The 55616-nt window shown below is 65.7% G+C and carries 55 protein-coding genes and 3 tRNA genes; 21 read left to right on the forward strand and 37 right to left on the reverse strand.

Going from position 1 to position 55616, the window contains the following annotated elements:
* Window positions 1–815, reverse strand: an 815-nt coding sequence (locus SD72_RS16970; RefSeq protein ID WP_157000532.1) for a toll/interleukin-1 receptor domain-containing protein, incomplete at its 3' end; no start/stop codon positions are given.
* 613 nt (window positions 816–1428) lie between these two features.
* On the opposite strand from SD72_RS16970, the gene SD72_RS09605 reads away from it, so the two are divergent.
* A protein-coding gene (locus tag SD72_RS09605; protein WP_157000533.1) for an IS3 family transposase occupies window positions 1429–2597 on the forward strand; the annotation gives its coding sequence in 2 pieces (ribosomal slippage) (window positions 1429–1713 and window positions 1716–2597; 1167 coding nt in all).
* Window positions 2598–2964: 367 nt separating this feature from the next.
* Window positions 2965–3540, forward strand: coding sequence for a tyrosine-type recombinase/integrase (locus SD72_RS09610; RefSeq protein ID WP_157000534.1), 576 nt, complete (start codon window positions 2965–2967; stop codon window positions 3538–3540).
* 132 nt (window positions 3541–3672) lie between these two features.
* On the opposite strand, the gene SD72_RS09615 is transcribed toward SD72_RS09610, so the two are convergent.
* The 5 genes from SD72_RS09615 to serS all read right to left on the reverse strand — a co-directional run bounded on the left by SD72_RS09615 (window position 3673) and on the right by serS (window position 7453).
* A tRNA-Ser gene (locus SD72_RS09615) sits at window positions 3673–3764 on the reverse strand.
* 58 nt (window positions 3765–3822) lie between these two features.
* Window positions 3823–5046 carry an LCP family protein gene (locus tag SD72_RS09620; protein ID WP_042544247.1) on the reverse strand — a complete coding sequence of 408 codons (1224 nt, stop codon included), beginning with the start codon at window positions 5044–5046 and terminating at the stop codon, window positions 3823–3825.
* A 146-nt stretch (window positions 5047–5192) separates the two neighbouring features.
* Window positions 5193–5283, reverse strand: a tRNA-Ser gene (locus SD72_RS09625).
* A 42-nt stretch (window positions 5284–5325) separates the two neighbouring features.
* Window positions 5326–6177: an HAD family hydrolase gene (locus SD72_RS09630; protein ID WP_042544248.1), complete on the reverse strand. Its 852-nt coding sequence runs from the start codon at window positions 6175–6177 to the stop codon at window positions 5326–5328.
* A 4-nt stretch (window positions 6178–6181) separates the two neighbouring features.
* The gene (serS, locus tag SD72_RS09635; RefSeq protein WP_042544249.1) at window positions 6182–7453 is read right to left on the reverse strand and encodes a serine--tRNA ligase; all 1272 of its coding nucleotides are present in this window, start codon (window positions 7451–7453) and stop codon (window positions 6182–6184) included.
* A gap of 43 nt (window positions 7454–7496) precedes the next feature.
* On the opposite strand from serS, the gene SD72_RS09640 reads away from it, so the two are divergent.
* Window positions 7497–8510, forward strand: a complete 1014-nt coding sequence (locus tag SD72_RS09640; RefSeq protein ID WP_042544250.1) for a diacylglycerol/lipid kinase family protein — start codon at window positions 7497–7499, stop codon at window positions 8508–8510.
* Window positions 8511–8512: 2 nt separating this feature from the next.
* Here SD72_RS09640 and SD72_RS09645 read toward each other — a convergent pair whose 3' ends face one another.
* The 4 genes from SD72_RS09645 to SD72_RS09660 form a co-directional block, all read right to left on the reverse strand.
* Window positions 8513–9613, reverse strand: a complete 1101-nt coding sequence (locus SD72_RS09645; RefSeq protein ID WP_052492589.1) for a DUF4118 domain-containing protein — start codon at window positions 9611–9613, stop codon at window positions 8513–8515.
* Complete coding sequence (locus tag SD72_RS09650; protein WP_042544251.1) at window positions 9610–9969, reverse strand: PadR family transcriptional regulator; 360 nt, start codon at window positions 9967–9969, stop codon at window positions 9610–9612. The genes SD72_RS09645 and SD72_RS09650 overlap by 4 nt, the downstream gene beginning before the upstream one ends.
* 191 nt (window positions 9970–10160) lie before the next feature.
* Entirely contained in the window at window positions 10161–11117 is a 957-nt protein-coding gene (gene pheA, locus SD72_RS09655) for a prephenate dehydratase (protein WP_042544252.1), read from the reverse strand.
* Window positions 11118–11162: 45 nt separating this feature from the next.
* Window positions 11163–12806 carry an alpha-D-glucose phosphate-specific phosphoglucomutase gene (locus SD72_RS09660; protein WP_042544253.1) on the reverse strand — a complete coding sequence of 548 codons (1644 nt, stop codon included), beginning with the start codon at window positions 12804–12806 and terminating at the stop codon, window positions 11163–11165.
* A 64-nt stretch (window positions 12807–12870) separates the two neighbouring features.
* Here SD72_RS09660 and SD72_RS09665 point away from each other — a divergent pair, with 64 nt between their 5' ends.
* On the forward strand, window positions 12871–13656 hold the full coding sequence (locus SD72_RS09665) for an HAD-IIA family hydrolase (RefSeq protein WP_042544254.1): 786 nt from the start codon (window positions 12871–12873) through the stop codon (window positions 13654–13656).
* A 23-nt stretch (window positions 13657–13679) separates the two neighbouring features.
* On the opposite strand, the gene SD72_RS09670 is transcribed toward SD72_RS09665, so the two are convergent.
* The 5 genes from SD72_RS09670 to SD72_RS09690 are packed head-to-tail and all read right to left on the reverse strand — an operon-like array spanning window position 13680 to window position 19153.
* Window positions 13680–15191, reverse strand: coding sequence for a carboxyl transferase domain-containing protein (locus SD72_RS09670; protein WP_042544255.1), 1512 nt, complete (start codon window positions 15189–15191; stop codon window positions 13680–13682).
* Window positions 15188–16411, reverse strand: a complete 1224-nt coding sequence (locus SD72_RS09675) for a CaiB/BaiF CoA transferase family protein (RefSeq protein WP_232299715.1) — start codon at window positions 16409–16411, stop codon at window positions 15188–15190. The genes SD72_RS09670 and SD72_RS09675 overlap by 4 nt, the downstream gene beginning before the upstream one ends.
* Window positions 16408–17634: an amidohydrolase gene (locus SD72_RS09680; protein ID WP_042544256.1), complete on the reverse strand. Its 1227-nt coding sequence runs from the start codon at window positions 17632–17634 to the stop codon at window positions 16408–16410. The genes SD72_RS09675 and SD72_RS09680 overlap by 4 nt, the downstream gene beginning before the upstream one ends.
* A gap of 21 nt (window positions 17635–17655) precedes the next feature.
* Window positions 17656–18387: a hypothetical protein gene (locus tag SD72_RS09685; RefSeq protein ID WP_042544257.1), complete on the reverse strand. Its 732-nt coding sequence runs from the start codon at window positions 18385–18387 to the stop codon at window positions 17656–17658.
* Between the two features lie 16 nt (window positions 18388–18403).
* Window positions 18404–19153 carry a DUF5058 family protein gene (locus tag SD72_RS09690; RefSeq protein WP_042544258.1) on the reverse strand — a complete coding sequence of 250 codons (750 nt, stop codon included), beginning with the start codon at window positions 19151–19153 and terminating at the stop codon, window positions 18404–18406.
* 208 nt (window positions 19154–19361) lie between these two features.
* On the opposite strand from SD72_RS09690, the gene SD72_RS09695 reads away from it, so the two are divergent.
* Window positions 19362–20780: an amidase gene (locus SD72_RS09695; RefSeq protein WP_042544259.1), complete on the forward strand. Its 1419-nt coding sequence runs from the start codon at window positions 19362–19364 to the stop codon at window positions 20778–20780.
* 48 nt (window positions 20781–20828) lie between these two features.
* Entirely contained in the window at window positions 20829–21776 is a 948-nt protein-coding gene (locus SD72_RS09700) for an Lrp/AsnC family transcriptional regulator (protein WP_042544260.1), read from the forward strand.
* A gap of 25 nt (window positions 21777–21801) precedes the next feature.
* On the opposite strand, the gene pyrE is transcribed toward SD72_RS09700, so the two are convergent.
* The 5 genes from pyrE to lysA all read right to left on the reverse strand — a co-directional run bounded on the left by pyrE (window position 21802) and on the right by lysA (window position 26504).
* The gene (gene pyrE, locus SD72_RS09705) at window positions 21802–22356 is read right to left on the reverse strand and encodes an orotate phosphoribosyltransferase (RefSeq protein WP_042544261.1); all 555 of its coding nucleotides are present in this window, start codon (window positions 22354–22356) and stop codon (window positions 21802–21804) included.
* A 65-nt stretch (window positions 22357–22421) separates the two neighbouring features.
* The gene (locus SD72_RS09710) at window positions 22422–23228 is read right to left on the reverse strand and encodes an amino acid ABC transporter ATP-binding protein (protein WP_042544262.1); all 807 of its coding nucleotides are present in this window, start codon (window positions 23226–23228) and stop codon (window positions 22422–22424) included.
* On the reverse strand, window positions 23225–24211 hold the full coding sequence (locus SD72_RS09715; RefSeq protein ID WP_042544263.1) for an amino acid ABC transporter permease: 987 nt from the start codon (window positions 24209–24211) through the stop codon (window positions 23225–23227). Before SD72_RS09715 ends, SD72_RS09710 begins: the two co-directional genes overlap by 4 nt.
* Window positions 24211–25125 (reverse strand): ABC transporter substrate-binding protein, encoded by a 915-nt coding sequence (locus SD72_RS09720; RefSeq protein ID WP_042544264.1) that lies wholly within the window; start codon window positions 25123–25125, stop codon window positions 24211–24213. The genes SD72_RS09715 and SD72_RS09720 overlap by 1 nt, the downstream gene beginning before the upstream one ends.
* Before the next feature lie 56 nt (window positions 25126–25181).
* A complete protein-coding gene (gene lysA / locus SD72_RS09725; protein WP_052492590.1) occupies window positions 25182–26504 on the reverse strand; it encodes a diaminopimelate decarboxylase in 1323 nt (440 codons plus the stop codon).
* Between the two features lie 85 nt (window positions 26505–26589).
* Here lysA and SD72_RS09730 point away from each other — a divergent pair, with 85 nt between their 5' ends.
* Both SD72_RS09730 and SD72_RS09735 read left to right on the forward strand, forming a co-directional pair.
* Complete coding sequence (locus SD72_RS09730; RefSeq protein ID WP_042544265.1) at window positions 26590–28200, forward strand: PucR family transcriptional regulator; 1611 nt, start codon at window positions 26590–26592, stop codon at window positions 28198–28200.
* A 10-nt stretch (window positions 28201–28210) separates the two neighbouring features.
* Window positions 28211–29050 carry a Sir2 family NAD-dependent protein deacetylase gene (locus tag SD72_RS09735; RefSeq protein WP_232299716.1) on the forward strand — a complete coding sequence of 280 codons (840 nt, stop codon included), beginning with the start codon at window positions 28211–28213 and terminating at the stop codon, window positions 29048–29050.
* 66 nt (window positions 29051–29116) lie between these two features.
* On the opposite strand, the gene SD72_RS09740 is transcribed toward SD72_RS09735, so the two are convergent.
* The 4 genes from SD72_RS09740 to SD72_RS09755 form a co-directional block, all read right to left on the reverse strand.
* A complete protein-coding gene (locus SD72_RS09740; RefSeq protein WP_042544267.1) occupies window positions 29117–32515 on the reverse strand; it encodes a pyruvate carboxylase in 3399 nt (1132 codons plus the stop codon).
* 94 nt (window positions 32516–32609) lie between these two features.
* The gene (locus SD72_RS09745) at window positions 32610–33986 is read right to left on the reverse strand and encodes an FAD-dependent oxidoreductase (RefSeq protein WP_042544268.1); all 1377 of its coding nucleotides are present in this window, start codon (window positions 33984–33986) and stop codon (window positions 32610–32612) included.
* 9 nt (window positions 33987–33995) lie between these two features.
* Entirely contained in the window at window positions 33996–35009 is a 1014-nt protein-coding gene (locus SD72_RS09750; protein WP_042544328.1) for a polyprenyl synthetase family protein, read from the reverse strand.
* A 41-nt stretch (window positions 35010–35050) separates the two neighbouring features.
* A complete protein-coding gene (locus SD72_RS09755; protein ID WP_052492591.1) occupies window positions 35051–36301 on the reverse strand; it encodes a class I SAM-dependent methyltransferase in 1251 nt (416 codons plus the stop codon).
* Between the two features lie 67 nt (window positions 36302–36368).
* Here SD72_RS09755 and SD72_RS09760 point away from each other — a divergent pair, with 67 nt between their 5' ends.
* On the forward strand, window positions 36369–37745 hold the full coding sequence (locus SD72_RS09760; protein WP_042544329.1) for an isochorismate synthase: 1377 nt from the start codon (window positions 36369–36371) through the stop codon (window positions 37743–37745).
* 86 nt (window positions 37746–37831) lie between these two features.
* On the opposite strand, the gene SD72_RS09765 is transcribed toward SD72_RS09760, so the two are convergent.
* From SD72_RS09765 to SD72_RS09775, 3 genes are all read right to left on the reverse strand, one after another.
* Window positions 37832–38701, reverse strand: coding sequence for a PPK2 family polyphosphate kinase (locus SD72_RS09765; protein ID WP_042544270.1), 870 nt, complete (start codon window positions 38699–38701; stop codon window positions 37832–37834).
* A gap of 155 nt (window positions 38702–38856) precedes the next feature.
* On the reverse strand, window positions 38857–40686 hold the full coding sequence (gene menD / locus SD72_RS09770; protein WP_042544271.1) for a 2-succinyl-5-enolpyruvyl-6-hydroxy-3-cyclohexene-1-carboxylic-acid synthase: 1830 nt from the start codon (window positions 40684–40686) through the stop codon (window positions 38857–38859).
* Window positions 40683–41081: a PLD nuclease N-terminal domain-containing protein gene (locus SD72_RS09775; RefSeq protein WP_042544272.1), complete on the reverse strand. Its 399-nt coding sequence runs from the start codon at window positions 41079–41081 to the stop codon at window positions 40683–40685. Before SD72_RS09775 ends, menD begins: the two co-directional genes overlap by 4 nt.
* Before the next feature lie 72 nt (window positions 41082–41153).
* On the opposite strand from SD72_RS09775, the gene SD72_RS09780 reads away from it, so the two are divergent.
* Window positions 41154–41447: a DUF4229 domain-containing protein gene (locus tag SD72_RS09780; RefSeq protein WP_042544273.1), complete on the forward strand. Its 294-nt coding sequence runs from the start codon at window positions 41154–41156 to the stop codon at window positions 41445–41447.
* A gap of 48 nt (window positions 41448–41495) precedes the next feature.
* Here the strand turns inward: SD72_RS09780 and SD72_RS09785 are convergent, their stop codons facing one another.
* Window positions 41496–41867, reverse strand: coding sequence for a helix-turn-helix domain-containing protein (locus SD72_RS09785; RefSeq protein ID WP_042544274.1), 372 nt, complete (start codon window positions 41865–41867; stop codon window positions 41496–41498).
* Between the two features lie 203 nt (window positions 41868–42070).
* On the opposite strand from SD72_RS09785, the gene SD72_RS09790 reads away from it, so the two are divergent.
* Both SD72_RS09790 and SD72_RS09795 read left to right on the forward strand, forming a co-directional pair.
* Window positions 42071–43255 carry a glycosyltransferase gene (locus SD72_RS09790; RefSeq protein WP_052492592.1) on the forward strand — a complete coding sequence of 395 codons (1185 nt, stop codon included), beginning with the start codon at window positions 42071–42073 and terminating at the stop codon, window positions 43253–43255.
* A 5-nt stretch (window positions 43256–43260) separates the two neighbouring features.
* On the forward strand, window positions 43261–44496 hold the full coding sequence (locus SD72_RS09795; RefSeq protein WP_042544276.1) for a glycosyltransferase: 1236 nt from the start codon (window positions 43261–43263) through the stop codon (window positions 44494–44496).
* Here SD72_RS09795 and SD72_RS09800 read toward each other — a convergent pair.
* Window positions 44493–45131 (reverse strand): lipase, encoded by a 639-nt coding sequence (locus tag SD72_RS09800; protein ID WP_157000535.1) that lies wholly within the window; start codon window positions 45129–45131, stop codon window positions 44493–44495. The genes SD72_RS09795 and SD72_RS09800 overlap by 4 nt on opposite strands.
* Before the next feature lie 291 nt (window positions 45132–45422).
* Between SD72_RS09800 and SD72_RS09805 the strand changes: the two genes are divergently transcribed.
* From SD72_RS09805 to SD72_RS09820, 4 genes are all read left to right on the forward strand, one after another.
* Window positions 45423–45507, forward strand: a tRNA-Ser gene (locus tag SD72_RS09805).
* 259 nt (window positions 45508–45766) lie between these two features.
* Window positions 45767–46663 (forward strand): ABC transporter substrate-binding protein, encoded by an 897-nt coding sequence (locus tag SD72_RS09810; RefSeq protein WP_042544278.1) that lies wholly within the window; start codon window positions 45767–45769, stop codon window positions 46661–46663.
* 82 nt (window positions 46664–46745) lie between these two features.
* The gene (locus tag SD72_RS09815; protein WP_042544279.1) at window positions 46746–47726 is read left to right on the forward strand and encodes an amino acid ABC transporter permease; all 981 of its coding nucleotides are present in this window, start codon (window positions 46746–46748) and stop codon (window positions 47724–47726) included.
* Window positions 47723–48514: an amino acid ABC transporter ATP-binding protein gene (locus SD72_RS09820; protein WP_042544280.1), complete on the forward strand. Its 792-nt coding sequence runs from the start codon at window positions 47723–47725 to the stop codon at window positions 48512–48514. The genes SD72_RS09815 and SD72_RS09820 overlap by 4 nt, the downstream gene beginning before the upstream one ends.
* A 76-nt stretch (window positions 48515–48590) precedes the next feature.
* Here the strand turns inward: SD72_RS09820 and tagD are convergent, their stop codons facing one another.
* Window positions 48591–48989 (reverse strand): glycerol-3-phosphate cytidylyltransferase, encoded by a 399-nt coding sequence (gene tagD / locus SD72_RS09825; RefSeq protein ID WP_042544281.1) that lies wholly within the window; start codon window positions 48987–48989, stop codon window positions 48591–48593.
* 119 nt (window positions 48990–49108) lie between these two features.
* Between tagD and SD72_RS09830 the strand changes: the two genes are divergently transcribed.
* Complete coding sequence (locus SD72_RS09830; protein ID WP_042544282.1) at window positions 49109–49327, forward strand: hypothetical protein; 219 nt, start codon at window positions 49109–49111, stop codon at window positions 49325–49327.
* A 147-nt stretch (window positions 49328–49474) separates the two neighbouring features.
* On the opposite strand, the gene SD72_RS09835 is transcribed toward SD72_RS09830, so the two are convergent.
* Entirely contained in the window at window positions 49475–49693 is a 219-nt protein-coding gene (locus SD72_RS09835; RefSeq protein ID WP_042544283.1) for an SCO4848 family membrane protein, read from the reverse strand.
* Between the two features lie 51 nt (window positions 49694–49744).
* On the opposite strand from SD72_RS09835, the gene SD72_RS09840 reads away from it, so the two are divergent.
* The gene (locus SD72_RS09840) at window positions 49745–50161 is read left to right on the forward strand and encodes an acyl-CoA thioesterase (RefSeq protein WP_042544284.1); all 417 of its coding nucleotides are present in this window, start codon (window positions 49745–49747) and stop codon (window positions 50159–50161) included.
* On the opposite strand, the gene SD72_RS09845 is transcribed toward SD72_RS09840, so the two are convergent.
* Window positions 50158–50610, reverse strand: a complete 453-nt coding sequence (locus SD72_RS09845; protein ID WP_042544285.1) for a GNAT family N-acetyltransferase — start codon at window positions 50608–50610, stop codon at window positions 50158–50160. The genes SD72_RS09840 and SD72_RS09845 overlap by 4 nt on opposite strands.
* Before the next feature lie 322 nt (window positions 50611–50932).
* On the opposite strand from SD72_RS09845, the gene SD72_RS09850 reads away from it, so the two are divergent.
* The gene (locus tag SD72_RS09850; protein ID WP_042544286.1) at window positions 50933–51508 is read left to right on the forward strand and encodes an HdeD family acid-resistance protein; all 576 of its coding nucleotides are present in this window, start codon (window positions 50933–50935) and stop codon (window positions 51506–51508) included.
* 110 nt (window positions 51509–51618) lie between these two features.
* Here the strand turns inward: SD72_RS09850 and SD72_RS09855 are convergent, their stop codons facing one another.
* Genes SD72_RS09855 through SD72_RS09870 form a run of 4 tightly spaced genes read right to left on the reverse strand, consistent with a single transcriptional unit; the run spans window position 51619 to window position 54137 of the window.
* Entirely contained in the window at window positions 51619–52074 is a 456-nt protein-coding gene (locus SD72_RS09855; protein WP_042544287.1) for an SseB family protein, read from the reverse strand.
* Window positions 52075–52083: 9 nt separating this feature from the next.
* Entirely contained in the window at window positions 52084–52716 is a 633-nt protein-coding gene (locus SD72_RS09860) for an energy-coupling factor transporter transmembrane component T family protein (RefSeq protein WP_042544288.1), read from the reverse strand.
* Window positions 52713–53489, reverse strand: coding sequence for an energy-coupling factor ABC transporter ATP-binding protein (locus SD72_RS09865; protein ID WP_042544330.1), 777 nt, complete (start codon window positions 53487–53489; stop codon window positions 52713–52715). The genes SD72_RS09860 and SD72_RS09865 overlap by 4 nt, the downstream gene beginning before the upstream one ends.
* A 9-nt stretch (window positions 53490–53498) precedes the next feature.
* Complete coding sequence (locus SD72_RS09870) at window positions 53499–54137, reverse strand: biotin transporter BioY (protein ID WP_042544289.1); 639 nt, start codon at window positions 54135–54137, stop codon at window positions 53499–53501.
* Between the two features lie 70 nt (window positions 54138–54207).
* Here SD72_RS09870 and SD72_RS09875 point away from each other — a divergent pair, with 70 nt between their 5' ends.
* A complete protein-coding gene (locus tag SD72_RS09875; protein ID WP_042544290.1) occupies window positions 54208–54780 on the forward strand; it encodes a TetR family transcriptional regulator in 573 nt (190 codons plus the stop codon).
* A gap of 154 nt (window positions 54781–54934) precedes the next feature.
* Entirely contained in the window at window positions 54935–55132 is a 198-nt protein-coding gene (locus SD72_RS09880) for a hypothetical protein (RefSeq protein ID WP_042544291.1), read from the forward strand.
* Window positions 55133–55279: 147 nt separating this feature from the next.
* Here SD72_RS09880 and SD72_RS09885 read toward each other — a convergent pair whose 3' ends face one another.
* Window positions 55280–55609, reverse strand: coding sequence for a hypothetical protein (locus SD72_RS09885; RefSeq protein WP_157000536.1), 330 nt, complete (start codon window positions 55607–55609; stop codon window positions 55280–55282).
* Window positions 55610–55616: the final 7 nt, after the last annotated feature.

Genomic DNA, 55616 nt, shown 5'->3' on the forward strand with positions numbered 1-55616 from the left:
ACTGCGGCGGTTTGCGCGGCGGTCAAATCTCTGCGGTGCTCGATGAAACCAAAGCGCTTGTTCGCCGCGTCGAAACTAGTTGCGCTCTGAAGCGAGAGGGCAAGAGACGTCGCGAAGCTTTCAGCAATTTCACTTTGGAGCGAAAGCCAGGTGACGAGGTTAGTTGCGACGTCGCTTGCCTTCCACTCGTCCGGAACATGCTGCGCTTGTCGTCTGCCGAAGAATCCATACGGTGATGCCGTCTGATACTTGAGAGTGTGTAAGGGGATGCTCCTGCCGCGCATCCAGCCTACTTCTTGATCGCAGAAGGTGCTGCTTTCAAACCCGGGCACCAAAAATATGACACCCGCATGGGTCGTTCGAAGTTCCTTTTCGATCCTGTCGACCCATTCCTCCCCAGGGTTGATATCATCGTGGGCGACGAAAAGCGTGATGTGTAGAAGGCGAAGGAACTCTGCGATCTCGTGGACATGCGCCTTCTGTCCGTCTCTGTGTGAAGCAAATACCCGCAGTGGTTCGGCTGGTGCCTCTGACGGGTCCAAGTCCATCGCGATGCTAAGGACGCTCCCAGTAACCTCAGCAAACTGTGACAGCTCTGCCACACTGAGGCTCCGCAAACGTTGGATGAGTATCTCTCGCCTGTCGGCGTCGGTTACTTCGTGGTGATTCCATTCATCGCTCGTCCATTGTTCTTCCCGGAGAGTTGTTAATCCCGCCTCTGCCAGAAACATATTTACGTCTGGAAGGGATGCGTCTGCGAGGTTGGTGGAAAGAGTCTTGAGCAGAAGGATTCTTTCGCGGTCGAGCAAAGCCATGAGGTCTCTTTCTGCAGATTTATGTCGTCTAGATCAACATATAGCAGTCAGGTGCATGTCTAGCCAGCGGGTTCCGCAGATCACTGAAAGCGCGGGGTGTGGCTCGAATGGGCCGTGGAACACGAGGTCGTGCTGGATAGTGTCGACCGTTGGAACGCTCGCGTGCCCAAGCCACTGGCTGACCATGTATGTCAGCTTTTCCTCTTATAAGAGACTTCCCGGACATGCGCCGCGGCCTTCAACTTCGCCAACTGTGTTGTTGAGATTTAGCCGCGGCGCACCTTTAATTCTTGTCACGCGTCGAGGGCTGCCGGTGGGAGAGTGCGCTCGTCTCTGAACTGGAGTGCGATCCGTGAATGCGCTCTGCTCGCCTCGCAATAAACGACGATGCGGCGAGTTAAGGGTGCTTTGAGCCCCGCCCGCGCTGCGTCTATTCGCCGCCGCCCTAGCATCGTTCGATGCTAGGGGTTAGTGGGGATGATTTGCCGTCCTTTGCGGATGGGTTGGCCCGCACCCCGGCGCTACCGAGGCCGGATGCCGAGGATAGGGGTCTGATGCACGTTTAGGTGACATTCAACATGGCTAGTTTCGGCTGGCCTGGAAGGATGAACCTATGCCTCCTCGTTATCCCAAAGAGTTCCGTGACGACGTCGTGAGGATCGCGTTGGATCGTGGTCCGGAGGTCACACTGGCGCAGATCGCGAAAGACTTCGGAATCCACGTCGGCACGCTCGACAAATGGCTCCGAGAAGAACGCGTCGAACAGGGCCAGAAACCCGGCGTCACGCGCTCCGAGAATGCGGAACTTCGTGAGCTTCGCAAACGCAACAAGCTCCTCGAACAAGAAGTGGAAGTACTCCGACGCGCGGCCGCGTATCTCTCGCAGGCGCACCTGCCGGGAAAAGGCTCTACCCGCTCGTGAAAGAGCTCGCCGGCGACGGGATCCTCGTCCAGGTGTCGTGCCGGGTATTGAAGCTCTCACGCCAGCCTTACTATCGGTGGCTGCGTAGTCCAGTCACCGGGCGAGAGCTTATGCAGGCGTATCGCGCGAACGCGCTCTATGACGCTCATATCGAGGACCCGGAGTTTGGATACCGGTTCCTCGCCGACGAGGCGAAGAGCTTCGGGGAACCGATGTGTGACCGGACTGCGTGGCGGCTCTGCCGCGATCAGCAGTGGTGGTCAGCATTCGGGAAGAAGAAAGCCCGCGGGAAAGGGAGGAAGCCTGGCCCGCCTGTTCATGACGATCTAGTGCAGCGCGAGTTTGTAGCCGCTGCTCCGAACGAGTTATGGCTTTCGGACATCACCGAGCATTGGACTGGTGAAGGCAAGCTCTACCTGTGTGCAGTGAAAGACGTGTGGTCAAACCGGATTGTCGGCTACTCCATCGACGCGCAAATGACCTCAGCGCTTGCGGTGACCGCGTTGAACAACGCCGTGCTTCGTCGCGGTGACGTCGCACGGTGCGTGCTGCACACGGATCGTGGATCTCAGTTCCGAAGCCGGAAACTGCAGCGTGCTCTCACCGGTCACAGGATGGCCGGATCGATGGGGCGAGTGGGTGCTGCGGGCGACAACGCAGCGATGGAGTCGTTCTTTAGTCTGCTCCAGAAGAACGTTCTGAACCGCAAGACCTGGGCGACTCGTGACGAGCTCCGGTCAGCGATCGTGACCTGGATCGAGCGCACTTACCATCGACGTCGCAGACAGGCCCGGTTAGGGCGTTTGACGCCGCTCGAATACGAGACCATCATGAACAAACAGGTCGCACTCGCTGCCTGACCAAACTGTCACCTAAACGTGCATCAGACCCACTCGCCCTCCTAGCTGGGGGAGTTGACTTTGAATCCGCAAAACTCTCCGTGCAGCACTGGGCAGCTGAGTACTTGGCTGCAAGGTTCGAGGCCGTGGCCGAATCAACCGCCACCGCGGATAGGCATATGCTCGCCATGCTGCCCAAACGCATCCACGCCATGCCAATTGGCGCCGTCACCCACCAGATGCTCCAACAGCTATTCAACGACCTTGGCGAAAAAGGCGAAGACTTCGCTCACAAGGTTTCGTGCGACACTCACCGGGTTCTTCAAATGGTTGAAGAAGAACAGCGTTGTGTCTGTGAGCCCTGCCGACGGGCTGGAAATCCCACGCAGTGCCCGCCCCCCCACGGGAGATGTGCCCATTCACCGAACTGGAGCTTGCGCAGGCCTGTGAAGCTTGGGTATCGCTCGACGTGGAAATGGCAGGAGTCGCACTCTTTCTGGCCCGGACCGGCCTCAGATGGAGTGAAGCAGTGGAGCTGCGTGTGAAAGACTTCGCAGAAACGCCCGATCCGGTGATAACAGTCTCACGGGCAAAGTCGAAGTGTTTCAAGGTAAAGCCACCAAAGCATGGCCGCATCCGCAGGGTATGGCTTGAGGACCGCGTAGCGGAATACCTCAAGCGGCACGCAGAAGGTAAGGGGCCCGAAGATCTCATCCTGCCGAAACTGCGCAGAGACAACTTCGTCAGACGCCTGAACTATAAGGAAACCAGCGGCGGGCGTACAATCCACGAACTCCGCCACACCTACGCGACAATCCTCATTACACGAGGCGTAAAAGTCGAAACGCTCTCAGAGTGGATGGGGCATAAGAGTACCGTCACGACTTCGAAGATCTACGTACACTCTCTGGGGGCAGAGGAGAACCGCAGAGTCATAGCAAAACTCAACGAACAACGACGGTAACACGCTGTGGGCACCCCATGGGCACCTGCGTCGCCCTACACAAGGGCCCAATCGCCCCTCCGCCTGGTGCTTGAAGCAAAACAAAACCCCCGATGAAACTAGGTCTCATCGGGGGTTTTCGTTGCTTGCATATGGCGGAGACGGGGGGATTTGAACCCCCGGTTCCCTTTAACAAGAACCCTTCATTAGCAGTGAAGTCCGTTCGGCCGCTCCGGCACGTCTCCATGAGCAGGCAACGCCATTCAGTCTAACGGGAAAATCCCGCCTCAGGAAATCCCGGAGCTAGTAAGTCGTATTCCCGACCGAGCAGCTTTCGACATCGGGCTTCAGCCCGGTGATCTCCGGCGGAAGCTTGATGCGCCCGCCGTCATCTGCTGCGGGGGCATCCGAGGCGGGTGGGGCGCCGTCAGCTGGCGCCTCCGGTGTCGCTACCGCCCCGCCCGCACCGGTGACGTCAAATGCCTCACCGCTCTGCAGTGTCTCGATGAGCTGTGCAGCCAACTCGAGGTTTGGTCGCAGTCGGCCAGCCTCGTAGGGGTGGTCGACCGACGGATACTGCACGAAGTTGATGTTTTCGAGGTCGATGTCTTTCACGGTGCCAGCAGCAGCCTGCATGAACTGCATGCTCTTCATGCTCTCGGAAAGGAGCATGTTGTCCACGGCTGCCTTCGCGAGGTTCCAGACCTTAAACGGGTCAGTGAGCGTGTCGGCGCTCTTCAGCTTCCGCATCAACGACGACATGAAGACCTGCTGGTTGTTGATGCGCGAAATGTCGCTTCCGTCACCGACGCCGTAGCGGGTGCGGAGGAACTGCAGGGCGTCCCAGCCCTCAAGGGTGTTCATGCCTGCCGGAAGGTCAAGGTTTGTCTTTGGGTCAACGAGCGGCTCGGTGAGGCACACATCGACTCCGCCGACTGCCTCTGAGATACCGACGACGCCATCGAACGTGATGACGGCGGCGTAAGGAATCTCCATGCCGGTCAACTCGGAGATGGTGCGTGCGACGCAGGGAAGGCCGCCGTACCCAATGGCGGTGTTGAGCTGTTGCTCGCTCATCGCCGGGTAGAAGTCTTCCTCGCCGTCCTCGCTTGGGCAGCTGGGGATCGGGACCATCAGGTCGCGGGGAAAGCTGATGACGGTTGCGTTCTTGTGGTCAGCTGAGACGTGGAGCAGCAGATTGACGTCGTTGAGCTCGCCTTCCTCGCCGTCGTCGTAGCCCTGGCCGAGCCTGGTGTCTGAACCGGCGAGCAGGATGTTCAGCTCGCCGTCGATTGCCTGGGTGCCAGCGCCGAGGGCCGCGTGCGCCGGGACGCCGAGGTCCACGGTCTTAGCGCTGTTCAAGAACCCCCACACGGCATAGCCAGCCGTCGCAACTCCGGAAAAAGCGATCACGAGGATCGTTGTGAGCACGAAACGGCTCGCGTTCTTCACAGACGATGACCTGGGGAGCTTCCCGTGGCGTACGACCGATCGGCGCGGCTGTTCAGCCTGCGTCCTTCTCGCCATTCGGTAACCCCTGTTCGTCGGAGCGGCTGAGGAATCATGCCGCGCGATCTCCCCAATTTACAGGACTGTCCTGGAGGGAGCCTGGAGTGTCCGGGGAATATCCTGAGCATTGAAGATGCCCCGAGCGATTCGCTCGGGGCATCTTGTGGCGGAGGGTAGGAGATTTGAACTCCTGAGACGGGGTTACCGCCTGCTTGTTTTCAAGACAAGTTCCTTCGGCCGCTCGGACAACCCTCCGGGGAAAAGCCTAGCAAACGTTCTGGGAGATTCTGTCCAAAACTACGCGCCGAGAAGAACTGGGAAGCGCTCGCGGAGTGAACGCAGTAGCCCGCCATCCTCTGCGGTGGCCGTTACGTGAGTCGCGGCGGCCTTCACCTCGTCCACGGCCTGACCCATCGCGACCGACACGCCAACGCGCCCAGCCCACTCAAGCATCTCGATGTCGTTGCGGCCATCGCCGGCCGCAAAGACGTGCGCGGGATTGATGTCGAGCCGTGAGCGGAGCACCTCGAGGGCGCTCGCCTTAGTGACCCCGTCCGGTGCAATATCGAGCCACGAGCTTGTGCCGACGGCGTACGACACGTGCGTCAGCCCCAACGATTCAATCGCGGTGAGGAACTCTTCGACGCGGTAGTCGGGGGAGAACACGATGACTCTGGCCGCCTGCACCCCGAGCAAGTCTTCGAACTCAACCTGGCGCTGGTTCGCGGGGAGTGTGCCGGCTGGGATCGCCTTCGTGTACAGGAAGCTGCCATCAGCGAGCTCCACCGAGAAGTGCGCCGTTGCAAGCTGCGGGCGGATCTTCAAGAGCGCGTCAGCGGGGTTGAACGCCTCGACGTACTCGCGCCGGTAGCCCCGCGTGCCGAGCGGGTCCCGCTTCAGCGTCACCGCGCCGTTTGCGGTCACGACCCATTCTGGCCGGATCCCCAGCCGTTCCACGATGGGAAGCGTCGCGTCTACTGAGCGCCCCGTGGAGACGATGACCTCGTGGCCGGACTCGTGAAGGGTGCGGATCGCCGCTGCGAGCTCGGGATCAATGATCCCTCCTGCGGCATGGTCACCCGCGCCTTCAAATCCGTGACGGAGCACAGTTCCGTCGAGATCGAGGGCGATGATGTGGCGATCCTGCATATGGTTACGTTCCTTCTACCGGGCTGAGTACTTCAAGTCCTCCGAGGTATGGCCGAAGCGCCTCGGGTACGGTGACACTGCCGTCTGCGTTCTGATGGGTTTCGAGAATGGCGACGATCCACCTCGTGGTCGCGAGAGTTCCGTTGAGCGTCGCCACGGGGGCGGTCTTGCCGGTCTCGGTGCGGAAGCGGGTCTGGAGCCTGCGCGACTGGAAGGTCGTGCAGTTAGAAGTCGAGGTGAGCTCGCGGTACGTGCCCTGCGTCGGCACCCACGCTTCGATATCGAACTTGCGTGCAGCGCTTGAACCCAGATCGCCAGCTGCAACGTCGATGACGCGGTAGCTCAGGCCAAGGGCCTGCAGCATCTCTTCCTGCCAGGAAACGAGGCGATCGTGCTCCGCCTCGGCGTTTGCCGGGTCCGTGTAGACGAACATCTCGAGCTTGTTGAACTGGTGCACGCGGAGGATCCCGCGCGTATCCTTGCCGTGCGATCCCGCCTCGCTTCGGTAGCAGGTCGACCAGCCCGCGTAGCGAACCGGGCCCCGCTCAAGGTTGAGGATCTCGTCCGAGTGGTAGCCGGCGAGTGCGACCTCGCTCGTGCCGGTGAGGTACAGATCCTGATCCTTCAGGTGGTAGACCTCGTCGGCGTGCTCGCCGAGGAACCCGGTGCCGCCCATAATCTCGGGCTTCACGAGCGTCGGCGTGATGAGTGGGGTGAAGTCATTGCGCATCGCGAGGTCGAGCGCCATGTTCATGAGCGCGATCTCGAGTCTGGCGCCGACGCCGCGGAGGAAGTAGAACCGTGCGCCTGACACCTTCGCGCCGCGCTCCATGTCGATCGCACCGAGCAGCTCGCCGAGTTCGAGGTGATCGCGGGGCTCGAAGTCGAACTCTGGGACTTCACCGACCGTGCGGAGCGTGACAAAGTTGTCCTCGCCGCCGGCTGGCACACCTTCGATGACGATGTTCTCGATGCGGGATGCGATCCGGTCGAACTCGGCTTCCGCCTCCTTCGCGCGAGCATCGGCAGCCTTGACAGCTGCAGCGAATTCCTGCGCCTCAGCGATGAGTGCTGGCTTCTCCTCCTTTGAGGCTGCCTTTACGCGCTCGCCCATGACCTTCTGCGAGGCACGCAGCTGTTCGAACTCACCGAGGGCCGAACGGCGGGCGGACTCTGCGGCAAGCGCCTCGTCCACCACCGACTCATCGTTCCCTCGGGCGCGCTGCGAGCGCTTGACGACATCAGGATCGTTGCGGAGGAGTACTGGATCGATCACAGTGCTAAGCCTATCGCGGGAAGCTCGCGACTACGATTGACCCATGACTATGGTTCCTCCTCGCGCGCAACCCCATGCCGCGGTCGTGTACCACCCGCTGAAGACTGACCTTGCCGGCCTCAGAAGTGCAGTCCGCGCGGCAGAGCTGCGCGCCGGATGGGCGCCGACGCGGTGGTACGAGACGGAGGCGAGCGACGGCGGCACCGGCATCGCGCGCCACGCGGTAGCAGAGGGGGCCGGTGTCGTCCTCGGCTCGGGCGGCGATGGCACGATCCGCGCTGTCGCCGAGGCGCTGCGTGGGACCGGCGTGCCGCTGGGGATCGTGCCGCAGGGGACGGGGAACCTGCTCGCACGGAACATCGGCATGCCGCTCGGCGACCTCGCCGCGGCAGCCGAGGCGGCATTCTTTGGGCGCAACCAAGCCATCGACCTTGGGCTCATGCGGATCACCCGGCCAGACGATGAGACCGGCGAGAGTGCCGTTGACGAGCACGCATTTCTGGTGCTCGCCGGCATGGGGTTAGACGCTCGCGCAATCAGGGCAACGCGATCCACGCTCAAGAACCGGCTCGGTTGGCTCGCATACGTCGACGCAGGAGTGCGCACGATGGTGCGGGACAAACCACTCGAGGTCATGTATTCGATGGACGGTTCAGAGATGAAGCCGCTCACCGTGTACACCGTGATGATTGGCAATTGCGGGCTGCTCCCCGGCGGAGTGCTCCTCATCCCCGACGCGCGGATAGACGACGGGCTACTCGACGTGGTGTCGCTGCGGCCGCTCGGGCCGTTCTCCTGGTTGCGCATCTGGAACAAGATCGGCTGGGAGAACGGCGTGCTTCGGAAAACACGGACCGGTCGGCGGATCATCGACCTCGTAAACGACACGAAGAATGTGACCTATCTCCGCGCTCGTGAGTACGCGCTTTCCGTTGCGTCGCCTGAGCCGATCCAGCTCGACGGCGACGATTTCGGTCTTGCGGTCGAGGTCCGTGGGCGGGTAGATCCTGGTGCCCTGGTCATCCGCATGTCGCCCGGATGGCATTTGCCTGTATAGGGTCACGGTGCATCGGTCGCCTTGGTCGGTGTCGCGTCAGCGGTCTGGCGCTGCCCTTCGCTCTGCTGCTTGGCATCCTCGGATGCTTTGGGTGCTTCGCCGTCCGCCGCCGCATCAGTGCCCTCCGCAGCCGCGGCGCAATCACGTGCGAGCGGCGGGAGCTGTTCCCGCTTTGGCGCAGCTGGCTTGACCTCTTCTGGCTCGCCGGTCAGCTCCGAGTACGCGCCGGCGCTGAGCGGGAAGACGTTCCAGGCCTCAGCATCGGCGGCCAGCGGGTTGAAGGAGTGCACGAGGTTGGTGCCCGCCTCGTCGTCCCAGCTGTCCGGTGGCGTCGTGGCATCCTCGCCCATCGTGGTGATGGGCTCACCGTTCTGGTCGTACAGGCGCACCGAGTCGAGCGGATTGCCCTCGCAGTCGTACGCGAAGATGTTCGTCACCTCGCCGCCGTTCAGCGACAGCCCTTGGAAGGCCATCTCCTCCTCGTAGGAGTAGTCCACGTTGACAGACCCGAGGTTCGCCCAGTTCGCGAAGAGGAACGGGATGAGCAGCAGCACGGCCGCGACGTTCGCCGCGGTGCGCGCGACCCGCAGCCATGCAGTCGGCAGCCACTTGCCGCGCCCCCACTGCACGCTGAGAACGATCAGGGCGAGCGTGAAGATCATCGCTGTGTACGACACCGGTAGGCCGTTGACGAGTGGGTGGCCGATCACCGTCAGCGCTGCCCACGCGCCGATGACCGCCCGTAGCACCCACCACACCGGGCGCACGGAGATCGCGAAGTCGCGGAAACCGCGGCGTGCTGGGCTCTCGTCGAGCCACTGCGCCGAGCGTTCGCGCGCCTGAGCGACGCGATCGGCGAACGTGACTTGCGGCAGTTCGCTCGGCGCCCGCGGCGGGAGCCCTGCTGCCTGTCGCAGTTCCTCAGCGTACTGACCAGCGTCCCCGAGCTCGCCCCCATCCTCGAGCCGTTCGGCGAGGTCGGCTCCGAGCCCATCAAGGAGGTCATCGAGTTCCTCGGTGGGGAGGTCGCTCAGGTGGGAGCGAACCTCGGTCGCAAACTTCTCAGCGCGCTGGGCGTTGGTGAGTGAGGCGGTGTGGTTCATGCTGAGACTCCTTCGGGGCTCGTCGGGCTCGTTGTGGTGTTGGGGGAGATGAGAGCGGTGAGCGTTTCAGAGAAGCGCTGCCAGCCGATCCGCTGTTCGCTGAGGAGCTCTTGCCCACCCGGCGTGATGCTGTAGTACTTGCGATGCGGCCCGCCCTCGGATGGGACGACGTACGTTGAGAGTGCGCCCGCCGCATACAGTCGGCGCAGCGTGCCGTAGACGGAGGCATCACCGACCTCCTCGAGCCCGGCATCGCGCAGGCGGCGCACGACGTCGTAGCCGTAGCCGTCTTCGCGATCGACCACCGCGAGCACCGCGGCGTCGAGCACACCCTTGAGCAGTTGCGTTCCATCCACGCGGAACCTCCTTCAGCATTCCCTGTTACGCACTAGTGTGCATTACGCAATAGTGCGGTGTCAAGAACTCTCGCGTTTCGTCCGCGATCCCCACGAGCGGAGCGCCGGGCTGACACCCGGACGAACGTCAGGCGCTGGTCAGCTCGGCCGGGGCTACTCGGAGGGCTGCTCGGCCAGGGTGCCCGGGAGGGCTACTCGGCCGGCGCGACGCCCTCGATCACTTCGCGCAACCAGTCTCGGGCATCCCGAAACCGGTCATCGTCGTGCACGGGGCGGATCGTCGCCGCGACACGGTCTGCCCGAGGGTACGAGCCAAGGAACACGACATTCGGGCTCGAGCGCTTCACGCCGAGCAGCGCGTCGGCGACGCGCTCGTCCTTGATGTGCCCCTCTGCGTCGATGACGAAGCGGTAGCGACCCATCCGATCGCCGATGGGGCGCGACGCGAGCAGGGTGAGGTTCACGCCACGCGTCGCAAACTGCTCGAGGAGGTCGAGCAGGGCGCCCGAGCGGTCTTCGGGAAGCTCAGCGATGAGAGACGTCTTGTCGGCGCCAGTCGGGTCCCCAACGGGCCCCACCCGCCCGACCAGCACGAATCGTGTCACCGCGTCAGGGTTTTCAGCGATACCGTCGGCAAGGATCTCCACGTCGTAGTGATCCTCAATGCCTGGCGGCGCGATTGCAGCGTCGACCTGCGTTCCAGCAGCGAACAGGTCCGCAGCCGCCTGAACGTTCGACGTCGCCGGCAAATGCCTGTGTGCGGGCCGTGCCTCGTCGAGCCACTTGCGGCACTGGCCGTACGCCACGGGGTGCGCCGCAACCACTGACACGTCTTCGATTGTGACTCCGGGCCTGGCGACGAGCACGAAGCGCACCGGCACAAGGTACTCGCCGATGATCTGCAGGCCGGGGATCGTCGCGAGCGCGTCCTGCGCGACGGTGACGCCGCCGTCGACCGAGTTCTCGATCGCGATCATCGCGGCGTCGCTCGCACCCGTCACCACGTCATTGAGCGCCTCACCCAGGTTCGAGACCGGGTGCCAGTCCTGGCCTCTCGCCTCCTCGACCTGCTTGAGCGCCGCCTCGGTAAACGTTCCAGCTGGCCCAAGATAGGAGTACCGGCGAAGACGTTCTGGGCTGTGTGACATGTGCACAAGCGTATCGCGGCGGATCAGGGCAGTCGCAGCCGTACGCTACCCGAGGGCGCGCGCCACGAGCGCCTGCGCAGCTGACTGTACCTGCACGAGGTGCTCTGGGCCAGCGAATGACTCCGCGTAGAGCTTCATGACGTTCTCTGTTCCCGACGGCCTGGCCGCAAACCAGGCCCGCTCGGTCGCCACTTTCAGCCCTCCGATGGCTGCGCCGTTCGACGCCTCAGTAGAGATCTGCGTGATGGGGTCGCCCGCGAGTTCGCTTTCGGTGACATCCGCCGCGGACAGGCCAGCGAGCCGAGCCTTCTGTTCTGGGGTCGCGGGAGCGTCGATGCGTGCGTAGGCCGGCTCGCCGAAGCGCTTCACGAGATCCGCATAGCGCTCGGATGGCGACTGCCCGGTGACGGCCTGGATCTCCGCGGCAAGCAGGCTAAGCAAGATCCCGTCCTTGTCGGTGCTCCACGCGGAGCCGTCGAAGCGCTGGAACGAGGCGCCAGCGCTCTCCTCGCCTCCGAATACGACGGAGCCGTCAGAGAGCCCTGGAACGAACCACTTGAAGCCCACAGGCACCTCGTCGAGGCGGCGACCGTGTGCGGCGACAACGCGGTCGATCATCGCAGAAGACACGAGCGTCTTGCCGACCCCCGCTGTCGCCGGCCACTCTGGCCTGTGCTCGAGGAGGTAGTCGATCGCGACCGCGAGGAAGTGGTTCGGGTTCATGAGACCAGCGTCGCTGGTCTGGATCCCGTGCCGATCTGCGTCAGCGTCGTTGCCGGTGACAATGGGGTACTCATCGCGGTACGGCGCTACGGTCGACATGACCTGCGCCGACGACGGGTCCATGCGGATCTTGCCGTCCCAGTCAAGGTGCAAGAACCCGAATTGCGGGTCGACGCCCGTCCCGAGCACTGCAAGGTCGAGGCCGTAGCGGTCGCGGATCGCAGGCCAGTATGCCGCGCTCGCCCCGCCAAGCGGGTGCGCTGCGAAGCGGACCCCCGCGTCGCGGATCGCGGCCATATCAATGACGTTCGCGAGGCCCTCGACGTATGCTCCGAGGAAGTCGTATCCGCCTGGGGTCCCCGCTGACGGTGACGTGCGGTGCGTGAGGCTTCGCCATTGGCCGCTCTCGAGCAGCTCGTTCGCGCGGTCGGCGATCCACCCCGTGACGACGCCATCAGCCGGGCCGCCGTGGGGCGGGTTGTACTTGATGCCGCCGTCCGCTGGCGGGTTGTGGCTTGGCGTGACGATGACGCCGTCAGCGCGCTCAGGGTCGTCGAAAGCGCGCCCGCGGTTGTGGGTGAGGATCGCGTGGCTCAGCGCTGGGGTCGGCACGAAGGCCTCGTCGCCGCTGCCAGCGTTGGTGAGCACGTGCACGCCAGCTGCGGCGAGCACCTCGATTGCGGTGTGCTCTGCCGGGGCAGAAAGCGCGTGGGTGTCTGCACCGATGAAGAGCGGCCCGCGGATCCCCTCAGCGGCACGGTGTTCAGCAATCGCCGCTGCGATCGCTGCGATGTGCGCCTCGTTGAACGAGGCAGAGAGTGCTGAGCCGCGGTGCCCTGACGTGCCGAACACGACCCGCTGTGCGGGGACGCTCGGGTCTGGCACGACCTCCGAATAGGCGCGGGTGAGCTCCGCGACATCAATGAGGTCCTCGGGGCGGGGAAGTAAACCAGCACGAACATCCATACCCTTAGTGTGCCAGGGCCCGCGGGATACGTCTCGTTTACCTACTACGAGTAGTCTGTGAGACATGAGCGACATCGAGCAGGGCCGTCCGTCAATCGAGTGCTGGCTTACCGACATGGATGGCGTGCTCGTGCACGAGAACCGCGCCATTCCGGGAGCCGCAGAGCTCATCGCGCAGTGGGAAGCGAAAGCTCAGCCCTACCTCGTGCTCACCAATAACTCGATCTTCACCGCACGCGACCTGTCAGCGCGCCTCGCAGCGAGCGGCATCAAGGTGCCGGAGGATCGGATCTGGACGAGCGCGCTCGCGACCGCAGCATTCCTCAAGCAGCAGAAGCCGGGCGGGTCGGCGTTCGTGCTCGGCGAGGCAGGGATCCTCACCGCGCTGCACGACGCAGGTTACGTGATGACCGAGACCAACCCCGACTACGTTGTCGTTGGGGAGACGCGAAACTACTCGTTCGACGCGATCACGAAGGCGATCCGCCTCATCAACAACGGTGCGCGGTTCATCTCGACGAACCCAGACGCGACGGGCCCGAGCCCAGACGGCGTGCTGCCAGCGACGGGCGCAATCAACGCGCTCATCACCAAGGTGACCGGCAAGGAGCCCTACATTGTCGGCAAGCCAAACCCGATGATGTTCCGTTCTGCGATGAACAAGATCGGGGCACACTCGCACAACACCGGCATGATCGGTGACCGGATGGACACCGACATCGTCGCCGGCATGGAGGCTGGCCTGCACACGGTGCTCGTGATGACCGGCATCGCCGACCAGGCCGAGATCGAGAAGTTCCCGTTCCGCCCGGTCGAGGTGCTCGGCTCGGTTGCCGAGCTGCTCGACTAGCCGAAACGGGCGTCCCGCTGGGGCTACGCCCCGATCTTCCGGTAGCGCTCGAAGCGGCGAGACCGGCGGTGCGGGGCGCGCTGCAGCTGTAGCGTAGCGAGCTCCTGCGAGATCGCATCGCCCATGCGCTCGCAGAACGCGCGAGCTTCCTCGGTTGCGTCGGGGAGCTCTGAGACGACACGATCCACGATCCCGTTTTCGAGGAGCTTGCCCGAGGCGACGCCCTGCTGCTCCGCGAGTTCGGCGGCGTGCGTGATGTCGCGGTAGACGATCGCCGACGCGCCTTCGGGTGGCAGCGGCGATAGCCAGGCGTGTTCGGCGGCGATTGTGCGGTCCGCCGGGAGGATCGCGAGTGCGCCGCCGCCGGTGCCCTCGCCGAGGATCACCGAGAGCGTCGCGCCGCGGTGCGAGGTGAGGTCCGCGAGGCAGTGCGCGATCTCGCGAGCGAGCCCGCCCTCCTCTGCGTCTTGAGAGAGCGCGGCACCAGGCGTATCGATGACGGTGACGAGTGGGAGCCGGAGCTCCTCGGCAAGGCGCATCGCCCGGCGTGCGGCGCGCAGCGCGCCGGGCCCGAGGGGAGCGTGCGAGCGCTGCGCGCGACGATCCTGCCCAACGACGACTGCCGGAACCCCGCCGAAGCGGGCAAGGCAGAGCGACAATCCCGGGTCCCGTTCCCCTTGGCCAGTGCCCGAAAGCGGGACAACGTCGGTCGCCGCGAACCTGAGCAGCTCACGCAGTCCCGGCCTGCGGGGATTGCGTGACCGGGTCACAGAATCCCAGGTGTTCGTCGAGCCGTGATGCAGGTCGCCGGCGGTGCCTGGCTCCGCTGCGCGGGCGACGAGATCGGCGTGCGTTGGCGGTTCAAGCAGCCGAAGGGCTCGCGAGACGACGTCCCTGAGGCCTTCGGGTGGCAGGACACCGTCGATGATGCCGTGGTGTGCGAGGTTCTCTGCCGACTGCACACCCCTGGGGAATGGCTCGTCGTAGAGCGCTTCGTAGACGCGCGGCCCGAGAAAGCCAACCAGGGCGCCAGGCTCGGCGACGGTGACCTGGCCGAGTGAGCCGAAGGAGGCGAGCGCGCCGCCGGTTGACGGGTGCCTGAGGTAGGTGAAGTACGTCAGCCCCTCAGCCTGGTGCACCGCGACCGCGGCCGCGATCTTCACCATGGCGACGAACGCGAGCGTTCCCTCCTGCATGCGGGTGCCCCCAGACGCGGTCGACGCCAGCACGGGCAGCCCCTCCGAGGTGGCCCGCTCCATCGCCCGTACGAAACGCTCCGCCGCGGCGAGGCCGACGGAGCCAGCGAGGAAGCGGAACTCGCAGGCGATAAGCGCGACACGGCGGCCGTCGATGAGCGCCTCGCCCGACACGATCGACTCATCGACGCCCGACTTCTCGGCGGCGGCCGCGAGCTCCGCAAGATACTCGGGGGTTGCGAGCGGCTGCTCGGGCGGCGTATCCCACGACTCGAAGCTCTGCGGGTCGGCGACGAGCTCGATGAGTTCGGCGGCACTGTAACGGCGAGTGGCGGTCATCGGACTGCCTCCGCCCGCAGCCACTCGCGGATCGCTGGGCCGTGCTCGTCGAGTGTTGGCGGGGCGTCGTGGCTGGTGCGGGCATGCTCCTGCTCGCCATCAGCGTCAACGTCAAAGAATCTGAGCACGGGCCCGGGCAGCGAGATTTCGCCGAGCGCAGAGTGCTCGACGTCGACGATGAGGCCCTGCGAGCGCACCTGATCCCACGCGTACACCTCGGTGAGATTGCGAACCTTGCCCGCGGGGATCCCAGCCGAGCTCAGTCGCGCGAGCAGTTCGGCCGCGTCGACACCGGAGAAGGCCTGCTCGACGAACGCGATCGTTGCTTCCCTGTTCGCAACGCGGTCGGGGTTTGATTCGAGCCCGGGGGTGCGCGGATCCAACCCGAACTCTGTGCAGAACGCCTGCCACAGTCTGTCGTTCGCCACCGAGATCTGCACTTGACTGTCGCGGCAGCGGAACAGGCCGTAAGGCGCGATCGACGGGTGGTGGTTGCCCTGCGCTTGGGGCGTTTGTCCCGCGACGGTGGCGCGGGTGCCCTGGAATGCGTGCACTCCAACGATCGACGAGAGCAGCGACGTCCGCACGACCCGTCCGCGCCCGGTGGCCACCCGCTCGTGGAGGGCTGCGAGCACGCCGACGACGCCGTGAATCCCGCCAAGGAGATCGGCGATCGGGGTGCCGACGCGCTGGGGGTTGTCTGGCCCCGGCCCGGTGATCGACATGAGCCCTGCCTCGCCCTGCACGATCTGGTCGTAGCCGGCGCGGCCACCCTCCGGGCCGTCGTGGCCGAACCCGGTAATGGAGAGTTGGATGAGGCGCGGGTTGAGCGCGGCGAGCGCGCTTGTCCCGAAGCCGAGTCGCTCCATCACGCCCGTGCGGAAGTTCTCGACGAGAATATCGGCGCGCGCGATGAGGTCGGTGAGCACCGCCCTGCCATCGTCGCTCTTCAGGTCGAGCGCGATCGACTCCTTGTTGCGGTTGCAGGAAAGGAAGTACGTCGAATAGTTTTCACCGTCGTTGCCGGTGACGAAGGGCGGCCCCCACGAGCGCGTTTCGTCGCCGGTTCCGGGAGATTCGACCTTGATGACGCGGGCGCCGAGGTCTCCGAGCATCTGACCGGCGTGGGGGCCAGCGAGCGCTCGGGACAGGTCAATGACGAGCAGCCCGGCGAGCGGGGCGCCCGCCTGCAGCGAAGAAGGGGTTGTCGGGGGGATCACGGAGTGCTCCTCCCTCCTTTCGAGAGGTAGTGGCCGAGCGTGCTGACGGCGGCGCGTACGCCGGTCGTGAGCGTTGGCTCGATGTCAGGCAGGAAAAATGGCGAGTGGTTGACTGCCGGAGCGGGGCGGTCGGCGGGGTAAGCGCCAAAGAACCAGTAGACGCCCGGAACGCCGATGCTGTCGGCGAGGTGCCCGAAGTCCTCTGACCCCATCGCCGTCGGCATCGTCTCGACCTGAGCGTCGCCGAGCTCGGCGACGAGCGCGGAGCGCACGAGCTCCGTGTGCTCCGGGTCGTTGTAGAGCCGCGGGAACCGGGTGAGCTCCTCGATCTTGGGGGCGGGCGCCGCCGATGCCGCCGCCTCAGCGTTGACGATTCGGGTGATCGCGGCGAGCACCTGTTCCCGCACCTCGGGCGTGAGCGTGCGGATGTTCAGCGTGATCTCCGCGCTTGCGGGGATGATGTTCTCCTTCAGGCCAGCGTGAAATGTGCCGCACGTCACGACCGCCGGGGTTTGCGGGGGCAGTTCGCGCGACACGATGGTCTGCAGCCGTGTGACGATGTGCGCGCCGAGCACGATCGGGTCGATCGAGTCCTGCGGCTGCGACCCGTGGGACTGCTTGCCGTGCAGCGTGATCCTGAGCGAGTCGGCGAGCGCCATGGTTGGGCCGGAGGCGAGCCCGATGCTGCCGGCAGGTGCCGCGGGGAAGACGTGCTGCCCGAGCACCACTTCGGGCTTCGGCGCACGGTCCCACAGGCCGTCGTCGACCATCGCGACCGCGCCCTCGGCGGTCTCTTCGCCCGGCTGGAAGATCCACACGATCGTGCCGGCCCAGTCGCCGCGCTGCTCGGTGAGTAGCTCGGCGGCAGCGAGAGCCGCGGCGACGTGGGTGTCATGGCCGCAGCCGTGCATGACTGGCACGTCGGTGCCGTCCTTCAGCGTGCCTGTCGCCGTCGAACTGTACTCCGCCCCGGTGTCCTCTTGGATCGGGAGCCCGTCCGTGTCCGCGCGGAACCCGACGACTGGCCCATCGCCGTTGCGAAGCACCCCGACGACGCCTGTCCCGCCGCAGCGGAAGTGTTCGATGTTGAGCTCTGTGAGCCGTGCCTCGATGAACTCGGCGGTGCGGTGCTCCTGCATCGACAGTTCAGGGTGTCGGTGCAGGTGCTTGTAGGTCTCGTGCAGCCGATCGCGGGCTGGGTCTGTGAGAGTGGCAGAAAGCATGGAGGACTCCTTTGGTGCTCGTTAGTTGACCAGTACGGCGTCGCGCTGGCTGCGATCGCGGACGACCCACGAGATGACGATTGAGCTGATGACCGCGAGCGCGGTCGCGTACACCGCGAGTGCGGGCACGAGCGGTACGACGACGAACTGCAGCAGGAGGGCGACCGCGATCGCCACGACCGTTGCGCGGAACTGCTTCATCGAAACGATGCACTGCACGAGGACGGCGCCCATGAGTGAGGGCAGGATGTAGATGCGGGCGACCTCGACGAAGTCGGCGGGGATGAGCGACACGAGCCAGGTGCCGAGCAATCCGACGAAGAGAAGCAGGCTGACCAGGTGCACTGTCGCTGCGCCACCGATCGCCATCACCGCGGAGATGTCGCCGCGCTTGGTTCCCGGTTTTGCGTTGATGCTCGATTGAGCGACGATCGCGGCAGGCAACAACTTATTAGAGATATTGCCGATCATGAACGCCTGGTACATCGCGGCGGATCCGAGCACGGGGAAATAGGTGAGCGGCTCGACGATCCAGAACACGGCGAAGGTTGCTGCGACAGCGGCGAATGCCACCCAGACCATCTTCGGGGTGATGTAGAGCTCGGTAAAGAACACCAAGTAGAGCGGGCCTGCGAGCGAGAGCACGAGGCCGGCGACCATAGTGAGTGAGCCGTAACGCGTGGTCTGCCGCTCGAATAAGCGCATGGCAGTGTCGGCGGTGCTCACTGAGGCGGAAGTAGTCGTTGCAGACATGGGAACTCCTGTGAGGTTACGAGGCGGTGTGGATCAGGAAAGCGCAGACGAGGGCGACGATGATTGCGATGCCGAGCGCCCACTCCTTCAACCAGCGCGCCTTGAGCATGTGGGATACGAATAGGCAGAGGCCCATGGTCGCCGCCGAGATCAGGACGACGAGCAGGTGGGTGGGCGTCTTTGCGGTCTCGGCGACCGCGAGCATCGAGAACGCGCCGATGAGGGCGGCGGTCGGGATGAGCGCCATAACAGCAGGGTTACGCTTTGCGAGCGAGGCGCTGCCGCGTTTGAGTAGCGGGGTCATGATTAGCGTGGAGAGCATCCACATGCCGCCGGAGAGGCTCATCGCGAGGAACGCAACAGCGAAAACCTGCTGTGTGTACGAGGCAGTGCCGAGTTCTGCGCCCATTGAGGTTGCGGCGATGCCCGCCGATGCGGTTTCGGTCGCGGCTGAACCGATTAGGCCGATCCGAACGAGCACCGCTGGGGTGCCAAACAGAGCGAGCAGCGAGATCGCGACGATGACCACAGCCAGCGAGGGGCCGATCGAGGCGACCGCGCCAGCGCGGAACGACTCTTTGACCTCGCGCATCGGCATCTCGATACCCGGTGCCGCCTGCCTCGCAGCGCGGACGTACAGGATCGTTTGGACGAAGATCACGGCGAACACGCCGAGCGCGCATAGCCAAAGAATGGGTGAATTCGCGAGGGCCCAGATGTCAGTCGAGGCTGGGTCCGCTGCGCGAACGAGTGATGTGTAATGCATGCCGTGCTCCTTTGCATCTCATGCGTTGAGAGACGTACTCTCGCACTCACCCTGAGGGACAGACGGTCCCCGGACAAGAGGTTGCGCGATGCCGCCACGGATCTGGCTAGATCCTCCAAATTCCTGCGGAAGCCCTGAATGCGCTTCTCGCGGGCAGTGAAGCGAGACAAGCTCTCAGTAAGCATTTCAACGGCGAAAGGTAAGGCTTATGGACGAGATCCAGCACTTCAGTGCCGTGGAGGTCACGCACCTCATTCGGCGACGCGACCTCTCGGCGCGAGAGGCTCTGGAGAGCCACATCGCGGCGATCGACGCGCTCAACGGCCCGATCAACGCCGTCATCACTACTGACTTCGACAGGGCAACAGAGCTCGCGGCCGCGGCGGACGAACGGACCGCACGCGGAGCACCAACGGGGGTACTGCACGGACTGCCGATGACTCACAAGGACACGTTCAACACCTCAGGTCTTCGATCCACGCAGGGATCCAAGGCGCTCGAGCACAACGTTCCGAAGCAGGATGATTTGCAGATCGCCAGGCTCGCTGCCGCCGGCGTGATCCGCACGGGCAAGACGAACGTCCCCGAATTCGGTGCCGGGTCGCACACGTTCAACGACCTGTTCGGTACGACCACCAATCCGTACGACACCACCCGCTCCGCAGGCGGTTCCTCCGGCGGAGTCGCCGCGGTCGTCGCCGCCCGCATCCAACCGTTCGGCGACGGCTCCGACATGGGCGGATCCCTGCGCATCCCGGCGTCCTTCTGCAACGTGTTCGGCCTGCGCCCCTCCTACGGCGTGATCCCCATGGAGAGCGCAGCGAACGCGTACTCATGGCTCGGGCGCTCCGGCCCGATGGCACGGACTGTCGAAGACATAGCGCTCTTCATGCGCGCGAGCACCGGAGCCACAAGCCTTCCGAACCCGAGCCCGCTCACCCCGCAGGGTTTCCATACGCCTTTGCCAGACCTCGCGGGCGTGCGCATCGGCTACAGCTTCGACTTTGGCATCGGCATCCCGATCGAACCCGAAGTGATCGAAGTGCTGCGTGCGCAGCTGCAGGTCTTCGAAGACGCAGGCGCGATTCTTGAGGAGGCGACGATCGACTTCAGCGACGCCGACGAGGTGTTCCAGGTGACGCGCGCGTACGACTTTGCCACCGGCATCGGCCCGCTGCTCGCCGACTTCGGCGACGTCATCAAGCCCGAGGTGATCTGGAACGTGCAGAAGGGGCTCGATCTCGACGGCGCAAAGATGATCTCGGCGCAGGCAGCGCGAACGCGTCTCGAAGCCGGCGTGCAACGGTTCTTCTCGAAGTACGATGCATTCCTGAGCCCCGCAGCCCAGGTGCTGCCCTTCGACGCAAGCTGGCGCTGGCCGAAGGACATCGCGGGCGTCGCCGCAGAAACCTACCTCGACTGGATGCGCTCGGCGTGCGTGCTTTCGGCGACAAGCCTCCCTGTCCTCGCGATGCCTGGCGGCTTTACGCCGACGGGGCTGCCCGTCGGTTGGCAGCTAGCAGCGAACCATTACCGCGACCCTGATCTGTTGAGCTGGGCTGCAGCCTACGAGCAGGCAACCGGATTCGCGAAACGCACCCCGAAGCTCCTCACGGACAGCCGGTAGGATACGAACGGCGCCTAGCAGCCGGACGACGTCAGAGAGGACACCGGGATGCCCGCAGAGAGCTTGAACGATCTGCAGCGGCGGATTGTGGCCGCGTTGCAGGTCGACGGTAGAGCGCCCTGGCGGAAGATTGCAGACACCCTCGGTGAGCCCGATCGCACCGTCGCGCGTTACGGCACAGGGCTCATCGAGAGCGGTCGTGTCGTGGTGGCCGCGGTGAGCCACTCGGAACACTCAATGGTGCTCGCGTGCAAGAGTGCTTCCGGGACGGCACGGCTGAACGGCGAGGCGCTCGCGCAGCGCTCCGACGTCACCTTCTGCTACCTCACCACGGGCTCCGCAGATGTTGTCGCTGAGATCGGATACCGAGAGAATCTCAAAGAACTCCTTTCACTCCAGCTCCCAGCGACGGCGGGGTTGCAGAGCCTCACTGCCTTCCCGGTCTTGAAATACTTCAAGACGATCCGGGGCTGGCGTACCGGCGCGCTCACCGAAGCTGAGGATCAGGCGATGCTTTCGCGCACGGGGCCCGACCGCACCGAGTGGACGATTCCGGAGACACGCGGCCCGAAAGACGACGACATCATTGGCGCACTGCAGGAGGACGGCCGTGTCAGCGTTGAAGCGCTCGCACGACGCACGAAAATGAGCGAGACCTCTGTTGCGCGTCGCGTCGAGTGGCTGCTCGGTTCGGGCCAGTTCTCGATTCGAGCGCTCGTCGACCCCGCGCTCGTAGGTTTCGACGTGGAGGCCTTGCTCTGGGTACGCGCGCCATCACACAACGTCGAGGCGCTTGGGCGTGAACTGCGAACGTGGCCCGAGGTGCGCTACGCTGCGGCGATTGCCGGCGACGCGCAACTCATCGTGAACGTGACGGTGACAACGCATCTGGAGCTGTACCGGCTGCTCTCACGCGGAATCTGGGAGGAGCACGCCACTCACGTCAGCACCGACCTCATTTATGAGTCGCGCAAGCGCGGCGGGAGGTCCATGTAGCTCAGCGGTTGGCGCCGCGACTGCCCTACTGGGGCGCGAGGCCGAGGTCTTCGAGGCCGATCGCGAAGCGGTACTCGTAGCCCGCTTCCTCAATGCGCGCCTTTGCAGGGGCCTGGCGATCCACAACCACTGCGACGCCGGCGATCTCCGCGCCAACCTTTTTCAGTGCCTCGATGGCCTGCAGCGGTGAGCCGCCCGTCGTCGAAGTATCCTCGACAACGATGACGCGCTTGCCGTTGAGATCCGGGCCCTCGACCTGACGGCCGCGGCCGTGATCCTTCGGCTCCTTGCGCACGACGAACGAATCATAGGTCTTTCCGCGCGCAACGCCCTGGTGCATGATCGCCGATGCGATCGGGTCAGCGCCCATCGTGAGCCCACCGACCGCGACGACGCCATCGATGTCCTCGATGAGGTCGAGCATGACCTGCCCGATGAGGGGCGCCGCGCGGTGATCGAGCGAGAGCTTGCGCAGGTCAACGTAGTACGTCGCCTTCTTGCCACTCGTGAGCGTGAAGTCGCCGTGGAAGACGGCGTCTGACTTGATGAGTTCGATGAGCTGTTCGCGCGCGGTGGTCATGCTTTGATTCTAGTGAGCGGGGCGGGGCGTGCGCCCCACCCCCGCTCACGGCGGTAGTGCCTGCCCTACTTCACGCTCTCGAGGAAGTTGCGGGTGCGCTGCCGCTGCGGGTTGTCGAGCACCTCGCCTGGCGGGCCAACCTCGACGACGACGCCGCCGTCCATGAACGCGACCTGGTCGGCGACGCCGCGCGCGAAGCCGATCTCGTGGGTGACAACGATCATCGTCATGCCGTCGTTTGCGAGCTCGCGCATGACGTCGAGCACGTCACCGACGAGCTCCGGGTCGAGCGCACTGGTCGGCTCGTCAAACAGCATGAGCTTCGGGTCCATGGCGAGCGCACGCGCGATCGCCACGCGCTGCTGCTGGCCGCCAGACAGCTGTGCTGGGTAGTGATTTGCGAAGTCGGCGAGCCCGACCCGGTCGAGCAGCTCAAGCGCGCGCGCCCGTGAGGCGCCGCGTGCCCGCTTTGCGACGCCGACCGGCGCCTCGACGATGTTTTCGAGGGCCGTGAGATGCGGAAACAGGTTGAACTTCTGGAATACCATTCCGATGTTCGCGCGCTGCTTCGCGATCTGCCGCGGCGTCATCTCATGGATGCGGTTCCCGGCCTGGCGGTACCCAATGAGGTCGCCATCCACGATGATGCGCCCACCATCGATGGTCTCAAGGTGATTGACGCAGCGCAGCAGCGTCGACTTTCCCGAGCCTGACGGACCGAGCAGCACTGTCACCGTGCCTGCGGGGACTGCGAGCGAAATGTCGCGGAGCACCTGGTGCGCGCCGAAACTCTTGCGCACGCGGCGGATCTGCACGAGTGCGTCGCCTGCGGGGACGAGGTCCTGCGGCGCTGAAGCCTGTGTTGCGGTCATTCTCCGACCACCTCCGTGATCATTGTCGGGGGAGCGGGCGCTGGCCCAGGCTTGCGCTTGTTGAGTGCGCCGCGCAGTCGCTGGAACGGGGTTGGCGGCAGGTTCCTGCTGCTGCCGCGCCCGAAGCGCCGCTCGAGGTAGTACTGGGGGATCGACAGCAGGCTCGTCATGAAGAGGTACCAGACGCTCACCACGATGAGCAGTTCAACCTGCTTGAGGTTCGACGACGAGATGATCGAGGCCTGCGTGTACAGCTCGAGCACCGCGATCACCGAAAGCAGCGACGTGTTCTTCAGCATCGAGATGAGCTCGTTGCCCATCGGCGGGATGATCACACGCATCGCCTGCGGCAACAGCACCCGCCTGAACGTGTACAGCGGCGACATGCCGAGCGAGTACGCGGCCTCCCGCTGCCCCTCATCGACGGACACCATGCCGGCGCGCACGATCTCCGACGAGTATGCGGCCTGGTTCAGGGTGAGTGCGAGGAGACCAGCAACGAGCGGGGTGACGAGCGTGTTCGTGTCGATCGACCAGAACTCGACCCCTGTGAAGGGAATCCCGACGCGCACGCGATCGAAGAGCAACCCGAGGTAGCCCCAGAGCACGATCTGCACGAGCAGTGGGGTGCCACGGAACGCCCACACGTAGAACCAGGCGACGCTCGAGAGTACGGGGTTCGACGAGAGTCGCATCGCCGCGATTACGACGGAGAGGATGGTCGACACGACCATCGATACGACGGTGATGAGGATCGTGAGCCACACACCGCTGATGATGCGCGCATCGAAGATGAACGAGCCGACAGTGCCGAAGTCGAGGTTCGGGTTCGTCGCGATCGTGGCGACGAACCAGGCGACGATGGCGAGCACAATGACGGCGCTGATCCAACGCCACGGCCGACGAAGCGGGACGGCTTCGACGTCGTCGTCAGTGGTGGCCTGCGGGAGCTGCGCGCCCGGAGCGAGGGTGGGGGTCGCCATCAGGCGTCCTTCCCCTGGTTGATCTCGGCGGCCTCGACGGCGTAGGCGCCGATGTGGTTGCGGTCGAGCACCTCCTGGTAGGTGCCCTCCTCAATGAGCGCCTGGAGCGCCGCGCGTACCGCCTCGACGAGTTCGGTGTTTTCTTTGAGGATGCCGATTCCCGAGTACACCGGGTTGAAGCCGGCCGGGTTCTCCGGATCGCGGACGATCTCGAACGCCTTGCCGTCATCGGTCGTCGCGACGACGTACTCGGCGACGACAGCGTCGGCGACGTACGCCTGGCTCTTGCCCGCGCGCAGCGCGGTCTGCGCGTCGAGGTCGCTCGGCAGTTCCATGACGGTGACGTCGCAGTCCATCGCGCGCAGCAGATCGCCCTGGATCGTCGCTTTCTGCACGGAGACCGTCTTGCCACACAGGTCGTCCTGCGTGGTGATGCCGACCTCGTTGCCCGACTTGACGGCGATGGCGAAGCCGCCGCGCGAGTAGTCGACGAACGACAGCGTCTGCTGGCGCTCGGTCGTGTCGTTCATGCCGCTCATGATCATGTCGCTCTTGCCGGCTTGCAGCGCGGGAATCACGGAGTCGAATGCCTGCTTGTTGAGGGAAACATCGATGCCGAGCTTCTGCCCGAGGAGTCGCCCGAGCTCGGGATCAAATCCGACCTCCCTGTTGTGCTCGTCGTACATCGCCATTGGTGGGAATGGGATGTCGATCGCGATGCCGATCTTCCCGTTCTTCACAATGTCTTCTGGGAGCAGCGCGGTGAGTGCTGGGTCAGCCGTTGTGCTGATCTCGTCACCGGTGGGGATGTTCGGGCCAGCAGCTGGCTGCTCGGCAGAATCGCCGCCAGAGCAGCCGGTGAGCACGAGGGCGAGCGCCGCCGTGGCGGCGAGGAGGAGGGGAGTCTTCTTCATGGGAACCTTCTTCATTGGAGGGGAGTGTGCCTGGATGGTTGACTTGCGGTGCCTCGCTAGGCGCCGAGCGCGGGAGCGTGCGTTGCGAGCAGATCGTCGTAGGTCTCGCGGCGGGCGACGAGCCTGGCTTCGCCGTCTCGGGCGAACACGATCGCGGGTTTCAGGGCGCCGTTGTAGTTGTTCGACATTGTGTAGGCGTAGGCGCCGGTCACCGGCATGACGATGAGGTCGCCGACGCGCGGCGCGGGCATCGGGGCGCCGTCGACGAGGAGGTCGCCCGACTCGCACTGGCGGCCGACAACCTGCGCACTGTCGGTCCATGGCTCGTCGAGCCGGTTCGCGAGCACGGCCTCGTAGCGCTGCTGGGTGAGGGCGATGTCCATCTGGTCGGCGAGGCCGCCGTCGACCGCGACGAACACCTCGCCGGTGCGCTTCACCGACACGACGCGGTAGATGGTCACGCCGGCGCGGGCGACAACCGAGCGGCCGGGCTCGATCATGATCTTGGCTTCGGCTGGAAGGTGCGCCTTCGCCGCAGCGACGACTGCGTCGAGGTACGACTCAACGCTCGGCGCCTCCTCGCCGTAGGTGTACTTGACACCGAGTCCGCCGCCGACATCGTAGGTGGCGAAGGTGCCCGTCGATGAGATGTTCTCGACGGACTGCGCGAACTGGGCCGTATTGAGGATCTGCGATCCGATGTGGATGTGGACGCCCTCGAAGTCGATGAGCGGCATCGCGCGCATGCGCTCGATTGCGCGCTTCGCCTGATCCATCGGGAGCCCGAACTTCGACTTCGCGCCGCCCGTCGCCTGCGACGCGTGCGTTTCGGCCTCGACGCCGGGGATGACGCGGAGCAGCACTTTCTGCGGTGACGTGAGGAGCCGCTCAAGGCGATCGATCTCGTCATCGTTGTCGACGATAATCGTGCCGACCCCCGCGTCGAGGGCGAGCTGCAGCTCGGCATCGGTCTTCGCGTTGCCGTGGAAATGCAGCTTCTTCGGGTCCACTCCCGCAGCGAGCGCGAGCCGGATTTCGCCGCCGCCGGCGACGTCGACCGACAGCCCCTCCTCCTGCGCAACGCGGTACATGCCGACCGCTGGGAGCGATTTCGAGGCGTAGAGCACCTCCGAGTTGGGCCAGCGCTCTGCGAGCCCGTCAATGAATCGGCGGATCTGCCTGCGCAGCCCGACCTCGTCCATCACGTGCAGGGGGGTCCCAAAGCGTTCGACAAGGTCGCTGACCGCGACGCCGCCGATGGCGAGCTCGCCGCCGGTCGCACCCTCAACCCGGCTCGACTCCTCAGGGAGGATGCCCCACAGTTCACTGAGCTTCGTTCCAGCAGCAGCAGGCTGTGCGGGGATGGGATGGTTCGACAATAGGTCCTCCAGTTCGCGTCGTTGCGAAGCCAGCCTAGGACGATACCTAGGCCCATTTATTGTGGAAATCGGATAGATTTGCGGAATGCAGGCAGCAGTATCCACAAACTCGCCACCGCGATCGCTGCGGCTCGGCGAGCTCATCGAGCACCTCGGCCCGCGCACCGTGACCGCTCTCGGCGCGCTCGACGCGAATGCCCCGGTACTCGGAACCGAGTTTTATGACGCGATGGACGAGCCGCAAGACGAGGCAGGGGTGCTGCTCATCATCCCCTCGGGGGCGAGCCTTGACGTCGCCGCTGTCGCCGCGCTCGCCGCACAGGCCGCGGAGCTGCGATACGCCGCGCTCGCACTGAAATGCCCCGACGACAGCGCAGACACCTTCGCCGCGATCGCGGAAACCAGCGGGATCCCGATCCTCCGCGTCGCACCGCGAGTGGGGTGGCGGCTATTCGAGGCGCTCGTCGGTGGCCTGCTTGGGGAGCAGCGCAGCAGCGAGAGCGCACGGCCCGAGCACGGCGCCGAGCCGCTCTTTGCTCTCGCGAACGAGCTCGCGAGCCACTTTGGCGGCTCGGTCGCGATCGAGGATCTCGGGCGGAGGATCGTCGCGTATTCCTCGGTTCCCGGCCAAGCCATTGATTCCCTGCGCACCCGAGGCATCCTCGCGAGACAGGTCCCGGAGTCGCCGTTCAATGACGACCAGTATCGCTCGGTGATCCGCTCGGAGTCGCCGATCAAGTATCCGCAGCTTGACGACGAGCTGCCACGCATCGCCTGCGCGATTCGGGCGGGCGCGCTACCTCTCGGCACGATCTGGGCGATCGACGCGACGGGGGAGGGGCAGCTCACGGCCGCGCAGACCGAACACATCCAGCGGGCGGCGGGCATCGCGGCGGCGCACATGCTCGACGACATTCGGGTGAGCGACGCCGGGCAGGCGCCACGCGAGGAGCTGCTGCGCACGATGCTCTCCGGCAGCGCAGTCGCCGGGTCCGAACTCGTGGAACTCGGCATACCGGAGGAGCGCGGGGCGACGCTGCTCGCGTTCGACCCTGGCCCCAACGAGCATCCGACGACGCTCGCGCAGTTGCGCACCACCGTGCAGCGACAGCTTTCACTGCACCGCCCAGAAGCAACGACTGTCGCGCGGCGCGGCAGGGTATATGCGCTCATCGCCCACCAGGAGGCCGCGGCGCTTGCGCGCATTGTCGACCCGTTGCTCCCGATCCTCGACAGGCTCGTCGGCACCGACAGCGGAGCCGGCATCGTGATTGCGATGCCGGGGCGCACGCTCAGGGTCGGCGGCGTCGCAGAACTGCGGGAGCGCGCCGATTGGCTGTTCGACACCGCGGCGCGCACCGCTGGGGCGGGGCGGATCCTCTCCGTCGCGGGGCTGCGCCCCGAACTGCTGCTCTCGCGCGTCAGGGAACTCCTCGAGCGTGACACCGCCCTCGCAGACCCGCGGGTGAGCGAGCTGCAGGCTGAACAGCCGGGAATTGCCGACGCGGTGCTCCACTGGTGCGAGGCTTTTGGGAACGTTGCGCGCGCAGCGGAAGCGGCTGGCGTGCACGAGAACACGATCCGCTATCGCTTGCGTCGGGCGGAGGAGCGCTACGAACTCGCGCTCGGCGACCCGGTTACGCTGCTCGCGATCTGGCTGCAACTCCGAGCTGAACGCGCAGGCGGCGAGTCATAGGATGACGGATGTGAACGCACAACTGTTGCCCGGTCAGCTCGCCGAACTCGTCACGTTGTTTGAACGAGGGCGGGTCGCCGTGCTCACCGGCGCTGGGATGAGCACCGACTCGGGCATTCCCGACTACCGCGGAGCCGGGACGCCGCCGCGAACACCGATGAACATCGCGCAGTTCACTGACGATCCCCACTACCGCCAACGCTTCTGGGCCGGTGCCCGCATCGGCGAGAACCGCATGAGCGTTGTCGAACCGAACGCGGGGCACCGTGCGCTCGCCCGACTCGAAGCGGCAGGCCACATCGACGGCGTCATCACGCAAAACGTCGATGGGTTGCACGCTCGCGGCGGGGCGCGCAACGTCGTCGAGCTCCACGGCGGTGGCGGGATCATGCGGTGCATCCAGTGCGGCGAACGGTGGACCCGCACGGAGGTGCTCGGCTGGTTCGACACCCTCAACCCCGGGTACGCCGAACGTAACGCCGACGCAGAGATCGCCCCAGACGGCGACGCCCTCGTCTCGGAAGTGGAGTCCGTGCGCGTTCCGCTGTGCCCCGGTTGCGGTGGCACGCTCAGGCCTGACGTCGTCTACTTCGGCGAGACCGTACCGCTGCCGGTGTTCGCTGCGGCAGCCGACATCGTCGAACGCTCGTCGGCGCTACTCGTCGCCGGCTCCTCGCTCGCCGTCAATACCGGGATGCGGCTGGTGCACAAGACCGAACGGCAGGGCAACCCGCTCGCCGTCATCAACCGCGGGCCGACCGCGGTGGACAGCCGGCCGTCGCTTGCCGTGCGGATCGACGCGGGCACGAGCGAGACGCTCACGGCGCTCGCCGACGCGCTCGGGGCGTAGCCGCCGAGCTGAGGGGCCGAGCCCGCGATAGCGGACACGGCCCCTCAGCTCAATCTGCGCGGGAAGCTACTCGATAACTACCACGAGGTCGCCCGCTTCGACGCCGCGGGTGCCAGCGAACGCGAGGCGCTTGACGACACCGGCGACGGGAGACGTGATCGCGGCCTCCATCTTCATGGCCTCGATGGTGCCGATGGCCTGGCCCGCAGCGATCGAGTCGCCCTCAGCGACCTTCACGGTGACGGTGCCGGAGAACGGCGCTGCGATCTGGCCGGCCGCGGTGCGGTCGGCTTTTTCTGCGGTTGCCGCGGTGACCGTGATGCGCTCATCCTTCACGAAGACGGGCCGGAGCTGGCCGTTGACGCGCACCATGACCGTGCGCACGCCCTTCTCGTCTGCCGCGCCGATCGCCTCGAGCCCGACGTAGAGCCGCACGCCACGACTGAGGTCGATCGCGTGCTCTGCGGTGGGGTCGAGCCCGTACAGGTAGTCGCCGGTGTCGACAACGGAGAGGTCCCCGAAGCGCTCGCGCGCATCCTCGAACTGCGCGGTCGGCGCCGGGAAGAGGAGACGGTTGAGCGTGGATCGGCGTGAGACGCTATCGCCGTCGAGCTTCGCCTCGTCCTCGGGTGCAACGGGTGCAACCTCGATGGAGACATCACGCCCCTCGAGCACCTTCGAACGGAACGGCTCGGGCCAACCGCCCGGGATCTCGCCCAGCTCGCCCGCGAGGAAGCCGACGACCGAATCTGGCACGTCGTACTTCTCCGGGTTCGCCTCGAAGTCGGCGGGGTCTGCGTCAACCGCCGCGAGGTGGAGGGCGAGGTCGCCGACGACCTTCGACGAGGGGGTCACCTTCGGGATGCGGCCAAGGATCCGGTTGGCTGCGGCGTACATGTCTTCGATCTTCTCGAAGTTCTCAGACAGGCCGAGAGCAATCGCCTGCTGCCGCAGGTTCGACAGTTGGCCGCCTGGGATCTCGTGCGTGTACACACGGCCCGTCGGCGCGGTGAGCCCAGACTCGAACGGCTTGTACAGGGTGCGCACGGCGTCCCAGTATGGCTCGAGCGCGTAGACCGAATCGGGGTCGATCCCCGTGTCGCGCTCGGTGTGCGCGAGCGACGCGACGAGGCCCGAGAGCGACGGCTGGCTCGTCGTGCCAGACATCGGGGCAGAAGCGGCGTCGACCGCGTCGACGCCGGCAGCAGATGCCGCGAGCAGCGTAGCGAGCTGACCGCCAGGGGTGTCGTGGGTGTGCAGGTGCACCGGCAGGTCGAAGCGCTCGCGGAGCGCGGTGACAAGCTTCGCTGCCGCTGCCGGGCGGAGGAGCCCCGCCATGTCCTTGATCGCGAGCACGTGCGCGCCCGCCTCGACGATGCTCTCGGCGAGCGAGAGGTAGTAGTCGAGGGTGAACTTGTCCTCGGCTGGCGACAGCAGATCCCCGGTGTAGCAGAAGGCGACCTCTGCGACGGCGGTACCGGTCTCGCGTACTGCGTCGATCGCGACGCGCATCTGGTTCACGTCGTTAAGCGCGTCGAAGATGCGGAAGATGTCGACGCCGGTCTCCGCCGCCTCGCGCACGAAGGCCTGCGCGACCTTCGGCGGGTACGGGGTGTAGCCGACGGTGTTCTGGCCGCGGAGCAGCATCTGGATCGGCACGTTCGGCAGCGCCTCACGCATCGTCGCGAGTCGCTCCCACGGATCCTCCCCGAGGAAGCGGAGCGCGACGTCGTACGTCGCGCCGCCCCACGCCTCAACCGAGAACAGCTGCGGTGTCATGCGCGCGACGTACGGGGCGACGGCGACGAGGTCGCGGGTGCGCACGCGGGTCGCGAGCAGTGACTGGTGAGCGTCACGGAACGTGGTGTCGGTGACGGCGAGGGCGGTCTGCTCACGCAGCGCCTTCGCGAAGCCCGTTGGTCCGAGTTCGAGGAGCTGCTGGCGGCCGGCAGCCGGCGCCGGCTCGCTGAGGTCGAGCGCCGGCAGCTTCACGGCAGGCTCAATGGTCTGCGGGCGGGCGCCGTTCGGCTGGTTCACGGTGACGTTGGCGAGGTGCTGCAACAGGCGGGTCGCGCGGTCCTGCGGCTTGTTCAGCGTGAGCAGCTCTGGGCGCTCCTCGATGAACGCGGTCGACACGTCGCCTGCCTGGAAGTCGGCATCGTCGAGCACGGCCTGCAGGAACGGGATGTTGGTCGCGACGCCGCGGATGCGGAACTCGGCGAGTGCGCGGCGTGCGCGCACGACGGCGTCATCGAAGGTGCGGCCGCGGCAGGTGAGCTTCGCGAGCATCGAGTCGAAGTGCGGGCTGATGTATGCGCCGGGGTTGATCGTGCCGCCGTCGAGGCGCACGCCACTGCCACCGGGCGAGCGGTAGGCGGAGATGCGGCCAAGGTCGGGGCGGAAGTCGTTTGCCGGATCCTCGGTGGTGATGCGGCACTGGAGGGCTGCGCCGTGGATCTGGATCTTGTCCTGCGTGAGCCCCAACTGCTCGAGCGTCTCGCCCGCGGCGATCCGCATCTGCGACTGCACGAGATCAACGTCGGTAATTTCCTCGGTGACGGTGTGTTCGACCTGGATGCGCGGGTTCATCTCGATGAACACGTGTTCACCCGCGCGCTCGCCCTCCGTGTCGAGGAGGAACTCGACGGTGCCAGCGTTTGCGTAGCCGATGGATTTCGCGAATGCGATGGCGTCGCTTGTGAGCGCGTCGCGCTGCTGCTGCGTGAGGTTCGGGGCCGGCGCGATCTCGACGACCTTCTGGTGCCTGCGCTGCACCGAGCAGTCGCGCTCGAAGAGGTGCACGGCCTCACCGGTGCCGTCAGCGAGGATCTGCACCTCGATGTGGCGCGGGCGAAGTACGGCCTGCTCGATGAACATCGTTGCGTCGCCGAACGCGCTTTCGGCCTCGCGCATCGCGGCCTCGAGTGCCTCGCGGAGATCCGCCGCCCGCTCGACGCGGCGCATACCGCGCCCGCCACCGCCGGCGACCGCCTTCGCGAAGACGGGGTAGCCGATTTCTTCTGCGCCAGCGACGAGTGCGTCGACGTCGGTCGACGGGGGAGTGGATCGCAGCACGGGAACGCCGGCGGCGATCGCGTGCTCCTTCGCGGCCACCTTGTTGCCAGCCATCTCGAGCGCCAAGCGACCAGGGCCAATGAACGTGATGCCGACGGCCTCAGCTGCTGCCGCGAGCTCGGGGTTTTCCGAGAGGAAACCGTACCCCGGGTAGATCGCGTCTGCCCCGCACTCTTGCGCGACGCGCACGATTTCGGCGATGTCGAGGTACGCGCGGACCGGGCCGCCCTCGGTGCCGATGAGGTAGGCCTCGTCCGCCTTCAGCCGGTGTAGGGAGTTGCGATCCTCGTACGGGTACACCGCAACGGTCTTTGCCCCAAGCTCATTCGCAGCGCGAAACGCGCGAATCGCGATTTCTCCACGGTTTGCAACCAGAATCTTTTCGAACATCGTCTTTGAGTTCCTCCCTTGGGCGGTGGGTTGCCCGGTCAGGTGCGAGCCTTGTAGGCGCGCACCTGGTCAGTGTTGTGTGTAGAAAATCCGCTCACTCACCACGCGAAATTCGGGTCATCTCGTCACGCGAGACAACCTTGATGCGCGTGCGCCCGGCGACCTCGCCAAGCGACAGCTCGTGTTCGTCGAGGCGGTGCCAGCCGTCAAGGTTTGTGTACGGCACCCCTCGTTCAGAGAGTAGCTCAGGAATGGTGCCTGCGTCACCTTGCTCGGGCTGCCACCAAGTTTCTGAGTCTGCCATGAGCTGCTCAAGAGTCTCCATAGCGTCTGACTTCGTATGGCCAATGAGGCCGACCGGGCCGCGCTTGATCCACCCGGTCGCGTACACGCCGGGGACCTGACTGCCCTCGAGGTCGAGCACGCGGCCGCGATCATTCGGGATCACGCCGCGCGATTCGTCAAACGGGATCTCGTCGAGTGGCGAACCGAAGTAGCCGATCGCCCGGTAGAGCGACTGCATCGGGATGACCTCGAACTCGCCGGTGTCGACAACGCCGCCCTCGCCGTCTGGTGCGGTGCGCTCGACCTTCAGGCCGACCACATTCCCGTCCTCGACAACAACCTCGACCGGCTTCGACCAGAAGTGCAGGTGCAGGCGGCGCGACGACGGCTCCACCTCGCCAGCCTCGCGGGCGCGCTGCTCGTCACGCCACTTGTCCATGATGCGGGTCATCACCGTGACCTGCTTGTTCTTCGCGAGCACCTCGTCTGCATACGGGTCAGCGTGCGCAAAGTCGCGCTCGTCGATCACCATGTCGACGTCGCGCACCTCGCCGAGCTCGCGGAGCTCGAGCGGCGTGAACTTCACGTACTTCGGGCCGCGGCGGCCGAAGAGGTGCAGCTCCTCGATCGGGTTCGCCTTGAGCCCCTCGTACACGTTCTCGGGGATCTCAGTGACGAGGAGATCGTCAGCGTGCTTGATGAGCATGCGTGAGACGTCGAGCGCGACGTTGCCGTTGCCGATGACGCCGACCGAAGCCGCCTCGAGCGGCCAGGTGCGCGGCACATCGGGGTGCCCGTCAAACCAGCTCACGAAGTCGGCGGCGCCGTACGAGCCCTCAGCGTCGATGCCAGGCACGCCGAGCATCGCGTCGCGGATAGCACCCGTCGAGAAGATCACCGCGTTGTAGTGCAGCTTGAGGTCGTCGAGCGTGAGGTCCTGGCCGTAGCGGACGTTGCCGAAGAACCGGATCTGACCGCTGTCGAGCACGTCGCGCAGGGCGTTAATGATGCCCTTGATGCGCGGGTGGTCGGGCGAAACTCCGTAGCGCACGAGCCCGTAGGGAGCTGGCAGCTGCTCGAACAGGTCGATCTCGACCTCGAAGTCACGCTCCGCTTTCAGCAGCAAATCTGCAGCGTAAATACCGGCTGGTCCGGCCCCCACAATTGCCAGGCGCATTTTGCTCATTCCCCGGAACTACCCTTCCCTCGAAACAATAGACTCCGCCATGCGCTCAAGCGCACGCTTGACCGGCGACTTCGGCAGCACGTTCAGCGCTGCAACAGCCTCGTCGGCCCAACGCTGGGCGGTGGCTTCGGTCTCGCGCGTCACCTCGTGGGCATACAGCGCTGCGACCTCAGGATCCATGACCGCAAGGTCGGCACCCTCGGCGATGGCCAGTACACCCGCGTCGATGCGGGTGAGGAGCGCCTGCGCCTCGGTATCGCCGTTTGCGGCTCGGTTTCGAAGGAGGAGCAGAGGGAGCGTGGCGACGCCAGCGCGCAGGTCAGTGCCCGCCCGCTTACCCGTCTGCTCCTTCTTTGGGGATAGATCGATGACATCGTCGATGAGTTGGAACGCGACGCCGATGCGCTCGCCGTACTCGGTGACGGCGTTCGCGTGCTCGGCGGTTCCGGCGCCAAACATGACGCCCATGCGGGCCGCGGTCGAGATGAGGGCACCCGTCTTGTCGGCGAGCACCTGGATGTAGTGTTCGATGTGGTCATCGCCAGGCTGCGGGCCAACGGTCTCGTGGAGCTGGCCGAGGCACAGCCGCTCGAATGTCTGCGCCTGGAGCAGGATCGCATCCTCGCCCATCCCCGAAACGAGGGAGGAGGCTCGCGCGAAGAGCAAGTCACCGGCGAGGATAGCTACCGAGTTCGACCACACGATCTGCGACGCGGGAACGCCGCGCCGCAGCGTCGCCTCATCCATCACATCGTCGTGGTACAGCGAGGCGAGGTGGGTCATCTCAACGGCGACCGCAGCGCGGCGAACGAGTTCGCTCGGACCATCTCCGAGCTGGCTCGTGAGCACCGTAAGCATGGGGCGGATCCGCTTGCCTCCGGCCTCCGCGAGGTAGCGCGCAGGGGCGTCAGCGACTGCCGAAGCGAAGCCGAGATTTTCCAGCAGCGTCGCCTCTATAAGGTCAAGTTCGCGCTGCAGTTCCTTCGCCTGCCGCCGATCCTCCGCGCTGCGGAAGAGCCGCATCGGGAGGGCCTGGGTGGTGGTGTCAGCCGTCGTCTGGCGGATCACTCGTGGCCTCGCTCGCTCGTGTCGGACTTCGGGGTGCCCTGCGACGCTGCTGACTGCGTGTCAGCAGGCTTCGCGGCCGCTGGTTTCTTCGCTGCAGGCTTTGTGTCTGCAGCGGCCTTTGCCGCCGGCTTCTTGGGGGCAGCAGCGGTTTTCGACGCAGCCGTTTTCTTGGCCGCTGGCTTCTTGGCCGCTGGTTTCGCCGCCGCTGGCTTCTTAGCCGCTGGCTTCTTGTCAGCTGCGGCCTTCGCTGCGGGCTTCTTGGCGGTCGACGTCTTTGCGGCTGAGGTCTTTGCGGCCGGCTTCTTCGCCGCCGGCTTCTTGGCCGCTGGCTTCGTCGCTGCCGGTTCCTTCGCGTCTGCCTTCGCGTCTGCTGGCTTGTCCGCCGGAGCCGCCTGCTTCGAGCCGGCTGGCTTCTCGGCGGTCGCCGACTTCTTCGCTGCTGGCTGCTTGTCCGCTGCTGGCTGCTTGTCCGTAGCGGGCTTCGCGCCCTTCGCGCCCTTCGCGTCCTGTGCGCCTTCTGCGTCGCGCGGCGTCGCCGTGCGCGGCACGAAGCCGCGGTGCAGTGCGACAATGCCGAGCGAGAGGTTTCGGTATGCGACGCGCTCGAGGCCAGCCTCACGCAGCCAGCCAGCGAGCTCCTCCTGGCCGGGCCAGGTCTCGATCGACTCGTTGAGGTAGTTGTAGGCCTCTGCTGCGTCACGGTTGATGACGCCCGCGACGCGCGGCAACACGTGCCTGTTGTACTGCGTGTACGCCCAGTTCACTGGGCCGGACGCAGGTCGCGAGAACTCGGCGATGACGACTCGGCCACCAGGCTTCACGACGCGCGCCATTTCAGCGAGCGCGACCTTCGGCTCCGAAACGTTGCGGAGCCCGTATGAGATCGTCGCCGCGTCGAAGCTGTCGTCTTCGAACGGCAGCTGGGTCGCGTCTGCCCAGACGAAGTCGATGAGGTCGTTGCCAGCGTTGCGGCGGCGGCCCTCAGCGAGCATCCCCTCCGAGAAGTCAGCGGCCGTCACATGCGCGCCGTGCGCTGCAAGCGCGGCGGAGGATGTTCCGGTGCCCGCTGCAAGATCGAGCACGCGCATCCCCTTGCGGGGGGCGACGGCTTTGGTGGTTGCGATGCGCCAGAGGCGCGAATTCCCGACCGAGAGCACGTCGTTGAGGAGATCGTATTTTGGGGATACCTCATCGAACATGGCAGAAACATCCGTCGCATGCTTGGTCGTGGTGTCTGGTCGAGTCACCGTTCCATCGTAGCCGGTTGTGCCTCTGTGAGTGCTTGCAGAACCTGACGAGTAGATTGGCATGGTGATGACCGACGTTACCGTGAGCCCAGCGGGAGACGCGCCGACGCTATCAGCGGTGACTAAACCGCTTGGCGAGCTGCCGAATCTCCTCACCTTTGCTGACCCAACAGCCCCGCTGTTTTGGAACCGTGGCGACCGTGGATGCGTCGGTGTTGGCGAAGTGCTTCGGCTGGTGTTCACCGGCCCAGACCGGTTCGTTGAGGCGTCACGGGTGTGGCGCGAGATTGCCGCTGCCGCGGTCGTTGACGACCCGGTCGGCATGCCAGGCTCGGGGCTCGTCGCCTTTGGCACGTTCGCGTTTGCTGATGAGAGCGCCTCCGAGAGTGTGCTCATTGTTCCGCGGCTCCTGATCCACCGCCACCGAAACATGGCGTGGGTGACGGAGGTGACCCTCCGTGGCGAGGCGGCCGCCTTAGTTGACGGGGTGGATCCCGCCTCGGTGCTGCCGGCTGCGCGCCCGCTCGACGCAGCGGCATGGTCGGGTGTCGAACTGCGCGAGCCGGAGGTCGTCGCCTACCGATCGCCCGCGCCAGGCGCAGGCCAACCCAAGTGGGGTGCCTCGATTGGCGGCAGCGACGTGGACGCGTATCTCGCCGGAGTGCGCAACGCGACCGCGCGGGTTGTTGCTGGCGACCTTGAGAAGGTCGTGTTGTCACGTCAGATCGGTGGCCAGCTCGAGCCGGGTGCCGACGTGCGCATCCCGCTTGAGCGCCTGAGCGATCGTTACCTCGACTGTTGGACGTTTGCCGTCGATGGCCTCATCGGCGCAAGCCCCGAAACGCTCGTCCGCTCCACGAGCGGCGCGGTCTCAGCCCGCGTGCTCGCTGGAACCCGCGGGCGGCGCGCTGAGGATGCGGCGCGTGACCGCGCGGCGCGGGACGAGCTGTTGCGCTCAGCGAAGGAGCAGCACGAGCACGATTTTGCCGTGCAGAGCGTGGTCACTGCCCTCGCCCCCCACGTCACTGAGCTGCGCACAAGCGATGCTCCGTTCGCCCTGCAGCTGCCGAACGTGTGGCACCTGGCGACCGATCTTGGCGCGGCGCTCGGCGCCGAGTCAACGGCACTCGAACTCGTTGACGCGCTGCACCCGACGGCAGCGGTTGCCGGCACACCCACCGCGGACGCTGTCGCGCTGATCGCCGAGCTCGAGCCGTTCGACCGCGGTCGCTACTCCGGGGCCGTCGGGTGGATCGATGCTGCTGGCGACGGTGAATGGGTGATCGCGCTCCGCTGCGCGCAGATCGGCGAGGTCGATGCTGATGGCGCGCGCGCGATTGTTGCGACAGCCGGTGGCGGGATCGTCGAAGGATCAAACCCGCAGCATGAGCTCGGCGAGACCGTCTCAAAGTTCCGCCCGATCACCGAGGCATTCGCCAGCTAGCACGCGCCTGGCCTGGCCAGGCCTGGCCAGGCACGGGCCGGTTTGGTCGGCTGCGCCGGGAGGGCTGTGCTGCTCCGCCCCGCCGGTTAGGGCCAGCGGAGCTCGGCGGTAGCTGCGAGCCGAGCCTGCTCCGCTGCGACGTCAAACTCGGCCGCGGGCCACTGGGGGTCGATGCGCTGCAGCTCGGTGATGACGATCCGCTGCACCGCGACCCGCGCGTACCATTTCGCATTGGCTGGCACGACGTGCCACGGTGCGTTGGCGGTGTGCGTGCGCTCGATGGCCAGCTGGAACGCGGACATGTACTCGGGCCAGAGTTCGCGCTCGTCGACGTCGCCGGGATTGTATTTCCAGTGTTTCGACGGTGTTGCGAGCCTGTCGGCGAGGCGGGCCGCCTGTTCCTCGGGTGAAACGTGGAGCATGATCTTGACGATCCGCACGCCATCTTCCGTGATCCGACGCTCGAAGTCAGTGATCGCGTCGTAGCGCCGCTCGATCTCCTCCGGCGGCGCGAAGGCGCGCACTCGTTGGATGAGGACGTCCTCGTAGTGAGAACGGTCGAAGAGGCCGATCACGCCGGGGCCTGGAACGCGCGGTTCGATGCGCCAGAGGAAGTCGTGGCTGCGTTCTTCCTCGCTCGGCGATTTGAATGCGGTGAGCTGGAGCCCGTGCGGCTCGAGCTGCGCGAAGACGTGGTTGACGATGCCACCCTTGCCCGCGGCGTCCATCGCCTGCAACACGACAAGGACGCGCTCCGGTGCCCCGGCCCGGCTCTGCGCGTAGAGCCGCTCCTGCAGCTCGCGCAGCTCCTGAGCGGCGTCGGCGAGCTCGGCCTGGCCGGCCTTCTTGTTTGCGCGTGTGCCTGGGGTTGCTGCGGGGTCGACCGCGGTGAGGTCGAAGTCGTCGTGCACGCGGAGCAACTCCGCTACGTCGCCGTCCCAGAATTGATTCGCCATACCGCCCCCATCAGTGGTTCACGCCCGACTGCTCGTTGGGCAGTCGATGCCGTACAGCAACTGTAGAGCTTTGTGGCCCATGCGAACACCCCGGGAGCCGCGGCCTCGCGCCCCGGCCAGCCACCGGCGAATGCCGACACCCGGCTGGAAGGCGCTCAGGCGAGCGGCACCTCGACAAGTGTCGGCCCCGTTACCGGCGCCGTGAACAGCCGCTCGAGCTCGCCACGGGTCTCCACGAGGTGGTACTCCCAGCCGTAGGCGGCGGCAAGCGCCGCAAGATCGGCCTTGCGGGGCGTGCGCATGACGCGCTCAAACGCCTCTGGCGGCGTTGTTTCCGCGACCTCGAGGTTGTCGAAGATTGTCCCGCCGCCATCGTTGCCGACGACGAGCTGGATGCGCGGCCGCAGCTCAGGCTCCTCAGGGAGCAGCAGCGATCCGGCGTCGTGCAGCAATGCGAGGTCGCCGATGACGACCCGCGTTGTGCCCGCGGCGCGGGCGGGGTCAGGGTCGACCTGGCTCGCAACGGCAACGCCGAGTGCGGTCGCGATGGTGCCGTCGATGCCGGCGAGCCCGCGGTTCGCATGCACGGTGAGCTTGCGGGCGGGGGCGAGGCCGTCGAGCACGCGCACGAGCCTGGAGGCCGCAAGTACGAGCCGGTCGTGTGGCCACGTCGCCCGCCACACGGTCTCGACCAGCATGTCGCGCGTCACGGGTTCCCGCTTCACGGCGACCTCGGCGCGCGCGTATGCGTTGCGCTCCTTGTAACCGGTCTCGCGTGCCGCATCGAGGTCGGGCTCGTGCACGGTGCTGCGCTCACGCTGCAGCTCGCGGTCGGCAGCGACCCAGACGCCGAGCCAGCGGCGGTGCACACGTGGGTCGTGGCCTTCGGCAACGACGGCCGACGGCACGACGCGTGCACCCGCTGCGGGGGCGTAATGGTCGCCGGAGTGCGGATCCACAACGACAACCTCAACGTCATCGCGCCCGAGCAGCGCCGGCACCTGGCGGGTGAGCGTCGGGTGACCGAACACGATTGCGCGCTCCGTGAGGCCGCCGATATCCGGCGCATCGATGAGCGATGCGTAGGCGGTGATCGCCTCGCGGCCGAACCGGGAGCCGCTCACAACCTCGGCGAGGAGCGGCAGCCCCGCGTCGCGTGCGAAGGCCTCGGCCTCGTCGCCAGCTCCCGATCCCGCAACGACCACAGTGAGGGCGTCGTCGCTGTGGATATAGCCGCCGTCCCCACCGGGATCCGGCAGGTACGTTTCGAAGCTCTGCCCGTCAGAGCGGGACGCCGACCCTGGCGCGAGCGCGGCATTGCGGGCGGCGTTCGCCCGCGCTTCGGCGCCCTCTTCGCCTGCGGCCGCGAAGCCCTCGGCGATCATGCGCTCGAAGCCGGCCGTGCCGGAGAGCGGCTCAACAAACTGCAGGTTGAGCTGCACCGGCCCCGCAGGCATGTCTCCGGGGAAGCCAAGGGCGGCGGCGAAAGCACGTGCCGCGAGGCGGCCAGGATCCTGCGCGGGATCGCGGCCGATGTCGCCATCGGCCGCGAAGGTTGGCGGGGCGACGTCGAGCGAGAGCCGAGCGGCGCTGCCAAACATGTCGAACTGCGTGGTCGTCTGGTTGCTGCGGGTGCCGCGCAGCGCCGCCGGGCGATCAGCGGTCAGCGCGATGAACGGCACGCGCCCCTCGTGCGCCTCGAACGCCGCAGGGGCGAGATTCGCGACCGCGGTCCCGCTCGTCACGATGACGGGCGCCGGCATCCCGGTTTCGCGGGCGAGGCCAAGCGCAAAGAACGCAGCGGATCGCTCGTCGACGCGCACGTGGAGGCGGATCGCGCCGGCCTCTTCGGCTGCGGCGGCCGCGAGCGCGAGGGCCTGCGATCTTGATCCTGGGCACACCACGATGTCTGAAACGCCGCGGCGAATGAGCCCAGCGAGGAGCTCAACGGCGAAGACTGATGCGGGGGCTGGCCCGCGCGTCATCTCGCTTCGTCCTGATCCTGATCCTGATCGTGGTCCTCGCTCGGCTGAGCCTTCGGAGGCTCCTCGCCGGGGAACGTTTCATCGTCGAGTTCTTTGAGGCGAGCTTCGAGGTCGCGGAGCGAGTCACGCTCTGCGTCGCTGAGTTGGCGCCCCGTGAACCTTGGGTCGTCGTCCGGCGCGAGTCGCTGGGCTGAGCCAGGCCCCGTGGACGGGCTGCCCTTGCCGATCATGAGCCAGAGCAGGGCTCCAATGACCGGGAGGAGGACGATGATGACGATCCACACCGGCTTGCTGACGCCGCGAGCGCGCGAGTGGTCGGTCATCGCGGCGTCGACCAGCGAATACAGCGTGAACGCCACCGCGATGACGGCGCCGATAATGATGAACCTGACCATGCCTTCATGCTACCCGGCGAGACTCCGGGAGTGGGGTGGGAGTGCTCAGTCTACGTAGGTAGACTCACCGCTGTGAGTGAACATCGCAAAGCCTGGACCACGTACATTGTGCTGCGCCTGCTGTTTTTTGTCGTGCCCTTCGCTGGGCTGTATGCCCTCGGCCTTGCGCTCGGCTTCACTATGAAGATGTCGGGTGTCATTGCCGCCATCCTTGCTGCCCTCATCGGCGTTTCGCTGTCGATCCTGCTGCTCTCGAAGCCACGCGAAGAGGCGTCAGAGAGCGTGTACGCGTGGCGCAACCGTGACCGCACGGCGGACGACGTCGAAGAGGACGCAGCGATTGACGGCGAGCAGAGCGCGCAGTAACCCGGCGGGCGTGGCGGGCCGCTGTTCGGCGGCCGCTGTGAGGCGGCGTTAGCCAGCCAAGTCCTCTGGCGTGCGGTCTGCCTGTGGTGGCTGCCCGCTGAGGCGCTGCTCGCGTGCGGCACGCTCACGCGCTTGCTGCTCACGAATGAAGTCGCGTGCGGTGAACAGGTGCGAACGCTGCCCGTAATCGTCGGCTAGGAGCCCGCTGATGAGCGACCCTGGATCGATGTCGAGCGCAGTTGCAATGCGCACGAGCGTCTCGGCCGATGGGCTCTGTGTTCCGCGCTCGATCTTGCCGACACTGGTGAGACTGACCTCGCTGAGGTCACTGAGATCGTCCATGGATATCCCCTGCGCCCTTCGTGCGCTGCGAACACGGTCTCCGATAACACGGGCTGCTGATGAGTGAAAACGGGGCATCGTTCTAGGGTCTCGGGTTGGGGTGGGAAGCGCCAGATTGCAGAGCGGGAGGCCGCGGAACACCAGGTAGCAAACCGCCTGATTGCCGACCGTGGCTCACCCGCGGGAATTCGCGGCGGCGATGCTCCGGGAGCTCACGGGAGCGGCAGAATACACTTGAGTTTGTTCGCCACCCCCTATGTGTTTAAGGACGACTGCACACCGTGACATCACACCCCGACAGCGCCCCCATCCGCATCCTCATCGGTTGCGACACATTTGCCCCTGACGTGAACGGCGCCGCCCGCTTCGCGGAGCGGCTTGCCGCCGGACTCGTTCGGCGCGGGCACGAGGTTCACGTTGCCGCGCCCTCGAAGAAGCACCGCCTCGGCGGGGCGTTTCTCGAGACCATCGAGGGTGAGCAGATGACGGTGTACAGGCTCCCGAGCTGGCGGTGGTACCCGCACGACTGGCTGCGGTTCGTGCTGCCCTGGCGCGCGAGGCACTACGCGCGCAAGGTGCTCGACCAGGTGCGGCCAGACGTGATCCACATCCAGTCGCACATCGTGATCGGGCGTGCGCTCGCACACGAGGGCGCAAAGCGCGGGATCCGCGTCGTTGCAACGAACCACGTGATGCCAGAAAACGTGTTCGACTTCACGCTGTTGCCCGAGCGGGCAAAGCGTCTGTTCGTGCGGTGGGGTTGGCGGGACGCCGACCGCGTGCTCCGCCGAGCAGCTGCGATCACGACCCCGACCCGCAGGGCGGCCGACTTCCTCGAGCGCAACACGTATCGGCGGGGGGTGCTGCCGGTGAGCTGTGGGTTGCGTGCGAGCGACTACACCGCGGTTGTTGGGCCACGCGAGCAGCACAAGCTCGTCTTCGTCGGTCGGGTAACGCTCGAGAAGGAAATCGACGTGATTATCCGCGCGCTCCTGCGCCTCGATCCAGCGCTCAACGCGAGCTTCACGATCGTCGGTGACGGTGATCAGCGCAAGAACCTCGAGAAGCTTGTTGCCGAGCTCGGGCTGACCGACCGCGTCCACTTCACCGGGCGCGTGAGCGACGAGGCCCTCCGCGGCTATCTGACGGACGCGTCGGTGTTCGTCATCGCCTCGATCGCTGAGCTCCAGTCCATCGCGACGATGGAGGCCATGGCCTCAGGGCTGCCGATCGTCGCGGCTGATGCGATGGCGCTGCCGCACCTCGTGCAGCACGGCGAGAACGGCTACCTGTTCCAGCCCGGGAACGACCGCGAGCTTGCCGAGGCCGTCACGCACGTGCTGACCGCGCAGCCGGAGGAGTACGAGCGGATGCAGCACGCCTCGCTCGAAGCCGTGCAGTCTCACGACATTGACCGCACCCTTGACACCTTTGAGTCCCTGTACCGGGGCACGCCAGTGGCGTAGGCGCCATGCACATTCTTATCGTCACCGACCAGCACCCTGAGTCGCTCGGTGGCGTCCAGGTCGCGCTGCGGTTGCAGCGGCGGTTCCTTGAACGCGCCGGCCACACGGTGAGCATCGCCGCCCCCGCGCTACACCGCAGGGGCTATGAGCCGGGAGCGTCAGACCGGGCCGCGTATATCGACCTTCCGTCGATGCCGATCACGCGAGATCGCGAGTACGGGATCTCGTGGCCGGGGTGGCGGAGCGACCGCGCGCTTGACCTTGCGCTTGCTGCCAGGGAGCAGGCAGGTGCCGCGGCGGTCGACCTGGTGCATGTTCAGGGGGACTTTTGGGGTGCGATGATCGGACTCCGGGCCGCACGCAGACTGGGAGTGCCCGTCGTGTTCACCATGCACAACAACGTGGACGAGGGAACAAGGGCGGTGACGCCGTTCGCGTCGATCGCGTTCGCCTCGCTGCGGATCTGGCGGCGGCTGAGCGTCGGGCGGGTGCCAGCAGCACTACGTGGCCGGGTCGCCGCAGCGGATGGCGGCGCCTGGCGCTACCTTGCCGAACTCACGGCTGGCGCCGCACTCGTCACCGCGCCGTCGGGCCACTTTGCGCGCACGCTTGAGCGGCACGGCGTCGCGCCAGCCGTCGCGGTGACACAGGGCGGCGTCGACGACGAGCTCATCGAGTCTGTTCGACAGGTGCCGCGGAGCGAGCGTGTGCGGCCGCGGCTCGTGTGGCTTGGCCGGATGAGCGGCGAGAAGCGGGTGCTCGAGTTTATTGACGCGCTGGGTGAGTCGCGCGTGGATGCGGATGTCACGCTCCACGGGGCCGGGTTGCTGCTTGCCCGCGTCGAGCGGCGGATTGAGGCGCTCGGATTGCAGGATCGGGTGCGCGTTGCCGGCCCGGTCCCGTACGAGGCGGCACTCCTGGCGATGCGCGACGCTGACGCGCTCGTGCAGACCTCGATCGGGTTCGAAACGCAAGGGCTGACGCCCTATGAGGCTGCCGCGCTCGGCACCCCGACGGTCTTCTGTGACGCGAACATCTCGAAAGACCTTGCGGTTGAGCCGTGCTGGCTCGCGGAGGATGCGAGCGTCGCGGCGCTTGCTGCGGCGCTGAGCCAGGCGGTTGCAGAGCTCAGCGAGCGGCCAGGGGAGCTTCGCGTCCCTGAAAGCGCTGGGCGGCGGCTCTTGCAGTCAACCCAGACTGCTGCGCTCGTGCGCAGCTACGAGCGGGTGCTCGAAGCTTAGAAGCGCCAGGCTACGGCCTGGAAGCCGGCCGGCGGTGCTGGGACCCACGAGGTGTCTTCCTGCACGTAGCCGGAGCCCGTCGGGTTGTTGGACTCGATGATCCGGTAGGTGCCGTCGTCGTTCACGCCCGTGACGAGGACGGTGTGTACACCCGACACCCACGAAGTGGGGAACTGGAGGTGCTCGTACTGAATAACGTCGCCCGCTTGTGCCTCGGTTGGGGCGAGGCGCAGGGCGCCAACGTAGTTGGATACTGGGTCCCCGCCGCCGGTCCATGAACCGCCTCCGGCGCGGATCCAGCGCTGTGCTGAGACGATGCACTCGCCTGCAGCTCCCCAGCCGGTCGCGCGGCTGGTGCCGAGTTCGGCAGTTGCCGCGGCGATCGCAGCGTCAACGTCGAAACCGTGCACTGCGCTTACGGTGCTGCTCTCGCCGTCAGCGAGGACGGTGCTGATCGGGGCGAGCGGTGCGGTACCGGCCTGGGTGCTGAGCGCCTGCGTAGTGAGTGCAACGGTCGGGGTTGTCGCGGCTGCCGTTGCGTTTGCGGTCTCGACCGCGCCTGCTGGCGCTACTCCCAGTGCGAAGGTCACAGCGGCTACAAGCGTGACCACAAAGGGCTTTGCGGGTGATGGCACTCAGGGACTCCAAAAACGTTGAGGATTGCGAAACCGGTGGGCCTGCAACCTTTCCAGTATGCGTTACGATTCCGTTACATTCAAGCTCAGGCCCGTTTTCACAGGTTGACCAGGGGCTTGGCAGGGCGGTGCGCAATTCCGGCGGTCAACGGAATACGCCCTCGTGATCTTTGGGCGGCGGTCTCGTGGCCGCCAAGCCTGCAGGAGCGGCCGCTGAGCAGGCCGGTGGCGCGCGGCGGTCCGCGAACACGCTAGACTTGTCTGCGTTGGCCGGGTTCGCCCGGAAAACAAGGAGGATTCGCCTAGCGGCCTATGGCGCACGCCTGGAACGCGTGTTGGGTTCACGCCCTCGGGGGTTCAAATCCCCCATCCTCCGCGTATAGACACAGCCCCTCACCGAGATGCACTCCCGGTGGGGGGCTTTGTGTTGCCATAATCTTGCCCACTCGGCCGCGTTCGTAGGCAATCCCTAGGTGCCAGACCGTTTCCAGACACAGTTCGGCAACAAAGTGGCCCGATCCAGGCGGTGTATGGAGCGGGATAGGTACTCTGTTTTCATGCGAAGCTCCGTGGCTCGCTACACTCGGCTTCGAGGTTTCAAGACTGAACACACTTCCCTCAATTAGGAGGAATCGATGAAGATTCGCTACGCACTCCCCGCCCTTGCCGCAGTTGCGGCACTCACGCTCGCAGGCTGCGCAAACAATGCGGCCGAAGAAGGTACTGACGGAGTCAAGGCCGACGCGTCAGCGACGATCAAGCCGGACGAGGCAGCTGTTGCGCTCCTTCCGGAGGACATTAAGAGCGCAGGCGTCGTCGTCATTGGCACCGACGCGGAATACCCGCCCAACGAATACAAGAACGATAAGGGTGAGCCCATTGGCTGGGGTGTTGAACTCGCAGAGGCCGTCTCCGCGAAGCTCGGCCTGACGCCAGAGTGGGAGATTCTCGGCTTCGACAGCATTATCCCGCGCATCCAGGAAGGCGTCGTCAACCTCGGCTCCTCCTCGTTCACGGACACCCTCGAGCGGCAGAAGTCGGTCGACTTCGTAAACTTCCTCAACGCAGGCAGCCAGTGGGCAGCGCCGAGCGACGCCGAAATCGACCCGGACGACGCCTGCGGCCTCACTGTTGCGGTGCAGACCGGAACGGTGCAGCACCTCGACGAGATGCCGCGCCGCGATCAGGAGTGCAAGGACGCAGGCAAGCCCGGCATCGAGATCCTGCCATTCGAAGGCCAGCCGGAGGTGACGAACGCGGTGGTGAACGGCATGGCCGACGCTTTCTCAGCTGATCTGCCCGTCACGATCGACGCCGTCGACAAGCTCGGCGACCAGCTCCACGTCGTCGGCGACATGTTCGACGCAGCCCCGTATGGTTTCGCGACGCAGAAGGACAGCGAGATGACGAAGGCCGTCCAGGCGGCACTGCAGTCGCTCATGGACGATGGCACCTACCTGAAGATCCTCACTGATGCCGGCTTCGAGTCGGGTGCGATCACTGAGGCAACCATTAACGCGGCAAAGAACTAGCCGCTCGCTCGACCAGGGGCGGCTGGACATCAGTCCTGCCGCCCCTGTGCCGTCCCATACGCGCCTATCAGGAAGCAAACATATGTCTCACTCAGTTGGTGATGCCGACGAAGAACACGCTCGACCGGAGGAGCTCATCGCGATCAAGCGACGCCACCCCTGGCGCATGCTCGCCGCCGTGGTCATCGTGGTCCTCGCGGCCGTATTCATCTACGACTCAGCGTTCAACAGGCCCGTTTACAACTGGCCAGAGGTCGGAAAGTACCTCTTCGATCAGCGGATTATTACCGCCATTGGCTACACCCTGCAGCTCACGCTCTATTCGATGGTCATCGCGATCCTGCTCGGTGTGCTCCTCGCGGTCATGCGGCAGTCCCCGAACCCCGTCGTCAAGTCGGTGTCGTGGGTCTACCTGTGGATCTTCCGAGGCACTCCCGTCTACGTGCAGCTCACGTTCTGGGGGCTCATCACCGTTGTCTACAAGACCATCACGATCGGCATTCCGTTCACTGAAGCCTTTGTCACGCTGACGACGAAAGACTTCCTCTCCTACTTCACGCTCGCGGTCATCGGGCTTGCGCTCAACGAGGCTGCGTACATGGCAGAGATCGTGCGTGCGGGCTTGCTCGCGGTCGACAAGGGCCAGGACGAGGCGGCAACTGCCCTCGGCCTTGGCTGGTGGCACACCATGACGCGTGTCGTGCTGCCGCAGGCGATGCGGGTCATCATTCCGCCGACAGGCAACGAAGTCATCTCGATGCTGAAAACAACGTCGCTGGTCGCTGCGGTCCCCTTTATCGGCGAGCTGTTCACGCGGTCACGCGATATTGCCGGTGTGACCTACCAGCCGGTGCCCATGCTCATCGTGGCCTCGATCTGGTATCTCGTGGTGACGTCGATTCTCATGGTGGGTCAGTACTATCTCGAGCGGCACTTCGCGAAGGGCGTCGACGCGCGCACTGACGTGCAGAAGCCAACCGTTGAGACGCAAACAATAGGTGTCGTCGGCGACCTGCCGGAGCACGGCGGACCGGCAGGCCCAGGCGCAGGAGGCGGACGATGAACCACACAGAGACTCAGGCTCCGGCCGACACCCCAATGGTGAAGGCCGAGGCTATTTCGAAGTCGTTCGGCTCGAACGAGGTGCTGAAATCGATCTCGCTCGAGGTGCAGCGGGGCGAGGTGCTGTGCTTGGTCGGGCCCTCGGGCTCGGGCAAATCAACGTTCCTGCGCTGCATCAACCACCTTGAGACGATCAACGCAGGCAGGCTGTCGGTGGACGGCAAGCTCGTTGGGTACCGCCAGGTGGGCGACAAGCTCTACGAGATGCACCCGAAGGAAGCCGCAGTGCAGCGGCGAGATATCGGCATGGTGTTTCAGCGCTTCAACCTGTTCCCGCACATGACGGCGCTCGAAAACGTAGCGATGGCCCCGACGCTCCTGAAGAAGGGCTCGAAGGCCGCGCTGCAGTCCAGGGCCATGGAACTGCTGGCTCGCGTTGGCCTCGCCGACCGGCACGACTACTATCCAGCTCACCTGTCTGGCGGGCAGCAGCAGCGCGTCGCGATTGCCCGCGCGCTGGCGATGGATCCCAAGCTCATGCTGTTCGACGAGCCGACGAGCGCGCTCGATCCGGAGCTCGTCGGCGAGGTGCTCGACGTGATGCAGGGTCTCGCGGAGAGCGGCATGACGATGATCGTCGTGACGCACGAGATGGGGTTCGCGAAGCAGGTCGCCGACAAGCTCGTCTTCATGGACGGCGGGGTCGTTGTCGAAGCCGGGGATCCGGTTGAGGTGCTCACCAACCCGCAGCGGGAGCGCACGAAGGCGTTCCTCTCAAAGGTGCTCTAGGGTCGCGCAGGCGACGCGAAAGCCCCACTCACCGGCCAGATGCACTGGCGGCGAGTGGGGCTTTTGGGTCGGTGAACTAGGAGTTCACGCCAAGATCGCGTTTGATCTTCGTGGTTGAGACGCCCTCGGTGCGGTCGAGGTAGACGACGTCGCAGTACGGGGTGAGGATCTCGAAGCGCTCGTCGCCCTCCCAGTCGCCGCCCATCACGACCGTGTCGATCTGGTACTTCTTCACGTCGTCAATCTTCTGCTCCCACGAGTCTTCGGGGATGACGAGGTCAACGTAGCGCACGGCCTCGAGCATGTTCTTGCGTGTTTCGAAGTCGTGGTAGGTCTTCTTGCCCTTGCCCGCGTTGAATTCCTCGGTCGAGGCGGCAACCACGAGGTAGTCGCCGAGGCTCTTTGCGCGCTTGAGGAGCCGGATGTGACCCCAGTGGAGGAGGTCAAAGGTGCCGTAGGTGAGGATCCGCTTCATTCCGCCATCCTATTAGCAGGCTCTGTGTTCCTGTCGTGTTCATGCAGATGCCCTGGCTGTGCGGAGCAATCGTGCGTAGACTCTGTGGCACATGTTTCACTGTTGAAAGGGGAGCGGGAATGGCCGAAGAAACGAAGAAGGCAATGCCGGATCACAACTCGGATCCTGCCCGCACGCCAGGTGATGGCTGGGTTGGCGAGGGTGGAGCATCTCATCTTGGGCCAGCGACGCACATCGCGTCTGGCCGCGATGAGGAAGAGGACTCGGCTGAGTCGGAGGACGGATCATCCGAGGGCACTGACGGCGAGGATGCCGCGGAGCGTTCGGGCACAGAGTAACGCCGAGCCTGGCCGGCCGCGCCCGCTTGGCGTTGGCCGGCAGGCTCAAGCGCCGCCGAGACGCCGCCGAGACGCCGCCGAGACGCCGCCGAGACGCCGCTGGAACACCGCGCAGCCTGGTGGCGCTCGGCCAGCGTTGGGCTGTCGCTAGCCGCGCGTGAGCACGATGATGCCCGCGACCGCTGAGACCGCGGCAAGCAGGAGAGCGAACGAGATGAGCACGGCGTGCACGGTCAGGAAGCGGGTTGCGCGGCCCTGCTCGTCACGGGCGCGCGGATCCTTCGCTACGCGTGTCCAAAATCGTGGCCACACGATGACGTTGTAGACAGCGTTGAGCAGAAGGAGCACACCGGCGAAGACGACCATGCTCTCAGTCTATGGCCGGGTTCGCACCTAGTGCTCACCTAGGCTTGTCCTATGAGTGAGTATCGGCACCTGGTGCGCAAGTGGGTTAAGCCAGAAGATCTGAACCAGCACGACGCACTGTTCGGCGGCAGGCTGCTGCAGTGGGTCGATGAGGAGGCCGCGATTGTCGCGGTCACCCAGCTGGGAACGATCGACATCGTGACGAGGCACATGTCTGCCATCGACTTTGTTTCGCGCGCTGGCCGCGGCGACCTGCTCGAGCTCGAGTACCGCGTGGTCGCATTCGGGCGCACGTCGGTGACGCTCAGCTGCCGCGTGGAGAACGCGGTGACGGGACAGGACGTGCTCAGGCTCGACACGCTGGTGTTTGTTGCTGTTGATCGCGACGGCAAGCCTGCCGAGCACGGCATGACTGCGCCCACCCCAGGGACGGAGCGCATTCGGGACGTCGCGGCAGCGGTGCGCTAGGCGCCCGGGGTGAGGTCGTACGTCACCCACGGCGTCGCTGCGGCGACGCGATCGTAGATGCTGCGTGCGGCGGTGTTTGACTCCGCGGTGATCCAGCGCACGACCGACGCTCCCTCGGCCTGCGCGATCCCGCCGAGGTGGGATAGGAGCGCTGTTGCAACGCCCTGCCCGCGGGCCTCGGGATTCGTGAACAGATCGTCCAGGTATAGTCCCGTGCTCCCCGCGAGCGGGCGAGAAAAGGTGCGAAAGTGCGCGATGCCCACGGGCTTCCCGCCCAGCACAGCGGCGATGCCACGTGTCTCGTGCTCCGGGTCGTTGAGCCACCCCCAGACAGTCTCGATGACCGTCTCGTCGTGCGGCATCCCATAGAAGTCACGGTAGCCGCGGAAGCTCGTCTCCCAAGACTCGCGGTCTCCGGGGGTGATCGCTCGCAAAGTGAGTGCGCTCATTGAACTGCTCCTGTTCTTGTCCGCGCATGGCACGATTCACGCAACGATGCGGGTCGACCTGGCCCATGCTGTCACAACCCTACCCGCCGGGGCGGGGCGACGAAGGAGGCGTCAGACGCGGCGCGCGGCGGACCTGTGCGGCGCGAAGAGCAGCGCAGTGACGGGCGCGATCACCGGTGCGTGGCCGCAAGATAGGTTCGGGCCGACAGGCTTTTGGCCCCAGCAATGGCGAGAAAATGCATTACTTTCGCCCCGAAAGGTGAGATGCTGAGAGAAACTCTCTCACTGGGGGCAATATAAATCCTGATAGGAGCACCGAATCATGTCTGTAACTGATACACCGGAACGCACGGTTGAGTCCCGCGCGACCGACGGAGCAAGAGTTCTGTTCGGCGTCGGCGGCTTGATCGCTATCGTGCTCGGCCTCTTCGTGATCTTCGCGCCGAAGGCTTCTGCTGGCGTGACACTCACGATCATCGCCGCGCTCATCGGGATCTACGCAATCGTCACGGGCATCGTCTACGTTGGCACCGCGATCTTTGCGCGCGGCGTTGGCGGCTGGTCGCGCGTTGGGCACATCTTGCTCGGTGTCCTCTACGTTGTTGGCGGCGTCATCATCATGTCGAACCTCGTGTTCGCCGGGGTCGTCACCGCCCTCATGTTCTCGATCATGGTCGGTATCCTCTGGATCTTCGAGGGCGTACTCGCCTTCGCGACTGCGGCGCAGTCCGACAGCAAGGTCTGGAGCATCATCTACGGCATCATCTCGCTCGTCGCTGGCGTCGTGCTGCTGCTCTCGCCGATGATGGGAGCGGTGACGCTCTGGTGGCTGCTCGGTATTTCGATGGTCGTGCTCGGCGTCGTGCAGGTTGTCAGGGCGTTCCGCGTCGGCAAGTAGTTCCGCGCCACACACACAGCTACACGCAACCGCCCGGTGCCCTCGTGAGAGGCGCGCCGGGCGGTTGCGTGTGTGGCGTTCAACCGGCGGCGCCTGCCGACATGCGCGAATCAGGCCTGCAGCGATTCCGCAGTGATCGCTTCATCCTCAACGGCGAGCAAGACGAACTTGCGCAGGCAGACGAGCGCCGCAGACGCCTTGTCGAACTCAGCGGCGACGAAGCGGTCCGCCGTAATGAGCGCCAGGGCGGAGCGCGCTGGCATGATCGCCCCCTTCAGTTCCTCGCCGCGCGCCGCAGGCGCGATGGCGCGCAGTTCACCCATCGAGGTGAAGATGGGGAGGACGAGCTGCCCCTTCGTCGAGCGGATCGTGCGCACGCGCGGCCCACGCTTGCGCGACGACGTACCCGTGATGTCGACGACAAGGTAGCCCTCCCGCAGCGCGTTCAGGAACGCCGCGAGGTGCTCGTAGTCCGGGGTAGCGGTGAATGCGAGCAGCGCAGCCCGAGCTTCAACGTTCTCGTAGTTCTCGTCAACGCCCTCGGGGATCTCGTGAGTTTCGGCCATACGTCTAGCCTAGGGGGCCTGTTCGTCGCCGATGCCGCGAGCTGCGAGTGCCTGGCCAGTGAGCTGGGCCTGCGAGACGGTGCGGATCACGAGGGGGACCGTCCTGGCTCGGGGGCTGCGCTCGAGCCCGCGTGCGCGAGCCGCAAGCAGGGTGTCGCTCGCAAGCTCCTGAACGGCGGGGATCATCCGGATCGCGAGTGAGAACGTCAGCGCGATCCGCTCGGTGTCGACCCCGAATCGTTCGAGAGGGCGCAGCGCAAAGGAAATCGTCTCAAGCATGTCGCTCGCGCGGGTGCTCGCGGTGACCGCGCTCGCGGCGAAGATGAGCGCGAGGAGGTCCGCGATCACCTCGACGCCGCGCTCCCAGCCGGCGTTCCACGTCTGAAATGCGAATAGGGGCACGCCGATGAGGGCGAAGGTGCGTGCGACGCGCCAAAAGTCGCGGCCGCGTAAGCCGGCAAGCAGTGCGAGCGCGACACCGATCGAGAGCGCGACCACCGCACTCACCCAGCCGCTCACGGTGAGCACGGCGATCGCGAAGGCGAAGAGGCCGAGGAGTTTTGCGCCAGGCCGGAGTGCGTGCAGCGGGCCAGTCTGCGTGACGTAGGCTCCGAGTGCTGCTGGGGCGCCGTTGCCGGTCATGCTGCGGCCACGCTCGCGCGGTAGTGGGCAATCGCGGCGTGCGGTTCGCCGTCGAAGACGACGTGGCCATCGGAGACGACGAGCGTGCGGTCAGCGCGCGCGGCGAGTTCGAGGTTGTGCGTCACGATGACCACCTGCTGCGGCAGTGACAGCAGCAGATCGGCGATAACGCTCGTGTTGCGCAGGTCGAGCAGCGTCGTTGGCTCGTCGGTGACGAGGATCCGTGGGTTGGTAGCGAGAACCGTGGCGATCGCGAGCAACTGCTGTTGCCCTCCAGAGAGCGCGTGCACGCTTCGTTCGGCGAAGCCATCGAGCCCAAAACGTGCGAGCGCAGTGAGCGCTGCAGCGCGTCGGTCTCCCGCGTGCTTGTGCGAGCGGCGGAGGGAGAGCTCGACGTCTTCGATGACCGTTGGCATGATGAGCTGCGCCGCCGGGTCGGTGAACACGAAGCCGACAGCGCGGCGCACCGCTGGCCCGTCGGCGACCGTGTCGAGCGCTGGTGCGGTGGCCGAGGTTGCGCCGTGGCGGTCTGTTCCATCGGCTGCCGCTGCGCTGCCTGCCGCTGCCACCCCTTCTCGGAGCTGCGGCGGCAGGATGCTCACGCTGCCAGAGCTCGGCTCGACGAGGCCGTTGATGAGGCGCGCGAGGGTCGACTTCCCTGAGCCGTTCGCGCCAATCACCGAGACGCGTTGTTCGGTGAGGGTCAACGATACGGGGTGCAGGATCGTCGCGCCGTCGTGGGCGACGACCGCAGCCTGGTTGAACGAGATCACCACGCGATCCTACGCGGAAGCCGGGGTACTTGGGGCGGCAGTCGAGACTGAAGCGCCTCTACCGCGCGTGGGAAGCAGCGCGGGAAAGGCCCGGTGTACAGAGGTGGCGACGATCGCCATAAGGACGTTCTTGAGGATGTCGCCAGGGATGAACGAGAGGCCAAACAGGAAGGCCTGTCCGAGCGAGAGGTCAGCGCGCCACGCCATCCCAAGCGCACCGAGCGGGTAGGTCACGAGGAGCGAAGCTGCGATGCCTGCAAGGAGGATCAGTGGGACGCTCGTCGCGACGCGCTTGCGTGGGAGTCGTTCAACGATCCAGCCGGTGAGCAACGCGGCGAACGGGAATGAGATCAGGTAGCCGACGCTCGGTCCAGCGAATGGGGCGAGGCCCGCCTGGCCGGCACTGAAGACCGGCAGGCCGATCGCGCCCACTGCGAGCCAGAGCAGCACAGCGAGCGTGCCGCGTGTCGCGCCGAGGACGGCGCCAGCGAGGATCACGGCGAAGGTCTGCAGCGTGATGGGCACGACGCCGATGGGGATCGCTGGGAGGAGCGCACATACGGCGATGAGCGCTGCGAAGCTCGCGATCAGTGCGAGATCGGTCGCTGTGCTCCGGCGTTTGCGGGCGGTGCTGGGTGCGGCGGTCATTGTGACTCCAAAGATTGAACCTGAACGGTGTTCTGGTGAACGGTGTTCAGGTTAGCGATAGAGTGGTGCAATGCGCAACACCAGAGCTGACGTCGTCGCCGCAGCGCTGCGTGTGCTCGCCGCCCAGGGGCTTGAGTCGTGCTCGATGCGCCGCGTCGCGGCCGAGCTCGACGTGCAGCCGAGTGCGCTCTACCACCACGTCCCGAACAAGCAGAGCTTGCTCGCGCTCATGGCTGACGAGATCGTCGGGAGCGTCGGTCTTGGCGAGGCGGATCCGCGCCAGCTCTGCACCGAGCTGCGAGACGCGATGCTCGGCGTGCGCGACGGGGCCGACGTCGTCGCGACGGCTGAGGCGTTTCGGCTCGGCTCGTCGGCTATCGAGGAGCGGCTGGCGGAACTCGTGGGTGCCGATGGTGCGCGCACCCTGCTGCTGTTCACGTTCGGTCACGCTCAGGCAACCCAGACGCATCGCCAGGCGGCCGAGTTTGGCGCTCTGCTCCCCGGCGCAGTGGCCGCCGGACAGGGCGGGGTAGGCCCGGGGCTCACGGGCGCAGCGGGTGAAGGCACGGCGAGTGACCTCGATGCCTCGTTCGGGCGCGGAATCAGCATCATCCTTGCCGGGCTGTCGGCGACCTTGCGCTAGTCGGGGCGCCGCCATGAGCGCGTGCACGGCGCGCGTGTGAATAGCCCCGCCGGTCTGGAAACGGGCTGAGAATTGCACAGAGTTCCGCCCTAGGTTCACAGGTCTCCGCGAAACACTGGAAGCTCAGCAAACAGGAAACGAAGGGGGAAAAGCCATGGGTTTTCTTGAAGATGCAAAGGACGATGCGGCTCGAGCAGCGAAGCAAGTCGGCGACGCCGTCGAGGACACGGTTGATCGCGCGAAGGACAAGGTCGACGAGCTGCAGGCCGAGGGCGACGTGAAGCGCGCCGAGGCCGAACGCGACGCCGTGAAGGCCAGAAACGAAGTAAAGGACGAGCTGCGCGGGAACTGACCCCGCACCTCGAGTAGCCAAACGCCTGGCGCCCCAATCCGGTAAGGCATTGGGGCGCCAGGCGTTTGTTGTCGCGCGCCGCACCGCAGTCAGCGTTCCGGGTGCGGTCGCGCTGGCAAGCCAACCCAGTCGGGCCGGTCCGCGGTGCTAGCCGAAGGCGATGAGCGCACCCCAGCCGAGCGTCGCGGCCACGATGAGGGCGATCGTTACATAGCCGAGGATGAGCCCGCCTATCGCCTTTCCCTTGCCTGCGCCGCCCCGCTTCGCCCGCTGGAGACCGGCATGCCCGAAAATGATTGCGAACAGCGCCGGCAGGAAAGCGACGAACGACGCGACGATCCCGATGACGGGAAATGGGGCCCATACGCCGACGAGGCCAGCGATGATGCCGAACACAAGCGACGTGACCGCCATCCCGTTGCTCGGCGGGGGGACAGGCTGCTGATACACAACGCGCTGTGGCTGCTCCGGGCTCATAGCTTGA

Source organism: Leucobacter komagatae (assembly GCF_000834055.1).
GTDB lineage: Bacteria > Actinomycetota > Actinomycetes > Actinomycetales > Microbacteriaceae > Leucobacter > Leucobacter komagatae_A.

What these genes read in the sequence shown, in the direction of transcription:
- SD72_RS09620 (WP_042544247.1), bottom strand. Translation starts at nt 5,046, where the DNA reads ATGGCGAGAAGGACGCAGGCTGAACAGCCGCGCCGATCGGTCGTACGC.
- SD72_RS09630 (WP_042544248.1), bottom strand. Translation starts at nt 6,177, where the DNA reads ATGCAGGATCGCCACATCATCGCCCTCGATCTCGACGGAACTGTGCTC.
- SD72_RS09640 (WP_042544250.1), top strand. Translation starts at nt 7,497, where the DNA reads ATGACTATGGTTCCTCCTCGCGCGCAACCCCATGCCGCGGTCGTGTAC.
- SD72_RS09645 (WP_052492589.1), bottom strand. Translation starts at nt 9,613, where the DNA reads ATGAACCACACCGCCTCACTCACCAACGCCCAGCGCGCTGAGAAGTTT.
- pheA (WP_042544252.1), bottom strand. Translation starts at nt 11,117, where the DNA reads ATGTCACACAGCCCAGAACGTCTTCGCCGGTACTCCTATCTTGGGCCA.
- SD72_RS09660 (WP_042544253.1), bottom strand. Translation starts at nt 12,806, where the DNA reads ATGGATGTTCGTGCTGGTTTACTTCCCCGCCCCGAGGACCTCATTGAT.
- SD72_RS09665 (WP_042544254.1), top strand. Translation starts at nt 12,871, where the DNA reads ATGAGCGACATCGAGCAGGGCCGTCCGTCAATCGAGTGCTGGCTTACC.
- SD72_RS09670 (WP_042544255.1), bottom strand. Translation starts at nt 15,191, where the DNA reads ATGACCGCCACTCGCCGTTACAGTGCCGCCGAACTCATCGAGCTCGTC.
- SD72_RS09680 (WP_042544256.1), bottom strand. Translation starts at nt 17,634, where the DNA reads ATGCTTTCTGCCACTCTCACAGACCCAGCCCGCGATCGGCTGCACGAG.
- SD72_RS09685 (WP_042544257.1), bottom strand. Translation starts at nt 18,387, where the DNA reads ATGTCTGCAACGACTACTTCCGCCTCAGTGAGCACCGCCGACACTGCC.
- SD72_RS09690 (WP_042544258.1), bottom strand. Translation starts at nt 19,153, where the DNA reads ATGCATTACACATCACTCGTTCGCGCAGCGGACCCAGCCTCGACTGAC.
- SD72_RS09695 (WP_042544259.1), top strand. Translation starts at nt 19,362, where the DNA reads ATGGACGAGATCCAGCACTTCAGTGCCGTGGAGGTCACGCACCTCATT.
- SD72_RS09700 (WP_042544260.1), top strand. Translation starts at nt 20,829, where the DNA reads ATGCCCGCAGAGAGCTTGAACGATCTGCAGCGGCGGATTGTGGCCGCG.
- pyrE (WP_042544261.1), bottom strand. Translation starts at nt 22,356, where the DNA reads ATGACCACCGCGCGCGAACAGCTCATCGAACTCATCAAGTCAGACGCC.
- SD72_RS09710 (WP_042544262.1), bottom strand. Translation starts at nt 23,228, where the DNA reads ATGACCGCAACACAGGCTTCAGCGCCGCAGGACCTCGTCCCCGCAGGC.
- SD72_RS09715 (WP_042544263.1), bottom strand. Translation starts at nt 24,211, where the DNA reads ATGGCGACCCCCACCCTCGCTCCGGGCGCGCAGCTCCCGCAGGCCACC.
- SD72_RS09720 (WP_042544264.1), bottom strand. Translation starts at nt 25,125, where the DNA reads ATGAAGAAGACTCCCCTCCTCCTCGCCGCCACGGCGGCGCTCGCCCTC.
- SD72_RS09730 (WP_042544265.1), top strand. Translation starts at nt 26,590, where the DNA reads ATGCAGGCAGCAGTATCCACAAACTCGCCACCGCGATCGCTGCGGCTC.
- SD72_RS09740 (WP_042544267.1), bottom strand. Translation starts at nt 32,515, where the DNA reads ATGTTCGAAAAGATTCTGGTTGCAAACCGTGGAGAAATCGCGATTCGC.
- SD72_RS09745 (WP_042544268.1), bottom strand. Translation starts at nt 33,986, where the DNA reads ATGAGCAAAATGCGCCTGGCAATTGTGGGGGCCGGACCAGCCGGTATT.
- SD72_RS09750 (WP_042544328.1), bottom strand. Translation starts at nt 35,009, where the DNA reads ATGCGGCTCTTCCGCAGCGCGGAGGATCGGCGGCAGGCGAAGGAACTG.
- SD72_RS09760 (WP_042544329.1), top strand. Translation starts at nt 36,369, where the DNA reads ATGACCGACGTTACCGTGAGCCCAGCGGGAGACGCGCCGACGCTATCA.
- SD72_RS09765 (WP_042544270.1), bottom strand. Translation starts at nt 38,701, where the DNA reads ATGGCGAATCAATTCTGGGACGGCGACGTAGCGGAGTTGCTCCGCGTG.
- menD (WP_042544271.1), bottom strand. Translation starts at nt 40,686, where the DNA reads ATGACGCGCGGGCCAGCCCCCGCATCAGTCTTCGCCGTTGAGCTCCTC.
- SD72_RS09775 (WP_042544272.1), bottom strand. Translation starts at nt 41,081, where the DNA reads ATGGTCAGGTTCATCATTATCGGCGCCGTCATCGCGGTGGCGTTCACG.
- SD72_RS09785 (WP_042544274.1), bottom strand. Translation starts at nt 41,867, where the DNA reads ATGCCCCGTTTTCACTCATCAGCAGCCCGTGTTATCGGAGACCGTGTT.
- SD72_RS09795 (WP_042544276.1), top strand. Translation starts at nt 43,261, where the DNA reads ATGCACATTCTTATCGTCACCGACCAGCACCCTGAGTCGCTCGGTGGC.
- SD72_RS09810 (WP_042544278.1), top strand. Translation starts at nt 45,767, where the DNA reads ATGAAGATTCGCTACGCACTCCCCGCCCTTGCCGCAGTTGCGGCACTC.
- SD72_RS09815 (WP_042544279.1), top strand. Translation starts at nt 46,746, where the DNA reads ATGTCTCACTCAGTTGGTGATGCCGACGAAGAACACGCTCGACCGGAG.
- SD72_RS09820 (WP_042544280.1), top strand. Translation starts at nt 47,723, where the DNA reads ATGAACCACACAGAGACTCAGGCTCCGGCCGACACCCCAATGGTGAAG.
- tagD (WP_042544281.1), bottom strand. Translation starts at nt 48,989, where the DNA reads ATGAAGCGGATCCTCACCTACGGCACCTTTGACCTCCTCCACTGGGGT.
- SD72_RS09830 (WP_042544282.1), top strand. Translation starts at nt 49,109, where the DNA reads ATGGCCGAAGAAACGAAGAAGGCAATGCCGGATCACAACTCGGATCCT.
- SD72_RS09835 (WP_042544283.1), bottom strand. Translation starts at nt 49,693, where the DNA reads ATGGTCGTCTTCGCCGGTGTGCTCCTTCTGCTCAACGCTGTCTACAAC.
- SD72_RS09840 (WP_042544284.1), top strand. Translation starts at nt 49,745, where the DNA reads ATGAGTGAGTATCGGCACCTGGTGCGCAAGTGGGTTAAGCCAGAAGAT.
- SD72_RS09845 (WP_042544285.1), bottom strand. Translation starts at nt 50,610, where the DNA reads ATGAGCGCACTCACTTTGCGAGCGATCACCCCCGGAGACCGCGAGTCT.
- SD72_RS09850 (WP_042544286.1), top strand. Translation starts at nt 50,933, where the DNA reads ATGTCTGTAACTGATACACCGGAACGCACGGTTGAGTCCCGCGCGACC.
- SD72_RS09855 (WP_042544287.1), bottom strand. Translation starts at nt 52,074, where the DNA reads ATGGCCGAAACTCACGAGATCCCCGAGGGCGTTGACGAGAACTACGAG.
- SD72_RS09860 (WP_042544288.1), bottom strand. Translation starts at nt 52,716, where the DNA reads ATGACCGGCAACGGCGCCCCAGCAGCACTCGGAGCCTACGTCACGCAG.
- SD72_RS09870 (WP_042544289.1), bottom strand. Translation starts at nt 54,137, where the DNA reads ATGACCGCCGCACCCAGCACCGCCCGCAAACGCCGGAGCACAGCGACC.
- SD72_RS09875 (WP_042544290.1), top strand. Translation starts at nt 54,208, where the DNA reads ATGCGCAACACCAGAGCTGACGTCGTCGCCGCAGCGCTGCGTGTGCTC.
- SD72_RS09880 (WP_042544291.1), top strand. Translation starts at nt 54,935, where the DNA reads ATGGGTTTTCTTGAAGATGCAAAGGACGATGCGGCTCGAGCAGCGAAG.
- SD72_RS09885 (WP_157000536.1), bottom strand. Translation starts at nt 55,609, where the DNA reads ATGAGCCCGGAGCAGCCACAGCGCGTTGTGTATCAGCAGCCTGTCCCC.